At 71.6% G+C, this 56,834-nt stretch carries 47 protein-coding genes, 3 pseudogenes and 1 riboswitch; of the genes and pseudogenes, 29 read left to right on the top strand and 21 right to left on the bottom strand.

Going from position 1 to position 56,834, the window contains the following annotated elements; translation table 11 throughout:
• Positions 1-106 precede the first annotated feature (106 nt).
• Entirely contained in the window at positions 107-1,747 is a 1,641-nt protein-coding gene (locus ACGWYJ_RS04830) for a fumarate hydratase (protein WP_395104342.1), read from the bottom strand.
• 50 nt (positions 1,748-1,797) lie between these two features.
• Positions 1,798-2,742, bottom strand: a complete 945-nt coding sequence (locus tag ACGWYJ_RS04825) for a DMT family transporter (RefSeq protein WP_395104340.1) — start codon at positions 2,740-2,742, stop codon at positions 1,798-1,800.
• Between the two features lie 114 nt (positions 2,743-2,856).
• Here ACGWYJ_RS04825 and ACGWYJ_RS04820 point away from each other — a divergent pair, with 114 nt between their 5' ends.
• Positions 2,857-4,422 carry a PLP-dependent aminotransferase family protein gene (locus ACGWYJ_RS04820; RefSeq protein WP_395104339.1) on the top strand — a complete coding sequence of 522 codons (1,566 nt, stop codon included), beginning with the start codon at positions 2,857-2,859 and terminating at the stop codon, positions 4,420-4,422.
• Between the two features lie 28 nt (positions 4,423-4,450).
• Positions 4,451-4,693 carry a hypothetical protein gene (locus ACGWYJ_RS04815; protein WP_395104338.1) on the top strand — a complete coding sequence of 81 codons (243 nt, stop codon included), beginning with the start codon at positions 4,451-4,453 and terminating at the stop codon, positions 4,691-4,693.
• Here the strand turns inward: ACGWYJ_RS04815 and ACGWYJ_RS04810 are convergent.
• Both ACGWYJ_RS04810 and ACGWYJ_RS04805 read right to left on the bottom strand, forming a co-directional pair.
• Positions 4,683-5,483 (bottom strand): ABC transporter permease, encoded by an 801-nt coding sequence (locus ACGWYJ_RS04810; RefSeq protein ID WP_395104337.1) that lies wholly within the window; start codon positions 5,481-5,483, stop codon positions 4,683-4,685. The two genes, ACGWYJ_RS04815 and ACGWYJ_RS04810, sit on opposite strands and share 11 nt — an antisense overlap.
• On the bottom strand, positions 5,480-6,361 hold the full coding sequence (locus ACGWYJ_RS04805) for an ABC transporter ATP-binding protein (protein WP_395104336.1): 882 nt from the start codon (positions 6,359-6,361) through the stop codon (positions 5,480-5,482). Before ACGWYJ_RS04805 ends, ACGWYJ_RS04810 begins: the two co-directional genes overlap by 4 nt.
• A gap of 145 nt (positions 6,362-6,506) precedes the next feature.
• Here ACGWYJ_RS04805 and ACGWYJ_RS04800 point away from each other — a divergent pair, with 145 nt between their 5' ends.
• On the top strand, positions 6,507-7,112 hold the full coding sequence (locus ACGWYJ_RS04800) for a DUF1707 domain-containing protein (RefSeq protein ID WP_395104335.1): 606 nt from the start codon (positions 6,507-6,509) through the stop codon (positions 7,110-7,112).
• Between the two features lie 185 nt (positions 7,113-7,297).
• Here the strand turns inward: ACGWYJ_RS04800 and glpX are convergent, their stop codons facing one another.
• On the bottom strand, positions 7,298-8,317 hold the full coding sequence (gene glpX / locus ACGWYJ_RS04795; RefSeq protein ID WP_395104334.1) for a class II fructose-bisphosphatase: 1,020 nt from the start codon (positions 8,315-8,317) through the stop codon (positions 7,298-7,300).
• A 199-nt stretch (positions 8,318-8,516) separates the two neighbouring features.
• Between glpX and ACGWYJ_RS04790 the strand changes: the two genes are divergently transcribed.
• Both ACGWYJ_RS04790 and ACGWYJ_RS04785 read left to right on the top strand, forming a co-directional pair.
• A complete protein-coding gene (locus tag ACGWYJ_RS04790; protein ID WP_395104332.1) occupies positions 8,517-9,221 on the top strand; it encodes a TetR/AcrR family transcriptional regulator in 705 nt (234 codons plus the stop codon).
• A gap of 20 nt (positions 9,222-9,241) precedes the next feature.
• Complete coding sequence (locus ACGWYJ_RS04785; RefSeq protein WP_395104330.1) at positions 9,242-9,928, top strand: DUF4245 domain-containing protein; 687 nt, start codon at positions 9,242-9,244, stop codon at positions 9,926-9,928.
• 6 nt (positions 9,929-9,934) lie between these two features.
• On the opposite strand, the gene ACGWYJ_RS04780 is transcribed toward ACGWYJ_RS04785, so the two are convergent.
• Positions 9,935-10,150 (bottom strand): exodeoxyribonuclease VII small subunit, encoded by a 216-nt coding sequence (locus ACGWYJ_RS04780; RefSeq protein ID WP_395104460.1) that lies wholly within the window; start codon positions 10,148-10,150, stop codon positions 9,935-9,937.
• 67 nt (positions 10,151-10,217) lie between these two features.
• A pseudogene (gene xseA / locus ACGWYJ_RS04775) lies at positions 10,218-11,337 on the bottom strand (exodeoxyribonuclease VII large subunit).
• 96 nt (positions 11,338-11,433) lie between these two features.
• On the opposite strand from xseA, the gene ACGWYJ_RS04770 reads away from it, so the two are divergent.
• Positions 11,434-11,865: a MarR family winged helix-turn-helix transcriptional regulator gene (locus ACGWYJ_RS04770; protein WP_395104328.1), complete on the top strand. Its 432-nt coding sequence runs from the start codon at positions 11,434-11,436 to the stop codon at positions 11,863-11,865.
• Here ACGWYJ_RS04770 and ACGWYJ_RS04765 read toward each other — a convergent pair.
• Positions 11,862-12,659, bottom strand: a complete 798-nt coding sequence (locus tag ACGWYJ_RS04765; RefSeq protein WP_395104326.1) for a hypothetical protein — start codon at positions 12,657-12,659, stop codon at positions 11,862-11,864. The two genes, ACGWYJ_RS04770 and ACGWYJ_RS04765, sit on opposite strands and share 4 nt — an antisense overlap.
• A gap of 226 nt (positions 12,660-12,885) precedes the next feature.
• On the opposite strand from ACGWYJ_RS04765, the gene ACGWYJ_RS04760 reads away from it, so the two are divergent.
• A complete protein-coding gene (locus ACGWYJ_RS04760; RefSeq protein ID WP_395104325.1) occupies positions 12,886-13,854 on the top strand; it encodes a 4-hydroxy-3-methylbut-2-enyl diphosphate reductase in 969 nt (322 codons plus the stop codon).
• Positions 13,855-13,868: 14 nt separating this feature from the next.
• On the opposite strand, the gene ACGWYJ_RS04755 is transcribed toward ACGWYJ_RS04760, so the two are convergent.
• The gene (locus ACGWYJ_RS04755; protein ID WP_395104324.1) at positions 13,869-14,483 is read right to left on the bottom strand and encodes a DUF6542 domain-containing protein; all 615 of its coding nucleotides are present in this window, start codon (positions 14,481-14,483) and stop codon (positions 13,869-13,871) included.
• Positions 14,480-15,928, bottom strand: coding sequence for a DNA recombination protein RmuC (locus tag ACGWYJ_RS04750; RefSeq protein WP_395104323.1), 1,449 nt, complete (start codon positions 15,926-15,928; stop codon positions 14,480-14,482). Before ACGWYJ_RS04750 ends, ACGWYJ_RS04755 begins: the two co-directional genes overlap by 4 nt.
• 101 nt (positions 15,929-16,029) lie before the next feature.
• On the opposite strand from ACGWYJ_RS04750, the pseudogene ACGWYJ_RS04745 reads away from it, so the two are divergent.
• The 10 genes and pseudogenes from ACGWYJ_RS04745 to ACGWYJ_RS04700 all read left to right on the top strand — a co-directional run bounded on the left by ACGWYJ_RS04745 (position 16,030) and on the right by ACGWYJ_RS04700 (position 30,259).
• Positions 16,030-17,048: pseudogene (locus tag ACGWYJ_RS04745) on the top strand (alpha/beta hydrolase fold domain-containing protein).
• A gap of 69 nt (positions 17,049-17,117) precedes the next feature.
• A complete protein-coding gene (gene ychF, locus ACGWYJ_RS04740; protein WP_395104322.1) occupies positions 17,118-18,209 on the top strand; it encodes a redox-regulated ATPase YchF in 1,092 nt (363 codons plus the stop codon).
• Between the two features lie 472 nt (positions 18,210-18,681).
• Positions 18,682-19,647, top strand: coding sequence for a conjugal transfer protein (locus ACGWYJ_RS04735; RefSeq protein ID WP_395104321.1), 966 nt, complete (start codon positions 18,682-18,684; stop codon positions 19,645-19,647).
• A gap of 72 nt (positions 19,648-19,719) precedes the next feature.
• Complete coding sequence (locus tag ACGWYJ_RS04730) at positions 19,720-20,001, top strand: hypothetical protein (RefSeq protein ID WP_395104320.1); 282 nt, start codon at positions 19,720-19,722, stop codon at positions 19,999-20,001.
• An 86-nt stretch (positions 20,002-20,087) separates the two neighbouring features.
• Positions 20,088-20,381, top strand: a pseudogene (locus tag ACGWYJ_RS04725) (conjugal transfer protein); the annotation flags it as partial.
• 1,944 nt (positions 20,382-22,325) lie between these two features.
• Positions 22,326-23,267, top strand: a complete 942-nt coding sequence (locus ACGWYJ_RS04720; protein WP_395104467.1) for a MinD/ParA family protein — start codon at positions 22,326-22,328, stop codon at positions 23,265-23,267.
• A gap of 316 nt (positions 23,268-23,583) precedes the next feature.
• Positions 23,584-26,094, top strand: a complete 2,511-nt coding sequence (locus tag ACGWYJ_RS04715; protein WP_395104319.1) for an ATP-binding protein — start codon at positions 23,584-23,586, stop codon at positions 26,092-26,094.
• Between the two features lie 146 nt (positions 26,095-26,240).
• Positions 26,241-28,508: a type IV secretion system protein gene (locus tag ACGWYJ_RS04710; protein ID WP_395104318.1), complete on the top strand. Its 2,268-nt coding sequence runs from the start codon at positions 26,241-26,243 to the stop codon at positions 28,506-28,508.
• Positions 28,509-29,192 carry a hypothetical protein gene (locus tag ACGWYJ_RS04705; RefSeq protein ID WP_395104316.1) on the top strand — a complete coding sequence of 228 codons (684 nt, stop codon included), beginning with the start codon at positions 28,509-28,511 and terminating at the stop codon, positions 29,190-29,192. It begins immediately after the preceding gene.
• Positions 29,189-30,259, top strand: coding sequence for an NlpC/P60 family protein (locus tag ACGWYJ_RS04700; protein ID WP_395104315.1), 1,071 nt, complete (start codon positions 29,189-29,191; stop codon positions 30,257-30,259). Before ACGWYJ_RS04705 ends, ACGWYJ_RS04700 begins: the two co-directional genes overlap by 4 nt.
• Before the next feature lie 17 nt (positions 30,260-30,276).
• Here the strand turns inward: ACGWYJ_RS04700 and ACGWYJ_RS04695 are convergent, their stop codons facing one another.
• Positions 30,277-30,681 (bottom strand): YkvA family protein, encoded by a 405-nt coding sequence (locus ACGWYJ_RS04695; protein WP_395104314.1) that lies wholly within the window; start codon positions 30,679-30,681, stop codon positions 30,277-30,279.
• Between the two features lie 166 nt (positions 30,682-30,847).
• On the opposite strand from ACGWYJ_RS04695, the gene ACGWYJ_RS04690 reads away from it, so the two are divergent.
• On the top strand, positions 30,848-31,624 hold the full coding sequence (locus ACGWYJ_RS04690) for a Mut7-C RNAse domain-containing protein (RefSeq protein WP_395104313.1): 777 nt from the start codon (positions 30,848-30,850) through the stop codon (positions 31,622-31,624).
• A 46-nt stretch (positions 31,625-31,670) separates the two neighbouring features.
• Positions 31,671-32,063: a (deoxy)nucleoside triphosphate pyrophosphohydrolase gene (locus ACGWYJ_RS04685; RefSeq protein ID WP_395104312.1), complete on the top strand. Its 393-nt coding sequence runs from the start codon at positions 31,671-31,673 to the stop codon at positions 32,061-32,063.
• A gap of 22 nt (positions 32,064-32,085) precedes the next feature.
• Here ACGWYJ_RS04685 and ACGWYJ_RS04680 read toward each other — a convergent pair whose 3' ends face one another.
• Positions 32,086-33,144 carry a C40 family peptidase gene (locus ACGWYJ_RS04680; RefSeq protein ID WP_395104311.1) on the bottom strand — a complete coding sequence of 353 codons (1,059 nt, stop codon included), beginning with the start codon at positions 33,142-33,144 and terminating at the stop codon, positions 32,086-32,088.
• Positions 33,145-33,150: 6 nt separating this feature from the next.
• Positions 33,151-33,298, bottom strand: a riboswitch (cyclic di-AMP (ydaO/yuaA leader).
• 196 nt (positions 33,299-33,494) lie between these two features.
• Between ACGWYJ_RS04680 and typA the strand changes: the two genes are divergently transcribed.
• On the top strand, positions 33,495-35,402 hold the full coding sequence (gene typA, locus ACGWYJ_RS04675) for a translational GTPase TypA (RefSeq protein WP_395104310.1): 1,908 nt from the start codon (positions 33,495-33,497) through the stop codon (positions 35,400-35,402).
• Positions 35,403-35,524: 122 nt separating this feature from the next.
• Here typA and ACGWYJ_RS04670 read toward each other — a convergent pair whose 3' ends face one another.
• Genes ACGWYJ_RS04670 through ACGWYJ_RS04645 form a run of 6 tightly spaced genes read right to left on the bottom strand, consistent with a single transcriptional unit; the run spans position 35,525 to position 43,662 of the window.
• Positions 35,525-36,796 (bottom strand): FHA domain-containing protein, encoded by a 1,272-nt coding sequence (locus ACGWYJ_RS04670; protein ID WP_395104309.1) that lies wholly within the window; start codon positions 36,794-36,796, stop codon positions 35,525-35,527.
• Positions 36,797-36,843: 47 nt separating this feature from the next.
• Positions 36,844-37,569: a 4Fe-4S single cluster domain-containing protein gene (locus ACGWYJ_RS04665; RefSeq protein WP_395104308.1), complete on the bottom strand. Its 726-nt coding sequence runs from the start codon at positions 37,567-37,569 to the stop codon at positions 36,844-36,846.
• Positions 37,566-39,485 (bottom strand): AAA family ATPase, encoded by a 1,920-nt coding sequence (locus ACGWYJ_RS04660; protein WP_395104307.1) that lies wholly within the window; start codon positions 39,483-39,485, stop codon positions 37,566-37,568. The genes ACGWYJ_RS04665 and ACGWYJ_RS04660 overlap by 4 nt, the downstream gene beginning before the upstream one ends.
• Positions 39,486-39,540: 55 nt before the next feature.
• Positions 39,541-40,698 carry a response regulator receiver protein gene (locus ACGWYJ_RS04655; protein WP_395104306.1) on the bottom strand — a complete coding sequence of 386 codons (1,158 nt, stop codon included), beginning with the start codon at positions 40,696-40,698 and terminating at the stop codon, positions 39,541-39,543.
• Positions 40,695-43,121: a serine/threonine-protein kinase gene (locus ACGWYJ_RS04650; RefSeq protein WP_395104305.1), complete on the bottom strand. Its 2,427-nt coding sequence runs from the start codon at positions 43,119-43,121 to the stop codon at positions 40,695-40,697. Before ACGWYJ_RS04650 ends, ACGWYJ_RS04655 begins: the two co-directional genes overlap by 4 nt.
• Before the next feature lie 28 nt (positions 43,122-43,149).
• The gene (locus ACGWYJ_RS04645) at positions 43,150-43,662 is read right to left on the bottom strand and encodes a DUF4282 domain-containing protein (protein ID WP_395104304.1); all 513 of its coding nucleotides are present in this window, start codon (positions 43,660-43,662) and stop codon (positions 43,150-43,152) included.
• Positions 43,663-44,118: 456 nt separating this feature from the next.
• Between ACGWYJ_RS04645 and ACGWYJ_RS04640 the strand changes: the two genes are divergently transcribed.
• The 3 genes from ACGWYJ_RS04640 to ACGWYJ_RS04630 are packed head-to-tail and all read left to right on the top strand — an operon-like array spanning position 44,119 to position 45,668.
• Complete coding sequence (locus ACGWYJ_RS04640; RefSeq protein ID WP_395104303.1) at positions 44,119-44,670, top strand: hypothetical protein; 552 nt, start codon at positions 44,119-44,121, stop codon at positions 44,668-44,670.
• A gap of 37 nt (positions 44,671-44,707) precedes the next feature.
• Positions 44,708-45,334, top strand: coding sequence for a prepilin peptidase (locus ACGWYJ_RS04635; RefSeq protein WP_395104459.1), 627 nt, complete (start codon positions 44,708-44,710; stop codon positions 45,332-45,334).
• A gap of 28 nt (positions 45,335-45,362) precedes the next feature.
• Positions 45,363-45,668 (top strand): hypothetical protein, encoded by a 306-nt coding sequence (locus ACGWYJ_RS04630; RefSeq protein ID WP_395104301.1) that lies wholly within the window; start codon positions 45,363-45,365, stop codon positions 45,666-45,668.
• Between the two features lie 10 nt (positions 45,669-45,678).
• On the opposite strand, the gene ACGWYJ_RS04625 is transcribed toward ACGWYJ_RS04630, so the two are convergent.
• Entirely contained in the window at positions 45,679-47,337 is a 1,659-nt protein-coding gene (locus tag ACGWYJ_RS04625) for an LCP family protein (protein WP_395104300.1), read from the bottom strand.
• Between the two features lie 437 nt (positions 47,338-47,774).
• On the opposite strand from ACGWYJ_RS04625, the gene ACGWYJ_RS04620 reads away from it, so the two are divergent.
• Positions 47,775-48,617 (top strand): serine/threonine-protein kinase, encoded by an 843-nt coding sequence (locus ACGWYJ_RS04620; protein WP_395104299.1) that lies wholly within the window; start codon positions 47,775-47,777, stop codon positions 48,615-48,617.
• A 25-nt stretch (positions 48,618-48,642) separates the two neighbouring features.
• Here ACGWYJ_RS04620 and ACGWYJ_RS04615 read toward each other — a convergent pair whose 3' ends face one another.
• Both ACGWYJ_RS04615 and ACGWYJ_RS04610 read right to left on the bottom strand, forming a co-directional pair.
• Entirely contained in the window at positions 48,643-49,569 is a 927-nt protein-coding gene (locus ACGWYJ_RS04615) for an endonuclease/exonuclease/phosphatase family protein (protein WP_395104298.1), read from the bottom strand.
• A 342-nt stretch (positions 49,570-49,911) separates the two neighbouring features.
• Positions 49,912-51,105, bottom strand: a complete 1,194-nt coding sequence (locus ACGWYJ_RS04610) for an OmpA family protein (RefSeq protein WP_395104297.1) — start codon at positions 51,103-51,105, stop codon at positions 49,912-49,914.
• Between the two features lie 150 nt (positions 51,106-51,255).
• On the opposite strand from ACGWYJ_RS04610, the gene ACGWYJ_RS04605 reads away from it, so the two are divergent.
• From ACGWYJ_RS04605 to ACGWYJ_RS04585, 5 genes are all read left to right on the top strand, one after another.
• Positions 51,256-51,795 carry a DNA-binding protein gene (locus tag ACGWYJ_RS04605; protein WP_395104296.1) on the top strand — a complete coding sequence of 180 codons (540 nt, stop codon included), beginning with the start codon at positions 51,256-51,258 and terminating at the stop codon, positions 51,793-51,795.
• A gap of 427 nt (positions 51,796-52,222) precedes the next feature.
• A complete protein-coding gene (locus ACGWYJ_RS04600) occupies positions 52,223-53,026 on the top strand; it encodes a hypothetical protein (RefSeq protein ID WP_395104294.1) in 804 nt (267 codons plus the stop codon).
• 15 nt (positions 53,027-53,041) lie between these two features.
• The gene (locus tag ACGWYJ_RS04595; RefSeq protein WP_395104293.1) at positions 53,042-54,997 is read left to right on the top strand and encodes a fumarate reductase/succinate dehydrogenase flavoprotein subunit; all 1,956 of its coding nucleotides are present in this window, start codon (positions 53,042-53,044) and stop codon (positions 54,995-54,997) included.
• A complete protein-coding gene (locus ACGWYJ_RS04590; protein ID WP_395104292.1) occupies positions 54,994-55,764 on the top strand; it encodes a succinate dehydrogenase/fumarate reductase iron-sulfur subunit in 771 nt (256 codons plus the stop codon). Before ACGWYJ_RS04595 ends, ACGWYJ_RS04590 begins: the two co-directional genes overlap by 4 nt.
• Positions 55,765-56,056: 292 nt before the next feature.
• A complete protein-coding gene (locus ACGWYJ_RS04585) occupies positions 56,057-56,809 on the top strand; it encodes a Crp/Fnr family transcriptional regulator (protein ID WP_395104291.1) in 753 nt (250 codons plus the stop codon).
• Positions 56,810-56,834 lie beyond the last annotated feature (25 nt).

Genomic DNA, 56,834 nt, shown 5'->3' with positions numbered 1-56,834 from the left:
GTGGCCATGCGGTCACCCGGGAGACTTAGGGATGGATTTGGATATTGCTCTAATTCGGTGAGATCGCTCGGTTCGGCGGGCCCCGCCGCTGGTCGTCCCATCGCCGTCAGCGCCTGCCGATGGTCAGGACGGGGCCGGTGGTGTCGGCGAAGAAGTCCCCGCCCTTGTCGTCCACGACGATGAACGCGGGGAAGTCCTCGACCTCGATCTTCCAGACCGCCTCCATCCCCAGCTCGGGGTATTCCAGCACCTCGACCTTCTTGATGCAGTCCTGCGCGAGCCGCGCCGCCGGACCGCCGATCGAGCCGAGGTAGAAGCCGCCGTGCGCCTTGCACGCCTCGGTCACCTGCTTGGAGCGGTTGCCCTTCGCCAGCATCACCAGCGAGCCGCCCGCCGCCTGGAACTGCTCGACGTAGGAGTCCATCCGTCCCGCCGTCGTCGGGCCGAACGACCCCGACGCGTACCCTTCGGGGGTCTTGGCCGGTCCCGCGTAGTAGACGGCGTGGTCGCGCATGTACTGAGGCATGGGCTCGCCCGCGTCCAGCCGCTCCTTGATCTTGGCGTGCGCGATGTCGCGCGCCACCACCAGCGGCCCGGTCAGCGACAGCCGCGTCTTCACCGGGTAGCGGGTCAGCTCGGCCCGGATCTCGTCCATCGGGCGGTTCAGGTCGATCCGGACGACGTCGCCGTCCAGCTCGTCGTCGGTGGTCTCCGGCAGGTACTTCGCGGGATCGGTCTCCAGCCGTTCCAGGAACACGCCCTCGGCGGTGATCTTCGCCAGGGCCTGCCGGTCCGCGCTGCACGACACCGCGATCGCCACCGGGCAGGACGCGCCGTGCCTGGGCAGCCGGATCACCCGCACGTCGTGGCAGAAGTACTTGCCGCCGAACTGCGCCCCGATGCCCAGCCGCTGGGTCAGCTCGAACACCTCCCGCTCCAGGTCCAGGTCGCGGAACCCGTGGCCGAGCGGCGACCCGTCCTTGGGCAGCGAGTCCAGATAGTGGGCGGAGGCGTACTTCGCGGTCTTCAGGGCGTACTCGGCGGACGTGCCGCCCACCACGATCGCCAGGTGGTAGGGCGGGCACGCGGCGGTGCCCAGCGAGCGGATCTTCTCTTCCAGGAACGCCAGCATCCGCTTCGGGTTCAGGACGGCCTTGGTCTCCTGGTACAGGAACGACTTGTTGGCGCTGCCGCCGCCCTTGGCCATGAACAGGAACTTGTAGGCGTCACCCGGCGCCGCGTACAGCTCGATCTGCGCGGGCAGGTTGTTGCCGGTGTTCTTCTCGTCCCACATCGTGAGCGGCGCCATCTGCGAGTAGCGCAGGTTCAGCTTGGTGTAGGCGTCGTACACGCCGCGCGACAGGTGCTCCTCGTCCCGCCCGTCGGTCATGACGTGCTGGCCGCGCTTGCCCATGATGATCGCCGTGCCGGTGTCCTGGCACATCGGCAGCACGCCGCCGGACGCGATCCCCGCGTTCTTCAGCAGGTCCAGCGCCACGAACCGGTCGTTGGGCGACGCCTCCGGATCGTCCAGGATCCTGCGGAGCTGCGCCAGGTGCGCGGGGCGCAGCAGGTGGGAGATGTCGCGCATCGCGGTCTCGGTGAGCAGCCGCAGCGCCTCCGGCTCCACCTGGAGGAACGTCCGCCCGCCCGCCTCGAACGTGGTCACGCCGTCGGACGTGAGCAGCCGGTACTCGGTGTCGTCGGGGCCGAGGGGGAGCAGGTCGGTGTAAGAGAACTCAGGCATCGAAGATCCTCGCGGGTGCGAACGGGGCGACTCAGTTTATATTTGGCGGCTCACCCGGCGTCGGACGCGGGTCGCCCCATCGGCCGCCCCCGCCTTCGGACGCGGTCGCGATGCGCGCGGGGCCGCAGGCCGGCGACGACCCCGGCGGCGACCAGGGCGGCACCGGCCAGATCCGCCGGGGCCGGGCTGCCCAGGCCCAGCGCGACCGTGGTGATCACGGCGCTGATGGGGACGACGCCGGCGAACAGGCCGGCCCGGTCGGCGCCCAGCCTGCCCAGCGCGTCGTACCAGAGGAGGAACGCCCCGGTCGTCACGACCACCGACAGGTAGGCCAGGCCCGCCAGCTCCGCGCCGGTCGGGACGCGCAGCACCGCCCGGCCGTCCGCCACCAGCCCGGCGACCAGGAGCATGGGCGCGGCCAGCGCCGACGACCACGCCGACACCCGTAACGGGCCCAGCTTCGGCAGCAGCGGGACGGCCATCAGCGAGAAGCACACCTCGCCGCCCAGCGCGCCGAGCGCCGGCAGCAGGCCGCGCACCGTACCGCTGCCCAGGCCGTTGGCCAGCGCCGCCCCGGCCGTCACCACGCACGCCGCCAGGACCACGGGCGGGGCGGGACGGCGACGCTCCAGCAGCGGCCCGACCAGGGCGAGCGCGACGGGCACGGTGGCGATCACGGTGCCGATGGTGGCCGGGCTGGTGTCCTCGGTCGCGGCGACGATGCAGACGTTGAACGCGGCCAGGCCCGTCGCCGCCAGCGCCGCCAGCAGCGCCAGGTCCCGGAGGGACGGGCGCGGCGGTACGGGCGCGGCACCGGGCCGCCGGTCGATGAGCGCGATGACGGCGAACAAGATCGCGGCCGCCACCGCGTAACGCAGCGCCTGGCCGCCGAAGACGGGATAGGCGGAGATCATCGCGGAGATGGCGGTCAGCGTGCCGACCGCGAACATCGCCGTGCCCGCGCCGATCATTCCCCTGCCGGTGCCGGTGTCCATGATCGGGACGCTAGAAGCGGCGTGGCCTCCACCACAGAACCAATCAAACTCCGACATTCAGGTCCAATTTCACGGTGTGTGACATCATCGGGCCCTCCTGACGCTGAACATGGTGTGACCGACCTTCATCTCCCCCTCGACCGCTCCGCCGGTCGGCTCGCCGCCCAGATCGCCGCCGGGCTGCGCGGCGGCATCCGCTCCGGCCGGCTCACCGCCGGGACCAGGCTCCCCTCCAGCCGCGACCTGGCACGCGATCTGGAGGTCTCCCGCGGTGTCGTGGTCACCGCGTACGAGCAGCTCATCGCCGAAGGCTTCCTGGTCGCCCGGCGCGGCGACGGCACCCGGGTGGCCGCGCTGGCGCGCCCCGACGTTCGCCCGCGCGAATCCGCGGGCGCCGTCACCACGGTGCCCGCGACGGTGACGCCCGGCGCCGGCCGCCCGAGATGGACCCACGCGAAGACGGGCGACGCCGTACCGGCCCCCTTCGGCCAGGCGGCGCGGACGGTTTCCACCAACGGCAAGGCCGCGACCCGGCCCGCCCCGCCCGGCGAACCGCCGAGCGGCATGGACCGGGGCGCCTTCCCCTTCGACCTCTGGCCCGGCACGCCCGACCTGGGCGCGTTCCCGCGCGAACGGTGGGCCGCCGCCGTGCGCGCGGCGCTGCGCCAGATCCCCAACGACGAGCTCGCCTATCCCGACTGCGGCGGCGTCCCCGCGGTACGCGCCGAGCTGGCCGCCTACCTCGGCCGGGTGCGCGCCGCCAACACCGGCCTCGGCCAGGTCGTGATCATGAGTGGGGTGGCGCACGGGGTGTCCAGCGCCGTCCGCGCCCTCCAGGCGGCCGGTCACCGGACGCTGGCCCTGGAGGACCCCACCAGCGTCCGTCAGCTCCCGATGCTGGAGTCCACCGGCATCCGGCTGGTCCGCGTCCCGGTCGACCGGCACGGCATCGACGTCGACGCGCTCGCCCGTACCGGCGCGCGCGCCGTCCTGGTCACGCCCGCGCACCAGTACCCGACCGGCGTCGTGCTCTCCCCGGAACGCCGCGCCCAGCTCATCGCCTGGGCCCGCGAGGTCGACGGGCTGGTCATCGAGGACGACTACGACGCCGAGTTCCGGTACGACCGCGAGCCCGTGGGCTGCCTGCAAGGCGTCGATCCCGAACGGGTCATCCTCCTCGGCTCCGTCAGCAAGGCCCTCGCCCCCGCCCTGCGCCTGGGCTGGGCCGTGGCGCCCCCGCGCATAGCCGAGGAACTGCGCACGTTCCGCGCGCACACGGACTTGGGCGCCCCCGTCCTGGAGCAGCACGCGCTCGCCCAGCTCATCAAGAGCGGCGCCTACGACCGGCATCTGCGGACGATGCGCCGCCAGTACCGCACACGGCGCGACGTCCTTGTCGGAGCCCTCCACACCCACATGCCCGACGCCGTCGTACGAGGCGTCTCCGCAGGCATCCATCTGTACGTGGAACTGCCCAAGGGCTGCGACGAGGACGAAGTCGTCGCCGCGGCCTCCCAGCGCGGGGTGGCGGTCGCCGGGGCCCGTCCCATGTGGTCCCCAGAACGCGCGCAAGAGGCCGCACCCGCGTTGGTCCTGGGGTACGCGAGACTGAGTGAGAGCAGGCTGACCAGAGCGGCGGAACTTCTTAGCCAAGTGATTAACCGACGCCCCGTCGGGTAGTTAGCCGGTCCCGGTGAAGGAGGGACGGATGAGCCTAGACGAGGCCGCTCGCCAGTTGAAACTGGCGGTCCACGACGCCCAGGTCGCCTTCGACTGCGTCGGACTGGGTGACCTAGAACGAGCCCAGGAACACGTGCTCACCGCCAGAGCGGCGACGGACGCGGCCATGACCGCCGTGGCCCACTCCCTCAAGCACCTGACCCCCGAACAGGCCCGTGCCCAAGGCGAGCACGCCGTCATGGCCCTTGAGGATGCGCCGCCTAGTCGATGAGCCGGCGGCGCATCCCCCTCACCGCGATGACCCACATGAGCGCGGCGAACACCAGAACGACTCCCAGATGAACTAGGTCGGCCAGGGGCTCCAACCCGAAGACCGCGTGCCGGATCAGCTCCACGGCGTGGTAGAGGGGGTTGATCCGTGACGCGGTCTGCGCCCATTGCGGCAGCGAGTCGATCGGGAAGAAGGTGCCGGCGATCAGGAACAGCGGGGTCACCACGCCGGTGATCACGTAGTCGAAGGAGTTGATCGACGGCACCACCGAGGACGTCCACACCCCGAACAGGCCGAAGCCCAGCGCCGCGCAGAACACGATGAACGGGACCAGCAGCATCCCGAACGACGGGTCGAGACCGAAGAACAGCGCCACGATGATCGGGGTGCACGAGTACACCGCCGACTTGGCCGCGATCCACAGCGCCTCGCCCGTCACCAGCTCGTGCACGTCCACCGGCGCCGCCAGCATCGCGTCGTAGGTGTGCTGGAACACCCGCCGGATGTAGCCGTTGAACATCCCCGGGAACACCGAGGTGAACAGGGCCGCGACCCCCACCACCCCGGTGGCCACGAAATCGAGGTAGCGGTAGTCGCCGACCACGGCCACCATCGACCCGAAGCCGTACCCGAACGCCAGCAGGAAGAAGGTCGGCTCCACCATCGAGGCGAACGACTGCGACCCCCAGTAGCGCTTGAACAGCGCCAGCTCATGCCGCCAGATGCCCCGCACCGGCGCCATCTCGAACCGCCGCAGCGGCTGCGTCCGCGCCTGCGTCCGCGTCGTCATTCCACCCGCTCGCCGGTGAGCACCACGAACACGTCCTCCAGGTTGGAGGCCCGCCGCACGCCGTCCGGGCCGAGCTCGTCGTCCAGGGACGGCGGGATCGTCTCGGCCTTGAGCACCGACACCGACGGCCCGGTGCGGCGCGTCGGCAGCCCCGCCGCCCGCGCCATCCGCTCGACCTCCTCCAGCCGGTCCGGCGGGCCGTGGTGCTCCACCACCCGCGCCCCGGCGTACTTCTCGACCAGCCGGGACGGGGCGCCGCGCGCGATCACCCTGCCGTGCGACATCAGCGCGCACTCGTCCGCCAGCCGCTCGGCCTCCTCGATGTAGTGCGTGGACATCAGCACCGTCGTCCCGTTCGCGCGCAGCCCGTCGATGAGGCCCCACAGCTCGGCCCGCACCTGCGGGTCCAGGCCCACGGTGGGCTCGTCCAGGAGCACCAGCGCGGGACGGTGCACCAGCCCCCGCGCGATCAGCAGCCTGCGCCGCATCCCGCCGGACAGGTCGTCGACCTTGGTGCGCTGCCGCGCCGTGAGATGGGCCAGCTCCAGGGCGTCGTCGACCGCCGCCCGCCGCCGCGACCGCGGCACCCGATACAGATGCGCGAAGACCTCAAGGTTCTCCCGGGCGGTCAGCTCCTCGTCGAGGTTGTCCTGCTGCGGCACGACCCCCATGGCCGCCCGCGCCCGCTTGGACTCCCTGGGCACCTCGAACCCCAGCACCTGGATGGACCCCGACGTCGGGATCGCCTGCGCCGTGAGCAGCTTCATCGTCGTGGACTTGCCCGCTCCGTTCGGCCCGAGAAGCCCCAGGCACGTCCCCGCGGGAACGTCGAGATCAAGCCCGTCGACCGCCGTGAAGTCCCCGAATCGCTTGACCACGCCGCGAAGGCTGATGGCGGGTGGGGCGGCGGTCCCCCCCTCAATCACGATCTCGTGACGCTGAACCGACATGCCCGCCACAGTATGCGGCGGACCGGACGAATCCCCACAGGTTTTCCGCCGGTGCGCCCGCTACCCTGGAACGGTGGACACGCCCATCCGTCGGCCCGCCGAACGGGCGCCCCGCGTCCGCGACCTCCGCGCCTCCGACGCCGACCGCGAGCGCGTCGTCAAGGTGCTCGGCGAGGCCCTCGCCGACGGCCGGATCACCATGGAGGAGCACTCCGAGCGCACCTCCCACGCCTACGCCGCCCGCACCCTGGGCGAGCTGACCGGCCTCACCGCGGACCTCAGCCCCCAGGAGGCCCAGCCCATCCTGGTCGACGACCGCCCGATCTCGGCCTTCTTCGGCCGCATGCGCCGCGAAGGCCGCTGGGTCGTCCCCGTCAAGGTCCCCCTCCTCGCCCTGTTCGGAACGGTCGAGCTCGATCTGCGCCAGGCGGTCCTCCAGCGCCGCCACATCGTCCTCGACTCCCTGATCATCGGCGGCCGCCTCCGCATCCTCGTCCCCGACGGCGTCCAAGTGAACGTGACGGGCCGCACCATCCTCAGCACCCGCGAGGTACGCACCCGCCCCACCCCCGACGGCCCCACCATCGAGGTCGGAGGAACCCTCGTCTTCGGCTCCGTCAAAGCCAAGGCCCCCAAACGAACCCTCCGAGAACGAATGAAAAACCGCCTACGCCGCTAGAGACGCCCCCAATACCCGGGGGTGCAGGGGGCGGAGCCCCCTGCCGGGGTCGTAGGGGCGGAGCCCCTACACCGGGGTCGGCGGTCACCGCGGCGAGCCGCCAGGCGAGCGGCGGGGGCCGGTGGCCCCGCTTCGGGGGGTGTGGGGGGTCGCCCCCCCACATATGTCACAGCCCCCCACAATGATCAGAACGCGATGGTGCTGTAGGCCCTGAGCTTCTCCAGCTTGTGTTCGCTGGCCACCGTTCGGATGGTGCCGCTGCGGGAGCGCATGACCAGCGAGTGGGTGAACGCGGAGCCCTTCCTGTACCGGACGCCGCCGACGAGTTCGCCGTCGGTGATGCCGGTGGCGGCGAAGAAGACGTCGTCGGAGGTGACGAGGTCGTCGGTGGTGAGGACGCGGCCGAGGTCGTGGCCCGCGTCGACGGCCTTCTGGCGTTCGGCGTCGTCTCTGGGCCAGAGCCGGCCTTGGATGACGCCGCCGAGCGCCTTGATGGCGGAGGCGGCGATGATGCCCTCGGGGGTGCCGCCGATGCCGACGAGCAGGTCGGTGCCGGTGCCTTCGCGGGCCGCCATGATCGCGCCGGCCACATCGCCGTCGGTGATCAGCTTGACCCTGGCGCCGGTCTCCCTGACCTCCTTGATCATTCCCTCGTGCCTGGGCCGGTCCAGGATGATCACGGTGACGTCCTCGGTGGAGGAGCCCTTGGCCTTGGCGATGGCGCGGACGTTGTCTCCGATGGGACGTTCGATGTCGACGACGTCGGCCGCTTCGGGCCCGGTGACCAGCTTCTCCATGTAGAAGACGGCGGACGGGTCGTACATGGAGCCGCGCGGGGCGACGGCGAGGACGGCGATGGCGTTGTTCATGCCGTAGGCGGTGAGCCGGGTGCCGTCGATGGGATCGACGGCCACGTCGCATTCGGCGCCGCGCCCGTCGCCGACCTCTTCGCCGTTGTAGAGCATGGGGGCGTTGTCCTTCTCACCTTCGCCGATGACCACGACGCCCTGCATCGAGACGGTGTTGATGAGCTGCCGCATGGCGTTGACCGCCGCGGCGTCGGCGCCGTTCTTGTCGCCGCGGCCGACCCAGCGGGACGCCGCCATGGCGGCGGCCTCGGTCACCCGGACCAGCTCCATTGCCAGGTTGCGGTCCGGCGCGGACGGCTCGGTGGCCAGCGGGGAACGGACGGTGTCATCGGACATGCGCAACGGCCTTTCGGTCGATCGGCGACACTGGGTCGGTGGGTGACACGAATTCTCCGTGGGGGCATCAGGGCGCCACAAATTGGACCAGACCAGCGGTCCTGCGTCGTGGCGGGTCCCCGTGCCCTGAGTCCCGTTTCGGTCTCCCAGCGGGTAAGGGATCGTTTCCCCCCTGTGAGAGGGCGTAATCTCAGTCTCCATGAGCAGCGACATCGAGCTTTCGGCCGGTGGGGTGACCGCGGACGCGGGCGCGCCGGCGGGGAGCCGTCAGGCGGGCGCCTCCGGGGGGTCCGGTACGGGCGAGGGGGCTGCGCGCACCTCCGACCGGGGGGCCGCGACGCGCAGCGCGTTGTTGTCCGCGGCCGGTGAGGTGTTCCGCGAGTCGGGTTTCGCGCAGGCGGCGGTGACCGACATCGTCGCGAAGGCCGGGGCGAGCGTCGGGAGCCTGTACCACCATTTCAACGGCAAGGCCGATCTTTACCTGACGCTGTTCGAGGAGTTCCAGGCCCGCCAGCAGGAGCGCACCCGGGAGGCGATCAACGCGGCCAGGGAGGCGGGTGAGAAGGACCCGATGCGCCTGTTCATCGCCGGTGCCCGCGCCTATCTGGACGGTTGCCTGGACGAGGGGCATGTGGCGCGGCTGTTCATCTCGGGGGACGGCCCGCCCGGGTTCGACCGGGTGATGCGGCAGCGGCTGAACAAGTGGGCGCGCCGCAACGCCGCGTTGTTCCATACCGCCGATGGCGGGGTGGACGAGGCGCTGGTGACGGTGCTGACCGGGGCGATGGCGGGCGCGGTGTCGGAGCTGAACAGCCGGGAGGACGAGGAGTCCTCAAGGCGGCTGGCGGCGGACGTCCTCGCGATCATCGGGACGATCCGGAACCCCCGTACAGAGCAGCCCTGAGGGTGCGGGATCCTGGGACCGTGACCGAGAAGACCTCCACACCCCAGGAAGCCGCGCCCTCGGAGAGCCCTGAGGCTCCGGAGTCTCCCGCCGCTTCGCGCGGGACGATCGAGGTGAGTCCCGGGGTCTACAAGAGGCTCACCACGGGGCTGGGCGGTTTCGCGTTCGCCATGGCGGTGTGCCTGCTGCTGGTGGGGGCGATCTACCTGGTCAGTCCGCGCAACGACGAGGAACTGCTGCCGACGGTCGACTACAGCGCCCAGTTGTGGGCGATGCGCGCCGACGCCCCGTACGTCGCGTACGCGCCCGAGGGCCTTCCGGCGGGGTGGCGCGCCACCAGTTCGCGCGTGCACGGCCTGGGCAGCGGCGGCGACGACCCGGTGGCGTGGCATCTGGGGTTCGTGACGCCGACCGGCGAGTACGCGGCGGTCGAGCAGAGCAACGAGAAGGCTTCGGCGTATGTCCCGCGGATGACCAGCATCAAGAAGACGATCGGCACCCAGCAGGTCAACGGGGTCGCCTGGAACAAGCACCACCGCGTGGACAAGAACGCCCGTTCGCTGGTGCGCACCCTGCCCAGCGGGATCACGATCGTGGTGACGGGCACGGCGTCCTTCGAGGAGCTGGGCGTCCTGGCCTCCGCGCTCAAGCCCCAGCCGAAGTCCACGGGCAACGCCCCGCTGTCGCCCTCCCCGGCGCCGTCCTGAACGGGCTCAGAAGGGGGCGGCGGGCTCTCCGGAGCCGCCGTTCTCGGCCGGGGCGGTCGCGGCGGCCAGCCGGGCGCGGGCGCCTTCCAGCCACTCCTCGCAGATCGCGGCGAGCCGTTCGCCGCGTTCCCACAGCTCAAGGGACTCTTCGAGGGTCAGCCCGCCGGTCTCCAGGCGCCTGACGACCTCGGCGAGTTCGTCGCGGGCCTGCTCGTACGACATGCGTTCACCGGAGACCGGCGTCGGTTCGCCGGTGACCTCAGCGTCTGCCTCTGCCACGGGCACCACCCTACGACCCGGGACGCCCCCGCGTGTCCGCGGAGTCGCCTTCGACGGTGACGGCGAGGCGGCCGTCGGCGAGGCGGACCAGCAGCCGGTCTCCCTTGGCGGCCTCGGCGGCGTCCCGTACGACGGAGCCGTCGTCGCGCTGGACGATGGCGTACCCGCGGCGCAGCGTGGCGGCGGGGTTCGATCTCGCGGACGGGGTCGGCCAGCGCGGGACGCGACCGCACCGACCGCAGCCACGCCAGTTCCCGTTCGATCCCGCCCGCCAGGCTCCGGCGGCCCCGCTCGCGCAGGTCCCGGACGAGCTGGAGCTGCTCCCGCACGTCCGGAACGACCTTCCTGGCCGCGTCGGTCGGGGTGGACGCGCGCACGTCGGCGACGAGGTCGAGGATCGGCGTGTCCTGCTCGTGGCCGATCGCGCTGACCACCGGGGTGCGGGCCGTGGCGACGGCCCGGACCAGGGCCTCGTCGGAGAACGGCAGCAGGTCCTCCATGGAGCCGCCGCCCCGCGCGATGACGATCACGTCGACCTCGGGGTCGGCGTCGAGCCTGCGCAGCGCCTCCATGACCTCGCCGACCGCGTACGAGCCCTGGACGGCGGTGTTCTCCACGCGGAACGCGACGGCGGGCCAGCGGCGCCGCGCGTTCTGCAGGACGTCGTGCTCGGCGTCGGACCGGCGCCCGCAGATCAGGCCGATCTTCCCGGGCAGGAACGGCAGCGGGCGCTTGCGCTCGGGCCGGAACAGCCCCTCGGCGGCCAGCACCCGCCGGAGTCGTTCCAGCCGGGCCAGCAACTCGCCGACGCCGACCGGCCGTACCTCGATCGCGCTGAGCGAGAACGTGCCGCGGTTGATCCAGAAGTCGGGCTTGGCGTGGATCACGACGCGCGCGCCGTCCGTCACGGCCGGGCCCGCGGCCTCGAACACCGCGCGCGGGCCGACGACCCGGACCGACATGTTCGCTACCGGGTCACGCAACGTGAGGTAACAGGTGCCGCCGCGGGCGTTGAGGTCGGTGATCTGCCCTTCGACCCAGATGCGGCCCAGCCGTCCGATCCACCCGCCCACCGCCTGGAGCATGGTGCGCACGGGAACGGGTGACTCGGCTGTGGTCTGCATCGCCATGGGATCTCAGCCTAGGCCCGCGACATGCTGTGATAGGACGGACGTCCGGCGCCGGCCCGCCGGGCTCACACCGACACGTCATGCGGAGAGGCGCAGGTGGATCCCGATCGCGAACTGGCCGAGCGGCTGAACCGGCGGCTGCGCGACATCGTCCTGCTGCTCCGGCAGGCCGGCGCGGACCTGCCGGTCACCGGGCAGCAGGTCTCGGTGCTGGCGTCGCTGGAGGGCGGGCCGATGCGGATGACCGCGCTGGCCGCCGAGCACGGCGTCCGGCTGCCGACCATGACCGCGCAGATCAACAGGCTGGAAGCGGCCGGTCTCGTCGCGCGCGGCCGGGACGCCTCGGACGCGCGTGTCGTCACCGCGAGCCTGACCCCGGAGGGACGCATCCGCCTCCAGGAGGCGCGGGAGGCGCGCAACACGTTCATGGCGGAACGGATCGCCGCGCTCAGCCCCGAGGACCGCGCCGCCCTGGTCGCCGCGCTCCCCGCCCTGGACGCCCTGTTCGCCCCCTCCAGGACGCCCTAGCCGAGCCCGTTCAGCTTGGCGATGCGGTTCTCGTACATGCGCAGGACGTCGGGGCGGGCGGCGTGCTTGCGCTCGTACTCGCGCAGCAGCTTCACCTGGTCGGACGACAGGCCGCGGAGGCGGGCGCGGAGCTGGGGCAGCGTGGCCTCGTCGTAGTTCGGCACGGGGAGTTCCGCGGCCAGCTTCTCGGCCTCGGCCGGGGCCGCCGGCTTCACCTCGGGCTTCGGCTCGAACAGGGACTCGTCCGGCTTCCCCGGCTTGCCCTCCGTCTTGCCGGCCTTCGGCTTGGTCTCCGGCTCCTTCGTGGTCTCGGGCTCGGTCTCCGGCTTCGCCTTGGCCTCCGGCTCCGGCTCCGGCTTGGGCTCCGGCTCGGGCCTGGCCTGGGGCTCGGTCTCGGGCTTGGTGTCGGGGACGGGCCGTGCGCTCGGCGCGGGAGCGGGTTTGCCCACGGAGATCTCGCCGGTGCCACGGGCGCTGGGCTTGGCGGGGGCATCGGCCGTCTTGCGGGGCCGGGAGGGCTCGGGCGCCGGCTCCTCGCCGCGCACCCGTTCCATCACGCGTCCCACCACCTTCTCGGCGGTGTGCTGGACGTCGTCGCGCAGCCGGCCGATCACCGGGCGCACCCCGCCGCCCTCGGTGATCTCCTTGTAGTCCTTGGTCAGCCGGTCGCTCAGCAGCAGTGCCCGGCCGACGCCGAACATCGCCAGCCGGACCGCGTGCAGCGGAAGGTCGCGGACCTGCTCGCCCACCGTCTCCTTCACCTGCTGCTTGAGGTGGCGCGGCGATCTCGTCATGTCTCCTTCTCCCTGCTACGACGGCACCGTGTGTCCACCCTCACTTTGCCGCATCGCCGCGGCACCGGCACCCCGGCCTAATGGAATTTTGGTCAATAAAGCCGTGCGCTGGATCACATGGGCGGCTACACCTGCGCGTACGTGCCAATACCCTGTCCCCCGGCAGCCATCCGCGGTCCCCTCACGGCCGGTACGGGACGCCTGCGGCGCCTCGTACGATGGGGCCATGACCTCCGACAGCCAGCGCCGTGTCCTGCTCGCCAAGCCGCGTGGTTACTGCGCGGGAGTGGACCGGGCCGTGGAGACCGTCGAGATCGCCCTGGAGAAGTACGGGGCGCCCATCTACGTCCGCAAGCAGATCGTGCACAACGTGCACGTCGTGAAGACCCTGGAGGAACGCGGCGCGATCTTCGTGGACGAGACCGAGGAGGTGCCCGAGGGCGCCATCGTCGTCTTCTCCGCGCACGGCGTGGCGCCGGCCGTCCACGACGAGGCCAGGGGCCTGGGGCTGCGCACCATCGACGCGACCTGCCCGCTGGTGACCAAGGTGCACAAGGAGGCCGTCCGGTTCGCCAGGGACGACTACGACATCCTCCTGATCGGGCACGAGGGGCACGAGGAGGTCATCGGCACCACCGGCGAGGCGCCCGACCACATCCACCTGGTGGACGGCCCGGACGACGTCGCCAACGTCCAGGTCCGCGACCCCGACAAGGTCGCCTGGCTGTCGCAGACCACGCTGTCGGTGGACGAGACCATCGCGACGGTGGAGAAGCTGCGGGAGCGGTTCCCGAACCTGGTGGACCCGCCGTCCGACGACATCTGCTACGCCACGCAGAACCGCCAGACCGCCGTCAAGGAGATCGCCGCCCGCGCCCAGCTCGTGATCGTGGTCGGCTCCACCAACTCCTCCAACTCCGTACGGCTGGTCGAGGTCGCCAAGGAGCACGGCGCCGCCCGGGCCTACCTGGTCGACTACCCCGAGCACATCGAGGAGTCCTGGCTGGAGGGCGTCACCACGGTCGGCGTCACCAGCGGGGCCTCGGTGCCGGAGGAGCTCGTCCAGGGAGTCCTGGAGTGGCTGGCCGCCCGGGGGTTCGCGGAGGTCGAGGAGGTCGAGTCCGTCCCCGAGAGCATGCGCTTCGCGCTGCCGCACGAGCTCCGCAAGGACCTGCGGACGCTGCCCGTCGTCTGAGCCCCCGCCCGGCCCTACTCGGCCTCTTCGCGGGCGACGCGGTGCCTGCCGACCGGGGGCTCCTCCCAGCGGACGGGGTTCTCGTTCTCCTCCTGCTCGAACAGGCGGCTGCCGCGCAACCGGCCGCGCAGCTCGCGCACGTTGCCCATCAGGCCGCGGGGCAGTGTGATGGCCAGCACCAGCAGCGTGCCGCCGAACAGCCAGGACGCGTCGTGGGCCAGCGCGGACAGCACGCCCACCGAGACGCCGCGCAGGAGGGAGGGCTCGCCCAGGGCGGCGACCAGTTCCGCCAGGACGGTGGCGGCCAGGAACACCGCGGGCGGGCTGACGGCGAGCGTCAGCAGGTCGGCCTTGCGGGTGGCCAGCGCGGCCAATACGCAGCCCGCGGCGAACCCCAGCCCGGACAGGACGGACAGGCCGAACCAGTGGGCCCCCAGCGCCCCGGCGAGCCCGGCGGCGAACACCACGACCACGCCGCCGCGCCCGGTCAGGGTGACGGGGCCTCCCCGGCTTCCCCGTGCCGGGACGGAGCCGCGTCCCCGGCCGCCCCGGCCCCGCTGACCTCGCACACGTCCCCCTGCGTCCGGTGAGGCGCCCGCGGGCGCCTCGCGTACCGTCGGTGAACTCATGGCCATCTCTCCCGGCGTTCGGCGCGGTCAGGGCTGGCCCGCCGACCGAAACCTACAGGTTCCGCCGTGGAGCCAGGGCGCGTGACACCCTTCTTACGCTCAGCGGACGCACCGTTAACCGATTCCGGCCGGTCCGGTTTCCCTCTGCCCATTTCCGGCTCGTCCATCCCGGCGAGCCGTGATTCGAGGTCATCGTCCGGCTCTGGGGCGTCCGGTTCCGCGGTCGGTTCAGTGGCCGGTTCGGGGGCCGCCAGTTCGGGAGCCGACACGGCGCGGGGACCCTCCTCGACGCGACCGGGCGGCTCCAGAGGGCCCTCCACCACGCCGAGGTCGTTCAGCCTGCGGGCACTGACCAGCACCCGTGTTTCCAGCGATCCCACAGCCCGGTTATATGCCTTGATCGCACTGGTGAGGGAGCGTCCCAGCTCATCGACGTGCCCGCCCAACGTGCCCAGCCGCTCGTACAGTTCCTTGCCCAGGTCGAACACCGCGCGGGCGTTGCGTGACAGCGCCTCCTGCTGCCATGCGTAGGACGCGGTGCGCAGCATCGTCACCAGCGTGGTCGGGGTCGCGATGTGGACGCGGCGGCGCATTGCGTACTCCAGCAGCTCGGGATCGCGGTCCAGCGCGGGCGCGAGGAACGCCTCCCCTGGGATGAACAACACCACGAACTCCGGCGCGGGACTGAACGCCTGCCAGTACGACTTGGCGGCGAGGCGGTCCACGTGGTCGCGTAGATGGCGGGCGTGCGCGTCGAGCCGCACCGGGTCACCCGTTTCGACGGCCTCCAGGTACGCGGCGAGTGACACTTTGGAGTCGACGACGATGTTCTTGCCACCGGCCAGACGTATCACCATGTCGGGTCGTACGGTGCCGCCCTCGGTGGAGGAGGTGGCCTGCTCATCGAAATCGCAGTGATGGGCCATGCCGGCGAGTTCCACGACGCGGCGCAGATGGAGCTCGCCCCAACGGCCGCGTGCCTCGGGACGTTGCAGCGCCCGCACCAGCGCCTGGGTCTGCCCGCGCAACTGCTCGGAGCTGTGCCGGACGAACTCGACCTGCTTGGCGAGCATGGCGTGCGACTCGCGGCGTCCCGTCTCCACCTCGCGCAACTGGACCTCGACCTTGGCCAAGGTGTCCTTCAACGGGGCGACCAGATGCTCCACCGCCTGCTTGCGACGTTCCAGCTCGCCCGCGGCCTCCGCCCCCGCGGCCTTGAGACGGGCGTCCGCGAGATCCAGGAAGCGCTGGTTGCTGGCGTCCAGGGCCTTGGCGGACAGGTTCTCGAAGTGCTCGGCCATCCGCTCCTCGGCGTAGGCCAGCTTCTCCTCGGCGGCCCGCGCGCGGGCGATCAGCGCGCCCTGGCGGCCGGTCGCGAGCGCGAAGCCGACCACGGCGCCCAAGGCGATCCCGAGGGCGAGACCGGCGAGCAGCGCGAGATCCATGCGTTCATCGTGACAGTGGTGGACGGGCGCGCCCGCGCGACGCGCCGGAGGTGCCCGGCGCACCGGACAATTAGACTGCTAAGTCACTTACAGGGAGAGTCATGACGACCAGCGGCACCGGCACCCGCGACACTCGTCCCGTGACGGACACTCCGGTGGGACGGAGGATCGCCCGCGCGCTCGCCCTCGAACCAGGCGGCCCGCCCAGCGCGCAGGCCCGGCTCGCCTGCCAAGTGGTCAAGGCGGTGGTGAAGGGCGGCTGGGCATCGATCTCCGACACCGACGAGGGGCTGCTGCGCTTCCAGCGGATGACCGACGCGTTCAGCCACGTCCAGACCGTCCCGCCAGGTGTCGCGCTAGCCGCCGAAGACCTTGGGACGTGCGGGGCCGAATGGGTGCGGGCGGGTTCCCCTGATGAACGCAAGGTCTTCCTCTACCTGCATGGAGGGGCCTACTTCTTCGGGAGCCCGCGCCTCTACCGTCCGTCCACATGGAGGCTGTCGGCGGCTACGGGACGTCCCGTCCTGGCCCTGGACTACCGGCGTGCTCCCCAGCACACCCCCTACGACGCCTTGGACGACGCCGTCGCCGCATACGACTTCCTCTTGGGCAACGGGTACGCCCCGAGCGACATCGTCATCGGCGGTGACTCGGCAGGGGGACACCTGGGGCTCGCCCTGCTACTGGCGCTCAAGCGGCGCGTACCGGCTTGCCCGCAGCGGCCGCGTTCCTCTCCCCATGGGTGGACTTCCTGTGCGAGGCCGACTCCCACAGGCTCAACGCGCGCAGCGAGGCCGTCATACCGCCGGGCAAGCTCGCCTGGCTCGGCCGCCGCTTCAGCGAGGGCGCGTCCGAGGACGACCCGTTGCTCGCACCACGCCGTGCGGGTGCGTCCGACCTGGAGGGGATGCCGCCCATGCTGCTGATCGCCAGCGGCAGTGAGATCCTCCGGGACGAGACCCGCGAACTGGCCGAACGCTCCAAGGCCGCCGGGGTGCGCGCCGTCTACCAGGAATGGGACGGCCTGATGCACGTCTTCACGCAGTTCGCCGATTTCATCCCGGAAGGCAAGGCCGCGTTCCGGCATATCGCCGAATTCCTCCGCGGCTCCGAAGCCTGAGGGGGCCGGCCGGTCGTTCACCTGGTCGTGGTCCTGGACCGGTCGCAGCGGCCCATAAACTTGACGGCCGTGAGCCTCTCCATCGGAATCGTCGGGCTGCCCAACGTCGGCAAGTCCACCCTGTTCAACGCGCTGACCAAGAACGAGGCGCTGGCCGCCAACTACCCGTTCGCGACCATCGAGCCCAACGTCGGCGTGGTGGGGGTGCCCGACCCCAGGCTGGAACGGCTGGCGGAGATCTTCGGATCGGCCAAGATCATTCCGGCCACGATGGAGTTCGTCGACATCGCCGGAATCGTCAAGGGCGCGTCCGAAGGGGCGGGGCTGGGCAACAAGTTCCTCGCCAACATCCGCGAGACCAATGCGATCTGCCAGGTCATCCGGGCCTTCCACGACCCGGACGTGACCCATGTGGAGGGCGAGACCGACCCGGCGCGCGACATCGAGACGATCAACACCGAGCTGATCCTGGCCGACCTGCAGACCATCGAGCGGGCCCTGCCGCGTTTGGAGAAGGAGGCGCGGACCAAGAAGGACAAGGACAAGCTCGCCGTCGTCGACGCCGTCCAGGGCGCGCAGAAGTTGCTGGACGACGGCGTCACGCTGTTCGCGGGCGCCGAGCGCGCCGGGATCGACCTGCCGCTGCTGCGCGAGCTGCACCTGCTCACCGCCAAGCCCTTCCTGTACGTGTTCAACCTCGACGACGCGGAACTCACCGACGAGGCGCTGCGCGCCCGGCTGAGCGACCTGGTCGCCCCCGCCGAGGCGATCTTCCTGGACGCCAAGATCGAGGCGGAGCTGATCGAGCTGCCCGACGATGAGGCCCTGGAACTGCTGCAGAGCATGGGGCAGGAGGAGTCCGGGCTGTCGCAGCTCGTCCGGATCGGGTTCGACACCCTCGGCCTGCAGACGTACCTCACCGCGGGCCCCAAGGAAGCGCGCGCCTGGACGATCCGCAAGGGCGCGACCGCGCCCGAGGCCGCCGGCGTGATCCACAGCGACTTCCAGCGCGGCTTCATCAAGGCCGAGGTCGTCTCCTTCGACGACCTGGACGCGGCGGGCTCGATGGCCGCCGCCCGCACCGCGGGCAAGGTCCGCATAGAAGGCAAGGACTACGTCATGCAGGACGGCGACGTCGTCGAGTTCCGCTTCAACGTGTGACGTCCCGCTTGAACGTGCGTCGCACGCGTGCGACGACGTGTGCGCGGCGGGTGATGCCCCACGGGTCCCGGTGTGTCGCGAAGTGGACACGATGCCGGATTCTCAGGAAACAAATTGCGCGCCACTCCGACACGTGGTCATCAAGCAACTTGCGGCTCAAGGTGCTTGTCCGAAACGCGCATCCGCACGTGGTTCGGAGCCTTGGATAGGTGATCGTCACCGTTTGGCGCACTCTTCCGTCGTCACCGGGATCGATCGCGTTATCCACAACCGCGTGCCGGGACTGTGCTTCACTCGGATGCGCTGGAACAATTGACGCTCGTGGTTACGCTGGGCCCGAGGTGGGTTCAGGAAAGACCACCCGCAAGGACACCCGACCAGACGCATAGATGACCGCGCCGACCGGGGGCGAGGCGCGAGCGGAGGCAGGATGGCTCGCAGATCGGCCGTGGGACACGGCCGTGGGACCGCTGTGGTCGACGACGAGTCCGCGCCCGGCATGCGCGCGTTCGACCCGTCCGCCGGCCCCTGGCGCGCGAGCGAGACCGGCAGGGTCCGCGGCGGCCCGCGCCCCGGGCGCTGGGGCGGCTCCGGCGGCCGCTGGTGGATCTGGGTGGGGCGCGCCGTGCTGTGGGCGCTCATCATCGTCATCCTCGTCAACGGCATCCGCGCGCCGTTCGCACGCTTCACCGAGTCCGGCGGCACCCAGACGCCGACCGGCCCCACCCAAGGGCGCGGCACCGGCTTCCCCACCAGCGCCGCCGGCGCCTTCGCCCTCCAGTTCGCCAACGTGTACCTCAACTACGACCAGCAGAACGCCGCGGCGCGCGAGGCCCAGCTGCGCACGTTCATCCCCGACGGCGCCGACGGCCAGTTCGGCTGGAACGGACTCGGCGAGCTGAGGGTGCAGTCGGTCCACGTCGCGGGGGTGGACGCGCGCGACGCCAACAACGGTGTCGTCACCGTCCTCGCCCGCGCCCAGGACCGCTGGCTCCGCCTCGCCGTACCCGTCTACGCCAAGAACGGCGCGCTCGTCATCAAGGCGCGTCCCGCGCTGCTGCCGCCACCGGCCAAGGCCACGCTGCCGCAAAGTGGACTCCCGGAACGCGACACCGCCCTGGAGCGCGAGCTCGCACCCGTTCTCGGTACCTTCTTCAAGGCGTACGCCAGCAGCGACCAGGCGACGCTGGCGCGGTTCGCCGAGCGCGGCGCCATCGCGGGGCTCGGCGACTCGGTCACCTTCGTCCAGGTCAGGGAGGTCAACGCGCCCAGAGGAGACGCCGGCGAGCGCACGGTCACCGCGACCGTCGCCTGGCAGGTCCCCGGCAACGCCGGCGGCGCCGAGCTGGAGCAGACCTACGAGCTCGACATGGTGAAGAAGGGCACGACCTGGTACGTGCGAGACATCCGCGGCACCACAGAGCCGGGTGCGTCATGACGGGGCCCGCCAGGGGTGCGCCCGTCCGCCCCGTACCCGACCCGCCCGCCGACCCAGGAAGGTAGTCAGTCGATGCTGCACCAGTGGATGGCGTCGATTCCGTTCAAGGTCTTGGCGCCGAGGGACGATCTTCAGACCGACCAGCTCGCCGACTGGCTGCGGCAGATCTTCGGCCCGCTGTTCCTCGTCATCGTCTCGATCGTGGCGATCTTCTTTTTGTTCACCCGGGAGATCACGCGTTTCGTCCAGTTCATCCTGCTCGCCATCGGAATCGGGGTGGTCTTCTACGTACCCAACATCATCGAGACCACGGCCAGGGCCATCGCCCGGGCGCTGGGAGTGGAGCTGACCTGATCCGCGGCGCCCGGAACCGGGTGCGTGGCCACCCCGCACGGGGCAGGCAGGCGACACTGTGCTCGCACAGTTAGGGGAGTAGGGGCGTGGATCTACCCACGTACACGAACATCTGGCGCATTGAGAAGCGGCTGTACAAGCTGTACGACCTGCGGCTCCCGATGCCGCTGCCGCTGGTCCAGATCGGCGTGTTCGCGGGCGTGTTCGTGCCGTGGATCCTGCTGCTGCGCTTCGTCGGCGTCCCGTTCGAGTCGCCGTGGCACGTGCTCTACATCGTCCCGCCCGGCATCCTCACCTGGATGGCGACCCGTCCCGTCATCGAGGGCAAACGCCTGACCGAGCTGCTCATCTCGCAGACCCGCTACCTCACCGAGCCCCGCACCTGGTGCCGCCTCACCCCCATCCGCGAGCCCCGCGAGGTCGTCGTCGTGGCCCGTGTCTGGCGCCGCCCCCAGGCCGCCGCCCCCGAGCGCGCCGCGCTCAAGGCCCACCGCAAGACCCGCAAGCGCCGCCCCGTTGTGGAGGAGGCCCCCGCCCGTCCCGCGTTCGCCCCGAGCCCCGCGGTCGCGTCCACCCCCCAGCCCCTCGCCCAGGTGGCCGCCGCGCGCCAACCCGACCCCAAACCCTGGCGCCGCACCACCCGCGACATCTCCCACGAAGAGGAAGCCCCCGCCACCCTCGACAACCCCCCGGCCACCCCCCAACTGGAACTGGCCCGAGAACCCCACCCTTGGAAGCCCCCCACCAGAACACCCACCCCAGAAGCAGCGAGCGCCCACGCTCCCAGCGGCGACCGCCGCGTTGCGGGGCGCACTGGCACGGCTGGCCCGAACGCACCCGGTGTTCAAACACCTGTCGCCGGCGACGGCCATGCCGAGCCGAGCACAACACCCGCGCCCGGTGACAGGCGTGTCGCTGGTGCCGCCGGTTCTGGCAGACGCAGTGATACCGCATCGAGCGCCGACCGATCGCCCGCGGCGGGCACGGCGTACACCGATGGCACAAACGGACCGGGCACAACACCGGCCCCTGGTGACCGTCGTGTTGCGGGCGCGTACGGTGTCGCGGCCAGCCCAAGCACGCCCTCTGCGAAGGGGGCGCCGGTTGCAGGCGAGGCGTATGGCGATGGGGCCGCCGGGCCGGGTACGGTGCGCGCGCCTGGTGACGGGCGTGTTGCGGGTGCGGCCGGTTCTGGCAGGCGCGGTGACGAGGCGTCCGGTGTTGAGCGGACGCCTGTCGTAGGTGCAGCGCACGGCGATGGTACTGGCGAGCCGGGCACAACGCCCGCCCCTGGTGACCGTCGTGTTGCGGGTGCGCGTGGTGGCGTGGCTGGCCCAAGCACGCCCTCTGCGGAGGGGGCGACGGTTGCGGGCGCGGCGTACGCCGATGAGATTGGCCAGCCGGGCACAACGCCCGCCCCTGGTGACCGTCGTGTTGCGGGTGCACGTGGTGGCGTGGCTGGCCCAAGCACGCCCTCTGCGGAGGGGGCGACGGTTGCGGGCGCGGTACAGGGTGATGGGGTTGCCGAGTCGGGTGCAACGCCCGCTGCTGGCGATCGTCGGGTTGTGGGTGCGGCCGGTTCTGGGAGGCGTGGTGATGGCGCGTCCGGTGTTGAGCGGACGCCCGCTGTAGGTGCGGCGCACGGCGATGGAACTGGCGAGCCGGGCACAACGTCTGCGCCCGGCGACCGGCAGGTTGCGGGCGCGCTCGGTTCCGGGACGCGGGACGGTAGCGCAGTCGGTGCAAGCGCGGTGGGTGTCGAGGGAGCGCCCATCGCGGGTGCGGAGCATGGTGATGCGGACGCCGAGTCGCGTACACCCGTTCCTGAAGACAGGCCTGTCGCGAGGTCGGCTGAGTCCGAGGCGCGTGACAGTGGCGCGCCCGGTGATGTCGAGGGGACACCGGTCGACTCGGAGGACGCGCCGGTTGGAGCCGAGGAGTGGGACGCGGCGTACCTCCCGAATGGGGAGGGCGCGGGCTCTGCTCCCGTGACGCGGCCGGACATTCCGGTTCAGCAGCATGGGGGCGGCGCGCCGGTGACGCGGCCGGACATTCCGATGGTCCCCGGGGCGTTCGGGCGTGAGGCGGAGCAGGAGCAGGAGCCGGAGGCTCCGCGGGTGCCCAAGCCATGGTCGGACGGGTTGTCGAGGCCGCTGCGTCCGGCGACCACCGATGCGATGGTGTGGCCTCCCGTTCCCGCGCCTCGGGCGGAGCCTGAGCCACCGCCGCCGCCCGTTCAGGAGGAGCCGCCGCCTCCGGCGCCGTCGCGGGAGGTGCGGTCGGGGCCCGCGTCACCGGTGCGACCGGCTCCGCCGAGGAGGCCGTTGCCGCCGCCACCGGCCGCGCCGCCGTCCGAGCCGGCGATCACGCCGCCTGGGCCCGAGCACCAGCATGGCGGGGGCGGGCTGCGCCGGCTGATCCAGGCGGTGGGCGGCGGGCACAGTGAGGCCGACGCCGAGTACCAGCAGAGGTTGCAGCAGCCGTTCCAGGGCACCCGCCACATCGTGGTGCTGGGCTGCACGGGGGGCGCCGGGCAGACCGTGACCGGGCTGATGCTGGGGCACACGTTCGCCCAGCACAACGGGGAGCCGGTCGTCGCGATCGACATCAACCCCGGCCCCGGTGCGCTGGCGCGGCGGACGCGCAGCGAGACCAACGAGACGCTGACCGGGCTCATCACGCGCGCCGACCAGATCGGCAGCCTGACCGCGATGCGCCGGTACACCTCGCAGGCCAAGTCCGGGCTGGAGGTCATCGCGGCGGGCAAGAACCCGCTGCAGGCGCTGGACGACCGCGACTACGCGCTCGCGATCCGCACGCTGGACCGGTTCTACTCGATCACCCTGCTGGACGCGGCGGCGGCCGTGGTCGCGCGGGTCCTGCCGTACGCCGACCAGATCGTGCTGGTCGCCCCGGCCAGCGCGGACGCACCCCGCGCGGTGGCGATGACGTTCGAGTGGCTGGACGGCCACGGCTACGAGGAACTGCGCACCCGCGCCGTGACCGTGATCAACGGGGTGAGCCGCCGCAGCATGGACGATGTCGAGCAGGCCGAGGCGGTCGCCCGCGGGCGTTGCCGCGCCTTGGTGCGGATCCCGTGGGACGATCACCTGAGCATGGACCGGGCCCCGCGCAACGAGCTGAAGTCCCTGCGGGCGCCGACCCGGCGCGCCTACCTCGCGCTCGCCGGCGTGGTCGCCGGAGGCTTCACCGTCATCCCCGAGCGTTACCAGGATGTTCAGCAGGAGCAGGAGGCTTCTCGATGAACGCGCGCAGCGACGAAGGAGCGAGCACGTTCATCGCGTCTTGTCCGCTATGCGTGGAAGCGCTGTACGTGTGCGGCGACGGAGGAGCGAGCACGTTCATCGCGTCTTGTCCGCTATGCGTGGAAGCGCTGTTCGCGTGCGGCGACGGAGGAGCGAGCACGTTCATCGCGTCTTGTCCGCCATACGTGGAAATGCTGCACGCGTGCAGCATCGAGGGAGCGGGCGCGCCTGTCGCGGGGGCGTGTGGTGATGCGGCGGCGGGGTTTGTCGGTGTGCGGGTGGATGTTGGGCTTCAGGGTGTTTGCGGGGTGGGGGCATGAGTAAGACGAAGGCGCGGGCCAGCCGGCTGGCGGTGCGGTACTTCGACGATCGGGTGTTGCTCACCGACAACGCCGCGTGGGCGTACTTCCGGTTGCCGACGGTGTCGTACGAGTTCACCACCGGCGAGGAGCGGGAGGCGCTGGCCACCAACATCACCATCGCGCTGGCCGGGATCCGGATGCAGGACGCGGAGATCCATCTGCGGATCGCGCATCGTACGTACCCGGCGGCCGACTGGGCGCTGGCGCTGGACCGTACGTCCGACGGCGGGCCGGGGTGGCGTGAGTACCTGGAGGAGACCTACGCGCACGTTTGGGCGAAGGACTTCTGGACGAAGGAGGTCTACCTGGGGGTGCGGCTCGGCCCTCGTGGGGTGGGCGCGCAGCTGTCCGGCGGTGTGCTGTCGCAGTGGCTCGGGTTCTACAAGCGCAGCGAGCAGGTCCTGGGGATCTCCGACGACGCGATCGACAAGCGGGAGATCGCGCGGTGGACGGAGCAGGCCGAACGGGTGGGCCGCGCGCTGGGCGGGTCGGCGCTGTACGCGCGGCACGCCGCGTCGACGGAGCTGGCGTGGCTGTTCCAGCACGCGGTGACGGCGTCGCTGGCCGATCCGCCGCCGTCGGCGGTGCCGCGCCGCACCTGGGGCAAGGGTGAGATCGAGGCGCTGGTGGAGGGCGCGATCCACAACGGGCGCTCGTACCTGCGGGTGGAGCAGCCCAACTTCACCGGTGTGGGGACGAGCGCGACCGCGCAGTCGTACGTGGCGTACCTGTCGTTCGCGCGGTTCCCCGACATGATGCCGTTCCCCGATGGCGAGCCGTGGTTCCACTACGCCGACGCGCTGCCGTTCCCGGTCGAGATCAGTTCGCGGATGAAGCTGATCCCGCCGGCGAAGGCGTCCAAGGACGTGTCGCGCAAGCTGGCGCACGCCCGCGACATGGACCAGCACATCCGTGAGGCGGGCGCGGAGGCGCCGATCGCGCTGGCCGAGCAGATCGACGCGGCGCGGATGCTGGAGCACGGCATCACCAAGGAGCGGCTGCCGTTCGTGTACGGGTGGCACCGGCTGATCGTGTCGGCGCCGTCCGAGGAGCTGCTGGCCCAGCGGGTGGACGCGGTCGTCGAGCACTACCGCGACATCGGCATCGACGTGGTGAACTCCACCGGCGACCAGTTCTCGCTGTTCCTGGAGAGCCTGCCGGGTGACCGGATCCGGCTGAACGCGTACGCGCAGCGGCAGCCGCTGCGCACGATCGCGGGTGGCATGCCGACCGCGACCGTCGACCTGGGCGACCGTCCCGACCAGGAGAACGAGGGGTGGGTGGGCCCGTACATCGGGGAGACGCTGGGCCGCGCCCGGTCCATCGTGCATTTCGACCCGCTGGTGGCCGCGGCGCGCAACCGTCCCACCGCGGTGGCGATCACCGGTGAGCCGGGCGGCGGCAAGACCACGCTCGCGCTGCTGCTGATCTACCAGATGGCGTTGCGCGGGGTGACGGTCGCCGCGATCGACCCCAAGGGGGACGCCGAGTCCCTGGTGGAGCTGCTGAAGTCGCGTGGGCGCAAGGCCCGCATCCTGCCGCTGGGGTCGGCGGCGCCCGGCCTGCTCGACCCGTTCTCGTTCGGGGACGACCTGGCGGCGAAGAAGACGATGGCCACCGAGACGCTGCGGCTGCTGCTGCCGCGCATGTCGGAGGAACGCGAGTCCGCGATGATCCAGGCGGTCGGCGCGGTCGCCAACGCCGAGCGTCCCTCGCTGGGACGGGTCGTCTCCTATCTGGAGTCGTCGGACGACCCGGCGTCCAAGAACCTGGGCGCGGTGCTGCGTTCGATGTCGGAGATGCGGCTGGCGCGGTTGTGCTTCGACCCGTACGGGGGCGAGCGCATCGACACCGAGGGCTGGACCACCGTGTTCACCCTCGGCGGCCTCACCCTGCCGGACGTGGCGATCTCCCGCGACGACTACTCCTACGAGCAGCGGCTGTCGGTCGCGCTGATGTACCTGGTGTCGCAGTTCGCGCGGCGGCTGATGCACGGGCTCGACCGCCGGCTGCCGAAGGCGATCTTCCTGGACGAGGCGTGGGCCATCACATCGACACCGGAGGGCGCCAAGCTGGTGCCGGAAGTTTCGCGGATGGGCCGTTCTCGCAACACTGCGTTGATCCTGGTGTCCCAGAACGCCGGGGACCTCTTGAATGAACAGGTGACCAACTGCCTCTCGTCGGTGTTCTCGTTCCGTTCCACCGAGCGGATCGAGGTCGGCAACGTGATGTCTCTCCTGGGGGTGGAGACCTCCGACGAGCACAAGGCCGTGCTGCGCAACCTCGGCAACGGCGAGTGCATCTTCCGCGACCTGGACGGCCGCGCGGGACGCATCGGCGTGGACCTGATCTCCGAGGAGCTGCGGCGCTGGCTGGACACCAACCCGACCCGGTCCCGTCCGGGCTCGGCCGAACTCACGATCACGGGGGCCGAAGCCGCACAGGGACAAGGTGGGGTTACGTGATTTCAAGAGCTCAGCCCAAGGGTTCCCGGAACCGTGCGTCCACGCGGCGGTTGCAGCGTTCCCCCGCGGAGGGCCTGGACGCGTCGTCGCTCGGGACACGGAGAAGAACGCGCCGCGGGCTGAGGGGACGTCGTTCCGTCCTGCTCATGGTGATCGCGGCGCTGTTCGTGGTGGGCTGGTCGCCGATGGCGGGCGCGGGCCCGTTCGGCGGCGACCCGTGCCGTCCCGCCGACAACCCGGCGCCCGAGCAGTACGGCTCCGGCACGGACGGGATGATCAAGCCGCCCGACTACCCGAGCGAGGAGCTGAAGCGGACCCCGGCCGACCGGATGACCTACTACGACCGGTACGGGACCGCCGGGCAGAACTGGTACGCGGTCGACATGGGCTGCTCGGACGCCATGGCGATGATGGGCAACGCCCTGGCCAACACCACCTTCACGCTGGTGCGGGCCATCGACAGGACCACCATCAGCGTCTACCAGGCGGCCGCGTCCGAGTCGCTGCTGGGCTGGCTGAAGAACACCGTGGACGATGTGATCAGCGACATCGGGTCCACGTTCAACGCCCGGTACTGGTCCTGGGTGGTGATCCTCGGCGCGATGTGGCTGGCCTGGTGGGGGCTGGTGCGCAAGCGGGCCAGCAAGGTCACCGAGGGCGTGATCTGGATGGTCGCGGCGATGGTGGCGCTGATCTGGCTGGTGGCGCGGCCCGCCGACTTCACCACGCTGGGGACGAAGGTGTCGGAGGCGACCAGCGCGGCGTTCAACGCGGCGCTGCCGCAGAGCGACACCAAGGGGTCGTCGTGCATTCCGCCGCCCGCGGGCAAGCCCGATCCGACGCGCCAGGCGAACGTGGACTCGACCACGCGCAACGCCAACGGCCTGTGGGTGGCGCTGGTGTGCAAGCCGTGGCTGATGGGCGAGTTCGGCACCACCGACCCCAACGCCAAGATCGTCAAGGACAACGCCGACAAGCTGCTGTGGTCGCAGGCGGTGGACCTGACCGAGACCTACGGCGGGCAGAAGGTCGACCTGGCGAAGAAGGCCGACGCCTACAAGGACGTGGCCAACGACATCAAGGAGAACCACGCCGGGACCTACCCGCTGTTCCAGGGCAAGAACTGGGAGAACAGGCTGGCCGTGGCGTTCGGCGGGCTGTTCGCCGCGCTGGTGGCCGGGCTGCTGATCATGGTGATCGCGATCGCGCTGATCGTGGTGAAGATCGCGTTCCTGCTGCTGCTGGTGGCCGGGCCGATCTTCCTGGGCATCGGGATCCATCCGGGCATCGGCCGGGTGATCGCGGTGCGCTGGCTGGAGCTGCTGCTGTCCATGCTGCTCAAGCAGGCCGCGCTGATCGGCGTGCTGTCGCTGCTGCTGTGGGCGTACGGGCTGATCCTCGGGGAGACGCTGCCGTGGGGCCTGCAGATCCTGCTGATCGCGCTGGTGACGTTCGCGGCGTTCGTCTACCGCAAGCCGTTCCAGCACCTGTTCTCGGCCGTCGGGTACTCGGCCATGGGCGAGCGGACCAAGAGCGAGCGCCAGCTCGACAAGTCGGTCGCGGTGGCGCGCACCAACACGGCGGCGGTGGCGGGCGCGCTGGTCCCGGGCATGGGCAACCGGCTCGGCCGCGTCGGCAGGAACGAGGGAACGGTGGAGCCCGGCACGGTGCCCGGCGAGGGACCGGCCGCCGGGGCGGGCATCGATCGGCGGGCCGCCGGGGCGGGGGCGGGCGACGGCTCGTCGCCGGAGGCGGCGCCCGTGCTGGCGGCCAAGCCGCGCGGCGGGGGAGTGTCGGCGGCGGCCCAGGGACGGTCACGGCGTGGCGCCCCGCCGCTCAACCTGCCGACGCGCGGCGGGTCCGGTGACGGTGGCGCGGCCGGTTCCGACCGTTCCTCCGGTGACGGCGGCGGAGGCGGGCTCGCGGGTGCGTTCGGGCGCGGATCGTCCGGCGGTTCGGGCGGCTCCGGCGGAGGGAAGCGTTCCGGCGGCTCCGGTAAGGGGTCGGGCACAGCCCGTCCCACGTCGTGGACGGCGCGTCCCGGCAGCGGCGGATCGAACGGCGGTTCCGGCGGGAACGGCTCGGGCGGCGGCAACGGCTCCTCACGAGGCGGCGGCTCGGGTGGCGGCGGCTGGTTCGGCGGCGGACGTGGACGTGAACGCGGCGGCGGGTCCGGGTCGGGCGGCGGCTCGTCCCCGTCCCGCGGCAGGGGCGGTGGCGCGCCCGCGCCGAGCAGGCCCGGTGAGCCCGCGCCCGGGGTGCCGAAGCCGCGCGGCGCGTCGAGTTCGGACAGGGGCGCCGGTGGCAGGCCGCAGCCCCCGCCGCTGTGGGGGCGGCGCGATTCCGGTGAAGGGCCCCCGCTCCCGTTCTGGCTGCGTCCCGTGGAGGACGGGGATGCGGAGCGGAACGACTAGATGAACCTGACGGACAGGCAGCGCAAGTTGTTGTTCGCGGGGCTGGTGGTGGTGCTGGCCGTCGTCGGGATCTACCTGACGCTGGCCGCCCCCGACACCGGCGGCTCGGGTGACGGGGACGGCGACGCGGGCGGGCCCCGCGCCGCGACCGCCGGCCCGGCCGGTCCCGCGGCGCCGCCGCCGGGGATCTCCGGGCCGGTGTCGTCGAACGAGTTCGACGTGTACCGGTTGCTGCCCTTCTCCCGCCAGGAGTTCGCGACGGCCGCGGGCCTGGCGCAGCGCTTCACCGCCGCGTACGGGACGTACCGGTACGACGAGGACCCGCAGGCGTACGCGGACCGGCTGGCGCCGATGGTGACCGAGGAGCTGCTGGTCGAGCTGCGGCGGTCGTCCGCCTCGCCCGGCATCCTGGACGAGCGGCGGCGCCAGCGGGTGGTGGCGCAGGGCAGCGCCACGCTCGACCGGGTCCGCGACATCGAGGACAACTCGATCATCTTCCTGGTCACCGGCAAGCAGCAGGTGACCAAGGACGGCAGGCAGGCGCAGGAGAGCGAGCAGTACGCGGTGACGGTGGCGCGCAGTGGCAGCACGCTGCGGGTGTACGCGTTCGCTCCCGCGGACACGGGCCAGGCGGGTGACACGGGCGGCACGGGCGACACCGGGCAGGAAGGCGGCACGGGATGACCCGGCGCCGGTTGCTGCTCGCGGCGGCGCTGGGCGCGGCCGGGACGCTGTTCGCCGCGCTGATGATCGTCCCGGTGCTGTTCGGCGCCAGCCAGTTCATGTTCGGCGGTGGCGGAGCGGGCGCCGCGAACTGCGTCGACACCTCGCAGGCCGGCGCGCAGCCCGCCGAGGCGCAGGACGCCCGCGCGATCCCGGCGAACTACCTGGAGCTCTACAAGAAGGCGGGCGCGGAGTACGGCATTCCGTGGAACGTGCTCGCCGGGATCGGCAAGGTCGAGACCAGCCATGGCACGTCGCGGCTGCCGGGCGTGAGCAGCGGCGAGAACTACGCGGGCGCGGGCGGCCCCATGCAGTTCCTTGAGCCGACGTTCCGGTCGTTCGGCGTGGACGGCGACGGGGACGGCAAGAAGGACCGCTACGATCCGGACGACGCGATCCCGTCCGCCGCCCGCTACCTCAAGCACAACGGCGCCCCGGAGCGGATGCGCACCGCCCTGTTCATGTACAACCACTCGTGGGACTACGTGAACCTGGTGCTCGACTGGGCGAAGCGGTACGTCGGCGGCGACTTCACGATCGTCCAGTCCAACGGCATCGACTGCGAGGACGACCGGCTGCCGGCGAACGCGAGCGAGCTCGTCCAGCAGATCATCTCGTTCGCGATGGCGCAGCGCGGCAAGCGGTACGTGTTCGGCGCCAACGGCCCGGACGCCTGGGACTGCTCCAGCCTGCTGCAGGGCGCGTACCGCAGCGTCGGCCTGTCCATCCCGCGTACGACGTTCGAGCAGTGGCCGTTCGGAGTGAAGATCGCCAAGGGGCAGGAGCAGCCGGGCGACCTGGTGTTCTTCAACTCGGGTCCGGGCACCGGGCCGGGCCGTCCGGGCCATGTCGGCATGGTGATCGACAAGAACAAGATGATCGTGGCGAGCTGCGCGACGTGCTCGCCCAACATCGGCGTCAAGCCGTACCGGCGCCCGGACTGGGTGGGCACGACACGCCCGCTCGCCAGGCCCGACCTGCGCCGCCGGGTGGAGGAACTGGCCGCCCGGGCCCAGACCGGAGGCTGACCGGCCTTCCCGGCCGGTCAGCCGGGGGTGAGGCGCCGCGGGCCGAGCAGCCGTTCGATCAGCCGGGGTTCGCCGGGCCAGGCGGCGAGGAGCACCTCCCTGGGCACCCGGCGGGCGGCGTACCGCAGCGCCAGCGCGACCACGACGATGTCGTCCAGCGGGCCGATGACCGGCAGGAACTCGGGGCTGAGGTCGATGGGGCCGGCCACCCACAGCCCCGCGAACACGATGGCGAACTTGGCTCGCCTCGGCACGCGGGGGTCGCGCCGCAGCCTCCGGACGGTGGTGGCGCAGTCGGGCAGGAAGGCCGCCAGGTCGCGGGCCAGGCCGGGCGGCAGCGTCCGGGCCAGCAGGATGAGCACGCCCCAGGAGAGGACGATCAGCGCCGCCGCCGCGCCGAGCCCGATGAGCCAGTCGCGCACCACACTCCTCCTCCGGGAAGGGTGGTTCAACCGTACCGGCGCCCGCCATGACCAGGAACGTCGACGTCTTGTGGCCGAACGCCGCCCGCGACCACCGTGCGGCGGTATGCCGTGAACGGCCCGTTAATCGGAACGATCGCGTGCTCCGGCGTGGCATGCTGGCCGCGTGGAATCCGAGATCAGTGTCCGGGTCGCGAGCGACCTGCTGAGGTTCCTTCCCGCCGCGCGGCGGCAGGAACGGCAGACGGTCGCGCACGACGGCACGTCGACCGTGGGCCACATCGTGGAGTCGCTGGGCGTGCCGCTGACCGAGATCGGCCCGCTCACCGTCGACGGCGAGCCGGTCGGTCCCGCGCACCAGCCCGCCCCGGGCACCGAGGTGAGCGTCGAGGCCGTGCCCAGGCCGCAACCCGTCCCGCTGGACGAGGGCCAGACCGCGCCCCGCTTCCTGCTGGACGTCCACCTCGGCACGCTGGCTCGCCGCATGCGCCTGCTCGGACTCGACACCGCGTACCACAACGACATGGACGACCCCGCGCTCGTGGTGCAGGCGAACGAGGAGCGCCGTGTCCTGCTCACCCAGGACCGTGGCCTCCTGCGCCGCCGCGCCCTGTGGTTCGGCGCGTACGTGCGCGGGTCCCGCCCCGACGACCAGCTGCACGACCTGCTGGAACGGTTCGCGCCTCCGCTTGCTCCCTGGACGCGCTGCACCGCGTGCAACGGCGTGCTGGTCGCGGTCGACAAGGAAGAGGTCGAGCGCGACCTGGAGGACGGTACGCGCCGCAGCTACGACGTGTACGGCCGCTGCACCGAGTGCGGCCAGGTCTACTGGAGGGGCGCCCACGGGGGTCACCTGGAACAGATCGTCCAGGACGCGATCCGGGTCGTCGGCGCCGTCCGGCCCGCCCCCATGGCCGGGTACCGGGAAGGAGCGGCATCCTGAGCGGCGACCCCGGCATCGACGCCATGGACACCCGGAGGTCGGCGCCATGAACACCGTGGTCGGAGCGGCGATCATCGCCGGTGGACGGTTGCTCGCGGCGCAGCGGGCGGAGCCGGAGGAGCTGGCGGGCGGCTGGGAGTTCCCCGGCGGCAAGGTCGATCCCGGGGAGTCGGACGAGGACGCGCTGCTCCGCGAGTGCGCCGAGGAGCTGGGCATCCGGATCGCGCTGACCGCCCGGATCGGCGCGGACTGGCCGCTGAGCCTGGGCGGCGTGCTGCGGGTGTGGACGGCCGCGATCGTCGAGGGCGAGCCGCGCCCGCTGGAGCATCTGGCGCTGCGCTGGCTCGGCCCCGACGATCTCTACTCGGTGGACTGGCTGCCCGGCGACCTCCCGGTGGTGGAGGCCGTCCGCCCCCATCTGCTGAACGCCGCGCCCTGAGCGCCCCGAGCGCCGTGAAGGGTCACTCGATGCGGTTGGCGGCGGCGAAGTCGGAACGGTCCGACAGCTTCGAGATCTTGACCACGTCGCCGGTCTGCGGGGCGTGCAGGAACATGCCGTCGCCCAGGTAGATGCCCATGTGGTGGAGGCTCGCGCCGAAGTAGACCAGATCGCCGGAGCGCAGCCGGTCCCGGCTCACCTTCGTGCCCTCGTTGACCAGGGCGCCGGTGTAGTGGGGGAGGCCGCTCTTGCCGACCTGCGCGTACGCCCAGACGACCAGTCCCGAGCAGTCGAAGCTGTTCGGTCCGGCGGCGGCCCAGACATAGGGGCTGCCGAGCTTGGTGAGCGCCTTGCGGGCCATTTTGGCGGGCAGACCGGAGCCCTTGACGGTGGCCTTGAGACCGGTGCGGGGGTCCTTGGCGATGGTGGTGGTCAGCTTGTCGAGCTGCTTGGTGACCTCGTCCACCTTGGCCTTGGCGGCGGCGCGGGCGGTCTCGGCCTCCGCCGCCGCCCGCCGGACCTGGGCGGTGTGCGCGGCGGCGGCGCGGCGGGCGGCGTTGGCCCGGTCGATCTGCGCCTGGAGCCGGTTGACGACGGCGGCCTGGTTCCGGGCCAGGTAGGCCGAGGCGGCGAGCCCGCCGGTGTCGCCGCCGCTGAACAGCATGTCGGGGCCGCCGGTCATGTAGTCGGCGGCGGCGAGCCTGGCGAGTTCCTGCCGTGCCGGGGCGACCTGGGCCTCCAGCGCGGCGGCCGTCTTCGCGGCGTCCTGCTCGGCGCGCCGTGCCCTGTCCAGGTCGACCCGGGCCTTGTTGTAGCGCTCGGTGAGCTTCTCGGCCTCGGTGTTCAGCGCGTCCAGCCGCTTGCGCAGCTCGCCCTCGGTGGGCTTCCTGGACGTCCGGGCCGAGGACGAGGCCGAGGGCGAAGGCGCCGCTGCGAGCGCGGCGGCGGAGGCGGCGGCCGGCGCGTGCGCGGGACGGACGGCCGCCTGGGCGGCGATGGGGGCTCCGGCGCCGAAGACGACGACGGCGGCGGAGGCGATGGCGGGCATGGCGAAACGGCGTTCACGGGGTGCCGGTGTCAAACCGTGCTCTCCTCTCCTTCTCCGCCTACCGGGTTAGCTGACGGGTTCGGGCCAGGAGTCGCCCTACGGCGCGCGTCACGGGCACACGCGCCGATTCACCCCGGGGCTAGCTCTGGGTCCCCGGTTCCCTTGCGGGACTCGGCGGTCCGGCCGTCGTCCCGGGGGCGGGACGCCGAACGACCGGATCTGCAGGACTGTACAGAGAACCGGCAAAAGTGGCCAAATAGACCAAATCCACCGGATGGGGCGAAAGGGTGACCGGAGGCCGCGCAGGACCCCGTCCGGCCAAGTAGACTGAGAAGGCCGCGCGTCTGCGGCGATCCCCGAACCTGACCCCAAGGCGAGCCCGCATGCCCATCTCCACGCGCGATGACCTCCGGAACGTCGCGATCGTCGCCCATGTCGACCACGGCAAGACGACGCTGGTCGACGCCATGCTCTGGCAGTCCGGCGCGTTCCGCGAGAACCAGGACGTGGACGACCGCGTCCTGGACTCCGGCGACCTGGAGCGCGAGAAGGGCATCACGATCCTGGCCAAGAACACCGCCGTCCGGCACGCCGGGATGACCATCAACATCATCGACACCCCCGGCCACGCCGACTTCGGCGGCGAGGTGGAGCGCGGGCTGTCCATGGTGGACGGCGTGGTGCTGCTGGTGGACGCCAGCGAGGGCCCGCTGCCACAGACCAGGTTCGTGCTGCGCAAGGCGCTGGCCGCGCGGCTCCCGGTGATCCTGGTCGTCAACAAGACCGACCGCGCCGACGCCCGCATCGACGAGGTCGTGGACGAGACCTACGAGCTGTTCATGGACCTCGACGCCGACGAGGACCAGATCGACTTCCCGATCGTCTACGCCTCCGGGCGGGCCGGCCGCGCGTCCCTCACCAAGCCCGGCAACGGCGAGCTGCCCGACAGCGCCGACCTGGAGCCGCTGTTCGAGGTGATCAAGAGCACCATCCCCGCGCCGTCCTACGACCCCGACGCCCCGCTCCAGGCGCACGTCACCAACCTGGACGCCTCCAGCTACCTGGGCCGGATCGCGCTGTGCCGCGTCCACTCCGGGACGATCAAGAAGGGCCAGCAGGTCGCCTGGTGCCGGCGTGACGGCAGCGTGGAACGGGTCCGGATCAGCGAGCTGCTGATGACCGAGGCGCTCACCCGCAAGCCCGCCGACGAGGCCGGGCCCGGCGACATCATCGCGCTGGCCGGCATCCCCGAGATCATGATCGGTGAGACCCTGGCCGATCCGGACGACCCGCGCCCGCTGCCGCTGATCACGGTGGACGAGCCGGCCATCTCGATGACCATCGGCACCAACACCAGCCCCCTCGCGGGCCGGGAGAAGGGCACCAAGGTCACCGCCCGGCTGGTCAAGGACCGGCTCGACCGGGAGCTGGTGGGCAACGTCTCCCTGCGCGTCCTGCCGACCGAGCGTCCCGACACCTGGGAGGTGCAGGGCCGTGGCGAGCTGGCGCTGGCGATCCTGGTGGAGAACATGCGCCGGGAGGGCTACGAGCTGACCGTCGGCAAGCCGCAGGTCGTCGCCAAGGACATCGACGGCAAGCGGTACGAGCCGGTGGAGCGGCTGACCATCGACATCCCCGAGGAGCACCTGGGCGCGGTCACCCAGCTCATGGCCGTCCGCAAGGGACGGATGGAGCAGATGACCAACTACGGGAACATCGGGGGGTCGGGGGGGTCGTCCCCCACGAGGCGGCAGAGCACCGGCTGGATCCGGATGGAGTTCCTGGTCCCGGCGCGCGGCCTGATCGGGTTCCGCACCGAGTTCATGACCGAGACCCGCGGCACCGGGATCGCCCACCATGTCTTCGAGGGCTACGAGCCCTGGTTCGGCGAGCTGCGCACCCGTCCGTCCGGCTCGCTGGTCGCCGACCGGCACGGCGCCGCCACCGCGTACGCGATCATCAACCTCCAGGAGCGCGGGACGTTCTTCGTCGGCCCCACCACCGAGGTCTACGAAGGCATGATCGTCGGGGAGAACTCCCGGTCCGACGACATGGACGTCAACATCACCAAGGAGAAGCAGAAGACCAACATCCGCTCCTCCACCGCCGAGGCCACCGAGTCGCTGACGCCGCCCCGGCTGCTGTCCCTGGAGGAGGCGCTGGAGTTCGTCCGCGAGGACGAGTGCGTCGAGGTCACGCCGTCCGCCGTCCGCCTGCGCAAGGTCGTCCTGGACGCCAAGGAACGCGAGAGGAGCCGCGCGCGGGCGAAGAGGGCCGCCGCCAACGCCTAGCCACCGCCGACGCCCGCTTGGCCGCCGCGCGCGTGGCCGGCACGTAAGACGCGAAGGGCCGCTCCGGACGTAGTCCGGAGCGGCCCTTCGCGTTCGTGTCCCTACGCGCTCGTGCCCGCCGCCTAGTTCAGCTGGACGGTTCCCGTGACGTCGGCGGCCAGGCGGAGCTGGTCACCGTCGCGGAGGGGGGCCTCCACGCCGCGGGGGAGCCGTTCACCGTTGACGAACGTGCCGTTGGTGGAGCCCTCGTCCCGGACCCAGGCGGCACCGGACGGGTCGAGCCACACCGTCGAGTGGCGCCGCGACACGTTGTCGTACTGCGTGAACGTGGACGCCACCGGGGACTGCCCGGCGTCGCGGCCCAGCACCAGATGCTGCCCGACCGACACCTTCAGCTCCCCGGAGGGGAACTGCACCCGCAGGACGGGCGTGCCCTGCTGCGGCAGGGGGCGCAGGCAGGAGTCGCACTGCGCCTGGCTCGGGTTGGTCAGCACCGCCTCGCAGTACGGGCACATGAACGCCGTGCTGTCGGGGCCCGGACGCTGCTGGCCCTGCGGACCCGGCGGGACGTCCGGCGGCAGCAGCGTCGCCTCCCTGCCGTGCGGGGGCGGCGGCATGGGCGGCCGTTGCTCGGCCTGGTGGGACGGGCCTCCGTACGGAGGGTTGTCCCCTGGCTGGCCGTAGGGCGGCGGGGGCGCGTACTGCTGCTGTTGCTGGTCGGGCATCTGCCCCTGCTGCTGGCCCCATTGGTCCTGGGACGGCGGCGGGGGAGGGGGAGCGGCCCACGGGTCCTGCTGCCCCTGCTGGCCGCCCTGTGGCGGTGGAGGCGGGGGCGCGTACTGCTGCTGGCCGCCACCGCCCTGGGGCGGTTGCTGCCCGCCCTGGGGCTGCTGCTGGTACGGCGGGGGAGAGGCCCAGCCACCCTCCTGACCCTGGCCGCCTTGCTGCCCGGCTCCGGGGCCCGGCTGAGGCGCGCCCCATGGGTCCTGCGACATCGGCGGGGGCTGTTGCTGCTGTGCCGGCTCACCGTACTGCTGCTGGTCGCCGTACGAAGGCTGCTGAGGCTGGCCGCCGTACTGCGGCTCGGGTGCACCGTACTGCGGCTCGGGGGCGCCGTACTGGGGTTCCGGTGCCGCGTGCTGCCCGCCCGGCTGACGCTGGCCCTGACCGTACTGCCCCTGGCCTTGCTGGCCCTGCTGCTGGCCGTAGGGGGAGTCGCCGAACTGGGGCATGTCGGGGTAGGGCGCCTGCTGGTAGCCGGGCTGCTGGCCCTGCTGCCCCTGTCCTTGGCGGTACGGGTCGTACGGCTGCTGCCCGGGCGGCTGCGGCGGCCCGGGGGGAGGCTGGTTCCGCGGCTGGCCTCCGGCGCGCGCCAGATTGGCACCGCAGCTCAAGCAGACGAGATCTCCCTGCTGGAAGGGCTCGTCACAGACAGGGCATTTCAAGGTCGCCATGACACTTCCCCCGCTCGTACCCCGGCGCGCTCCAGCGTCGATGTGAGGTGTTGCATGTCACCTCTCCGCGGGATCCCGATGTAGTACACCCGCCTTCCCTCCGGCCCCTCGTCCACGGAAACCTGCACTCGAGGCCCTGTGTCTTCCTGTTCGTCGTCGGTGCCGGCCTCCTCGGGCGACCCGTAGCGCTCCTCCCCCAGCGGGGACAGCGGCACGAGACGCTGGTTGGCCGACCCCCTCCAGAGTAGAGAGCCACTGGGGACCTGTCGCCTCTTCGGGTTGAGCCGGTCGATGTACGGCCCCGCGACGATCGCGTCACACCCCTCCAGGATCTCGCGCGCCTCGGCGGAACGCGAGAGCCGAGAGTAGACATATCCGCTGTAGACCAGAATGTCCAATGGAATCGTCTCATGGTGCGACTCGTCCCACCACCTGCGGATACCGCGCACCAACGCGGCCACCGCCTCGGGCTGCTGGAACGGCTCCCCGCCGGAGATGGTCACGCCCTCCACCGGGCCGGGCAGCGACGCCAGCCACCCCAGCACCGCCTCCACCGGCACCTCCTTGCCGGGATCGGCCTCCCACGTGTCCCGTGACAGGCACCCGGGGCAGTGCAGCGTGCACCCCTGCGTCCAGATGCCCGCCCGGATCCCCGGACCGAGCGTGGTCACCGGGTAGTGGGCCTTGGCCAGCAGCAGCCCCGTCCCGCTCACCGCAGATCCAGGTGAACGATGCTGCCCTCCCGCCTGATGGCGGTGACGGAGATCTCCTCGTCCGGCTTCAGCTCGCGGTCGAACAGCGCGCGCGCCAAGGGGTTGACGAAATACGACTCCAGGGCCATCCCGATCCCGCGGCCACCCTTGTCCAGCTCGGCCGTGCACCACTCGCGCAGCGTCGCCAGCGGCTCGCTCTTCACCGTCAGCACCAGCCGGTGCTCCTCGGTGACCCGGCGGCAGATGTTGGCCAGTTGCAGGTCGAAGATCTTCTGCGCCGCCTCCGGGCCGATGAAGTCGAACACCACGATGTTGTCGCCGAACCGGTTGAGCAGCTCGGGCCGGTTCAGCACCTCGGTGAAGTGGTCGGCCACCGCGCCCTTGATGCGCTGCTCGATCTCGTCGTACGGCATCCCGGGGGCGATGTTCCGGATCCGCAGGGGCGCCACGCCGGTGCCGGGGTCGGGGCGCGCCGTGATGTCGTCGCCGAGCACGTACATCCCGAGGTTCGAGGTGAAGATGAGGATCGACTCGGAGAAGTGCACGGTGTTGCCGCGCCCGTCGGTCAGCCGGCCGTCCTCCAGGATCTGGAGGAACTTGTCCAGGATCCGCGGATGCGCCTTCTCGATCTCGTCGAACAGGATCACCCGGAACGGGTCCTCGCGCACCGCGTTGGTCAGCTCACCGCCCGCCTCGTGCCCCACGTACCCGGGCGGCGACCCGATGAGCCGGTCGCCGGACCCCTCGCCGGAGAACTCGCTCATGTCGAAGCGCAGGTACGCGCCCTCGTCCCCGAACACCAGCTCGGTGATCGCCTTGGCCAGCTCGGTCTTGCCGGTGCCGGTCGGGCCGGCGAAGAACAGCACCCCGCGCGGCCGGCTGCCCGACCGGGTCGCCTGCGCCCCGGACAGGCCCAGCACCGCCCGCTTGAGGATGTCCAGGGTCTTGGTCACCGCCTGCGGCTGGCCGATCACCCGCTCCGGGACGCGGCGCTCGCCCTCCAGCACCCGCCGCCGCAGATGGCCGCGGCTCCAGGGGTTGTCGAGGACGCCCAGCTTGTAGGTGCGCACCGCGTCCGGCAGGTCGGCCAGGTCGACGTTGCGCTCCTTCGCCAGCCGGGTCACCTCGATCATCGATTGCAGGGTGAGCCCATCGGCCTGCTCGGCGAAGGCGTCGCAGGCCGCGGCGGCGACCTGGTCGCCCCCCACGTCGCTCACGCCGAACGCCCTGGCCAGCAGCCGCGCCGTCTCCTGCCGGTCGCCCAGGTGCGGCCGCGGGATGGTGATCTCCCTGATGTTCTCGTTGTCGGCGGTCAGCCAGGGCGGCAGGTCGCCGGGCCGCTCGACCAGCCAGATGATCGGGTTGTAGAGCGGTTTGGGACGCGCGCCCACCACCCGTACCGGGCGGGCGGTGCGCGACAGCTTCGCGCAGAACCGGAAGAAGTCGCGCTCGGCCGGCTCCAGGTCGGTCGGCGTCCGCGCGATCCTGGACGCGGAGTCGATGACGAACGCGGCGCGCACGTTCTCCGAAGGACGCGCGACCGCCGCCAGGTGCCGCGTCAGCGCCTCCAGCGACGGCTTGTCGGCCGCCTTCCGCTTCCCCAGCAGCCGTTCCGCCGCCCGCGCCGCCTCCTCGGAGATCTCGTCGCCGTCGTCGGGGTGGATCTGCATGCCGTCGACCGGGTCGTACACCACCATGCAGGAGAACCCGCTGGACCGCAGCGACTCCCAGAGCAGGTCGCGCAGCGTCAGCAGCCGGGCCGGGCCCGTGCCCTCAAGGGGAGGGGCGAGGAAGCTGTCGTACAGGTTGCCCGACAGCACGTACTGGGAGTGCACGGACAGCGTGGCGTCCAGCTCCCGGATGAACGGCGGCCAGCCGGGCAACCGGCCCCCCAGGGTCGGCGACTCGACGCTCACACGCTCGTCCCCCTCGGCACTCTCGTCTCATGGCCGGCCCCCGTCTGGCTGGCAGTCACTTGTCACGCTCCCGGCGCCGCTCGCGTTGTTCGGTACGCGTCCTGGCCTGTGCGCTACCAGTGTGCCGTGACCCGTCGCTGACCGGCAGCTCCCGCACCCCAGGCGCCTGCCGCCAGGTGACCTGCGAGCGTATCCCCGCTTCCTCCAGACGTGCCCTCGCGGCCTCGAACGCCTCGCACCACTCCTGCTCGCGCTCGACGTCCAGCCGACGGTCGTCCTCGCTGAGCGCCGGGCTGGTCCGCACCATCGCCGCCCGCACGGCGCCCTCGTCCACCCGCATGCGGACGCTGTGGTCGGGCCACGAGCCCCGGGACAGCACGACCTCCCCGTCTCCCGCGGTCAGCGTCTCGAACCCGCCCTGCACCTCATATCCCATCTCCTCGAACGCGGAGGTGATGGAGTCGAGGACGTACCGCCGCTCGGCCTCGGCCTGCTCGGCGGCGTCCCGCTCCGCCGCGCGGCGCCGCATCTCCTCACGCAGTTCGGTGGCACGGCGGTTCGCGGATTGGACGCGCAGCCGCACCTCGGTCAGCGCGCCCTCCGCCTCTTCCGTGGACGAGGCCGAGGAGAGCAGCCGCGCGGCCTCCACCACGTCCTTGCGCTCCTCTTCCGGGACGTCGGGCAGCAGCCGTCCCAGGACGCGTTCGAGCGTCCGCAGCGCCTCCTGACGCGTCTCCTCTTCGGCCCGCGGGGACACCGGGGCGCCCAGGTCGGAGCGCAGCCCCCCGCCCTGCGCGGGGACGGCGAAGATCTCGCCGGCGACCTGCGCCGCGAGGTGCTCCGACAGCGCGCGCTCGGCCCGGTCGAGCTCCTTGTCCGTCGCGGCGCACCAGGTGGTCAGCTCGTCGACGGGCCGCTCGCCGTCCAGCCGCAGCGGCGCGGGCAGCTCCACCTCGGCGCCGAGCTTGGCGCGCGTCTCGGCCATGGCGGCGATCCGCGCGTTGCGTTCCACCGCCTGGCGCAGCGCTTGCTCGTACGACTCCGCCTCGGCCAGCGCCGCCGCCCGCGCCTCGGCACGTCCGGCCGCGAGCGCCGCCAGCGCCTCCGCGCCGCGTCCGGCCAGTCCGGCGGTGCGCCCCAGCACCCGGTTCAGGCCCAGGGTGAGGACGACCGCGGCGTCCAGCGCGATGTCGGCCTCCACGCCGCTGCTCATGACGTCGCCTCCAATGCTCGCCGCCGCGTCTCCGTATGGCCCTGCCTCCACCGATGCAGCCGGACGCCCGCCGCCACCGCGTGCGCCGCCGCGGCGGCGGCCATCAGGAGCAGCCACAGCAGGCTCCCCACCGAGGTCACCGCCGCCATCAGCATCAGGATCAGCAGCAACGGCACCGTCCCTGCGAGCAGCAGCAGGCCGCAGCCGCGCCGTCCCGTCCGCTGCGCCGCTCCGGACACCGTCTGGGACGCCTTGGCCAGCCCGCGGCCACTCGCACCCAGCAAACGCGACAGCCACGTCCAGGGTCCATACGGCAAATAGTCACGTCCTTGCGTGTGCGCGAGCATCACTTCACTCGCGCACTGCACACCCCAGGTGAGGAGCGAGAACACCACCAGGACGCCGAACGGCACGCCTGACGCCCCCTGGAAGCCGCCCACCGAACTCGTGCCGTCGCCGTCACCACCCCCGAAGAGCGCTCCGACGACCCAGCTTCCGAACAGCCAGAAGGCCAGGAGGGGAAGGGACCAGGCCACCGCCCGTGCCATGGACTTGCCGCGCGCGGCCAGGCGCTGCCGTTCGCGCTCCTCCCATTGGACGCGCAGCTCCTGCGCACGCTGCTCGGCGGCGCGGCGGTCCCGTACCGAAGCTTCGACTTCGATGACCGCCTCTGGAGCGCACCGGGCGACGGCGAGAAGGCGCAGAGGGTCGTCCCCCGCTCCGTCCGCGATCCACTCGAACCAGTCCACTCGTTGTGTCACCGACGCGCGTGCGCGTGCCGCCGCCTCCGCGATGCTTTCCCGCGTCTCCGCCGGACGTGCGGCCAAGGCCAGCAGGGTCAGCAGCAGGGTCGGCGGATCGTCCGCAGGAGGGGGAGGGCCGCCCGCGACGGCGGCCCCGCCCGCGCGCGTACCCGCCTCTGGCAGACGCGCGGCGAGCCCTGGAGGCGTGGCCTCGTGCTCGCGCAGCCAGCGCACGAGCACATTCCACGCCTCCACGTGGGCACGCCACTGGTCGTCGATGCGCGCCAGGTCATGGCCGCCCTCGGAGCCGGCCAGGACATGCAGCAGATGCTCATCCCACAGGTCCCTGCCGATGAGACAGGCGGTGCGGTGGTCGGGGTGTCGGGGATCACCGGCCAGGGCCGCCAGGGTGGGCAGGTCGTCGGCGGTGACGCGGCGGCCCAGATGATGCGGGGGCAGCGCCGGATCGAGCCACCGCACCAGATGCATCAGCTTCACATCTGGCTTCAACCCGGTGGTGAGGTAGCCGTCGATCAGGCCGATGCGGGTGTCGTCCGGTATCTCAGCGAGCCATTCGCGCAGGGTGCGCCACGCTTCCCCGGACTCGCCGCGGCCGAAGAAGTACATGGCCGCGTAGTCCCAATGCTCGATGAGCGCGCGGGCCAGCTCGGCGCGGTCGGTGTAACGGTGCCCGTTGAAAGGCAGCCCCGCGCCGGGGGGCGCGCTCGCGGCGCCTGTGCCCGTGGCCCCCGATTCCTCGGCCACCACAGGGGTTCCGCCGCGCAGCCACTCCGTCACCTGCTCGCCCGTCCACCGGCGGCGCGGGTCCCGGGTGAGCAGGCCCCGGCACAGCAGCCGCACCCGCGGATCGGCGACATCGCTCGACGGCACCGCCCTGGTCGCGAGGTGGTCGACCACCGTCGTCTCGCTCAGCCCCGCGAACGGCGGCCGTCCCGTGGCCAGCTCCCGGACGATCATCCCCAGCGACCACCAGTCGCGCGCCGGCGACACCTGACCCGACAGCGACTCCGGCGCCGCGTACGCCAGCGTCCGGGACGACGAGGCGAACACCACGCTCTGGTCGAGCACCTTGCTCAAGCCGAAGTCGGCGATCGCCAGACGCACCGGATCCGCGCCGAGCACCAGCACGTTCTCCGGTTTCAGGTCGCGGTGCACGATCCCGGCCCGGTGCAGGGCGACCAGCCCGTCCGCGAGCTGCTCCACGACACGGGTCACGTCCAGCTCGGTTCGGGCCATCAGCGCGCGCAGGTTGCCTCCGGCCGCGTACTCCGAGACCTCGTAGTCGCGCCCCTCCGCCTGCCCCGTCTCCAGGATCCGCAGGACGTGCGGCGACCTCAGCTCCGGCAGCTTGGCCCATACGTCCCGGTCGGCCCGGTAGCCCTGCCGGAACACCTTCACGACGTACTCGCCGCCCGCGGCGTCCCGCACCAGCAGCAGGTCGGATTCGGCGCCCTGCACCGGCAGCTCGGCCACCACCGCGAACCGCTCCGCCAGCTCTCCGGGCAGCCGCAGCAGGGGCCCGCCGCTCCCGGCGTCGCCGTCCCGCCGCGTCCGCCCGGCGTCCTCGCGCGGCCCGGGTACGTACGGATCGCGGCGCGTCACCCCGGGCTCGCGCCGGGTCGCCCGCGGCGGAACCCCCGGCTCCTCGAAGTCGCTCACTGCACTGCCCGCCCGTGTGTCGCCGCCGCTAGCTCTTGTCCTTGATGGCCCGCAGGTAGTCGGCCTGCTTGAACCGCACCACCACGGCCTCCATGAAGATCCGGACCAGCAGCAGCTCGAACAGCCAGACCAGCGGGCTCGCCACCGCCAGGATCAGCCCCCAGGCCCACCAGTCGTCCCAGGTCGCGACCCACAGCCCGAAACCCATGAGGATCACGCACTGCAAGGTGATCAGCAGCAGGCCCAGCACGTACCACAGCTTGACCAGCTTCGGCGTGATCAGGTGGTCGAAGTCGGCGTCGAACAAGGCCCCGAACAGCCCCTTGTCCGTCCGTGGCGGTGGCGGCGCCCACTCCTCCCGCCGTGGTGCCCACTCTTGCTGTGGCGTCCGCTCCTCCTGGTCCGGGCCGCCGCTCAGCGGTTCCGCGCCGGCGTCCGGTACGGGACCGGGCGCCCGCGGCTCCGGGACGCGCCCGGGATGCGGCCGGGGCGGCGGCCCGAAGGAACCGGGGCCCTGACCATGATCCGGAGGGTTAGCCATAGCCGTCGTCTCCTGGCACTAGAACGGACCTATCCCCAGACTCTAGAACCTGGCGTCCCCCCGCACCCGGCATGACCATCGGCGAGCGTCTCGGGTCACGCGGGCGACGGGCGCCGTCGATCACCCACCGCGAGGCCGTCGCCGCACAGGGAAACGGGTTCTGGGTGCATATCGCCTCCGCACTCGGACGATTATTTGGCGGTTTTGGGAGGTCATCCCGCAATGGGTGGCATGTGGCATGGGTGCGTTGATGGCGGGTGACCTGGCGCCGCCCCGCGCGGCATCCGCGCGTTTTGGACGTTGTTCCGGCGCGATAGTGCGCGCAGCTCCAGATGAGGCGCCCGCCGACGCCCCAGTAGTCGCCCTCGTCCCAGAGGACCGCCCTCCCTTGGCCTGGGCCCCTGGTTGAGCCCGCGGACCCTGGGCGGACGACCGGAGCGGGCCTACCTTTCCGGCATGAACGATTCCGGGGGCGGCCAGGCCGGCGTCCCGCCCGCGCGGGGGCCGGGCGGCGCGGCGGACGCCGCCGAGCGGCGGCGCGGCTGGCAGGACGAGCGCGCGGGCTCCCTGGGCACAGGCTCGGCCTACCGGCCCGCCGTGCGTCCCCGAGCGGCGCGGGGCGCGGCGACGGAGCCGGCCTGGGTTCCGCGCTCGGACGGCCGTTCCGCCCGGCCGGCAGCCCCGGCGGTGCGGCTGCTCACGTCCTGTGCGGCGGCACCGGCGGTCTGGTTCCTCGGGGCCCTGGTGACGGCGCGGCTGACGCCGTCCCCCGGAGTCGGCGGCGTCCCGGTCAGCGAGCTGCGGGACGCGCTCCGGGTGCACGTTCCCTGCCTCGTGACCAGCGTCCTGTGCGTTGTGGTCGCCGGCTTTATCAAAGGGGGCCTGGTGGTGGACGCGAAGAGGCAGATCATGATCGAGGCGCCGCGCACCGGGCTGCGCGTCAGGTTCGCCGACTACGCTGGCCGCGATCCGTCCGGGTTCGGGCGGCCGTACGACGACAGCAAGTGAGCCCGCCGTCAGACGGGATGGCAGAGACGTGAACAGCATGCTCGTCGCGTCGATCGCGGCGGTGGCCGGCCTGGTCGCCGGCTGGGCGCTGGCCCCGCAGGCCGAGCGGTACGGCGACGAGCTCACCACCGCGCGCCGGTGGACGGTCGCGGGCACCACGGCGGCCGTCTTCGCCGCGTTCGGGTGGCGGTTCGGCGCCTCGGCGGTGCTGCCCGCCTACCTCTACCTCGGCGCGGCCGGGACGCTGCTGGCGTTCATCGACCTTGAGGTGAAACGCCTGCCGGACCGGTTCACGCTGACGTCCTACGTGGTAGGGCCCGTTCTCCTGGCCGGCGCGGCGCCTTTCGTCGACGACGGCGTCCAGCGTCTGGTGTCCGCGCTCATCGGGATGGCCGTGCTGTGGGTCATCTACTTCCTCCAGCACTTCCTCCTGCCGCAGGCGATCGGCCGCGGCGACATGAAGCTGTCCGGCGTCCTGGGCCTGTACCTCGGCTGGCTCGGCGCGGACGCGTGGGTGACCGGCGTGGTCGCCGGTGCGATCCTCGGCGGGATCGTCGCCGTGGCGCTGGTCCTGGCGCGCCGTAGCTCCTGGAAGTCCGAGCTTCCCTACGGGCCGTTCATGCTGGCCGGCACCTTGATCGGCATCCTCTGGCCCGCCGCCTGACGTCCGGCGCGGTCGGTTCCTGCCGTCCGTGGCGAACCGGCCGCCGGCCTGGGTGACCGCCGCCTGCGGGCCGCCGCTCCTGGCGGCGGTGACGCCGCCGTCCGTGCTGTTCGGCGGGGGCTTGGACCGGGCGGTGCTTACGGTGCAGCTCCGCCGTGTCCAGGGCGTCCGCTCGGGAGCGGGCGCGGCGGCCACCTGGAACCGCCTGATCGTGCACGGCCCGTCAGGGCGTCGTAGGCTCGCCGCCCGCCTGGTCGACGGCCGGCGCCTGGACCCTCGGAAGCCGTCCGCGGCCGTCGCCCGGCTGGCACCGGACGTGCGGGTCGACCGCTAAGGGCGCGGCCTCACTTGCAGGGGTTCCGGCCCGCCTTGACGCCGCCGTTGATGTTCGCGATGGGCGGAGGGGCCATCCGGACGCCCGGCTTGCCGATGATGAGCCGCACGCCGTCCGCCGGGGCCTTGGCGTCCGGGGTGAGCAGCGCGTCGGGGACCGCCCGCGCCAGCGCCGTCGCCTGGGCCTCCGCGGCGGCGGAATGGGCGATGCGGTTTTCCCCGGCGTCCGGTGCCTTCCCGACCTTGCCGACCACGGTGAAGCCGCGCCGCTTGAGCTGGGTGACGATCCGCCGGACGAGCTTGTCCGGGGCGCCCGCGTCCACGACCGTGACCTTCACCTTCTCCGGAGGCGGCGGCTGCTGCTCGGCGACGGGCTTCGCCGGTTCCGCGGGCAGGTCGTTGTCGCGCTTGATGGCGTCGAAGAGCAGCCCGGCCTGGTCGGTGTCCCACTGGACGCGGTTGGGGTCCGGCCCGTACCGCTTCACCGGGACGGTGACGAAGCGGACCTGGCCCGCGCTCATGCCCCGCAGCCCCTCGGCCAGCTTCAGCATGGCGCCCCGGTCCAGCTCGTCATCGGTCGTGATCGACTTGGACACGGCCTTGAGGAACTTGTAGGTCTTGGCCGGGTCGGTCAGCACCTCGCTGCTGGTGGCCTTGTTGACGACCGACGCCATGAACTTCTGCTGGCGTTCGATGCGTTCGAGGTCGGAGCCGTTGCCGAGGGAGTAGCGGGCGCGCACGTAGCCGAGGGCGTCCTCGCCCTTGACGGTCTGCTTCCCCGCCTTGAGGTACAGCTCGGCGCGGGGGTCGTTCACCGGACGGTCGACGCAGATCTCCACCCCGTCCAGGGCGTCCACCATCCGCTTGAACCCTGTGAAGTCGACCTGGACGAAGTGGTCGATGTGGATGCCGGTGAGCGATTCCAGGGTCTTCCACGTGCAGGTCGGCCCGGCGAAGGCGAAGGCGGTGTTCAGCATCCCGAACCGTCCTGGAACGGTCCCGCCCTTCTCCTTCTTGCAGTCGGGGATGCGCACCATCGAGTCGCGGGGGAAGCTGACGCCGACCGCCTGATCCCGGTTGGGGGACAGGTGCAGCAGCATCGTGGTGTCCGACCGCGCGCCCGACATGCCGGCGGCGGCGCCGTACCGCGCGTTCGCGCCGTCCCGGCTGTCGGATCCGATGAGCAGGATGTTCAGCGACTTGTTGAGCTTCGGCGGGCGGTTGACGCCCAGGTGCCCCTCGGCGTCCTTCTGCTCGATCCCGCCCATGATGTCGTGGTACAGCGCGACCGCTCCCGCACCGGCGAGCAGCACGAGGACGGCCAGCCCGGCCACCGTCCGCCGCAGGATCCGCTGCCGCCGGGAGCGGACCTTCCGCTGCCGCTCACGCCCCTTCCGGCCGGTGCCGTCCTCGTCCGCGGAGGTCTCGTCCGCAGGTGCCTCGTCGTCGGGGGCTTCGGGCTCGTCCGGGGCGGCGGCCTCGTCGTCCGGGGCGGCTTTGGGCTCGTCATCGTCCTGGGTACGGGTGGCGTCGGCCGCCGGGGCGTCCGCCTCGTTCTTCGGCTCGGCTTCACCACCGGCCGCATCGGAAGGGGCGGTGGACGTTTCCCCGTCACCAGGAGCGCCGGTGTGCTCTGGGAGGTCTTCGCGGCGGGGCTCGTTCTCGCTCATCCGATCCTGTCTCGCACGGGCCCTGTTCAGGGCTGTGTCGGGCGTCGATACCGTGAATGGTCGCGCCGTTCACTAGTTGGATGCCTGATCACCTTCAGACGTTGCCACACTTGACCCGATTCGCGCGGTGTGATGTGTGCTATGTGCTCGGTCAATTCCGCTCCGTGACCGGCCTGCGGCGCCATCGGCAACATAAAACCCGGTTATCCCTCGCCCTTCCGAAGGGGTCGGGAATCACGGCCCCACCACCTGTGAACTGTGATGCCGCTGTGGCGGGGAGCGCGATAAAGGGCGGCTGGTAAGGGTCTCCGCTCACGCGGGCGTGATTTCGTCGACTATGCCAATGGGCGTTGGCCGGCCGGTGCGATATCCGCGCTCCGCTTCAAGCGGTATCGATTCGGCCACGGACCGGGGTCGGTTTTCGTACGATCGGTGCCGTGAGCGCTGGATGGGTCGTCGGCGGGCGATTCACCATGCTCGACAGGATCGGGGCGGGCGGGTCGGGCCGCGTATGGCGGGCCTATGACCAGCACAGGCAGCGGTACTGCGCGGCGAAGCTGGTGCGCGGCTCCGGGCGGACGGCCATGCTGCGCGTGGTTCGCGAGCGGGCGATCCGGTTCGCCCATCCGCATGTGGTGACCCCGTACGCCTGGTACCCCGCCGGCGATGACGTGCTTCTGGCGATGGAGCTGGTCAGGGGCGGCTCGGTGGAGACACTGCTGGGCGACTACGGGGTCCTGCCGCCCGCGTACGCCGCCGAGGTGCTGGACCAATTGCTGTCGGCGTTGGGCCACATCCATTCCGCCGGGGTCGTCCACAGGGACGTGAAGCCCGCCAATCTCTTGCTGGAGCCGAGCCCCGTCGGCGCCCCGCACGTCCGTGTCGCCGACTTCGGCATCGCTCTCAGCGACGACGGGATGCGCCTCACCACGACCGGGTTCACGGTCGGAACGCCCGGCTATCTCGCGCCCGAAGTCCTGGACCGGGACCAGTCCGGCCCCGCTCAGGACCTGTACGCCGCGGGCATGGTCGGCTGGCGCCTGCTGACCGGCGCGGGGGATCCCGAGCCCAAGCAGCGCGTGGGGCCGCCACCTCCCGGCGTACCGCACCGGCTCTGGGACGTCGTCGAGCACCTGTGCGCCCCCGACCCGCGCGACCGTACCCCGGCCGCGGAGGACGCCCGGCGCGAGCTGGCGGGCTGCGGGCTCACCATCGAGCTGCCCGCCCGCACGCGGGACGGCGAGCCGTTGCAGATCTTCGACCAGCTGGGTCCGCCCTGACATCCCGGCCGGCCGGCGTGCCGGGTCACCGGCGGAAGACGCGGAGGTCGGCGACCACAGGGAGGTGGTCCGAGGCGGAGACCATCGCGACGTGGACGGCCTCGACCTCGACCGAACGCGAGACCGCGATGTAGTCGATGCGGAGCGCCGGTGCCGTGGCCGGGTAGGTCATACCACCGTCGCTGGGTTCCCTGGCCGTCCAGGCGTCGTTGAGGGTCTTCCAGAGGGGCGCGAGCTCGGGGGCGTCCGGGCGCGCGTTGAAGTCCCCGACGAGCACCCGCGGGGCGGAGCGGTGACCGCGGCCGTCCTCGGCCAGGATCTTGAGGGTGTCGTCCACCTGCATCTGCCGGACCGCCGGGTCCGCGCGGTAGTCGAGGTGCGTGGAGTAGACGTGGACACGCGCGCCGCGCGCGTTGATCACGACCTCCGGAAGGCCGGGGGCCGGTTCCGGTCGCGGGTCGGGGACCTGCGTGGACAGCCGGGTGATCTCGTGGTTGCAGGACGCCACGATCGGATACCGCGACAGGATGGCGTTCCCGTACCGGCGGCGTGGCGCGCCCTCGGCGGGCGGGTCGAGGTCGTAGATCGGTCCGAAGCGCACCGACATGCCGGTGGCGCGGGCCAGGTCACCGGCGAGGTCGCGCCACTGGCTGCGGGCGGACCAGTGGACGTCGACCTCCTGGAGCCCGATGACGTCCGCGCCCAGTGCCCGGATGGCGGCGGTCAGGCGTGCGAAGTCGAAGCGCCCGTCCGTCCCGGTGCCGGCACGGATGTTGTAGGACGCGACGCGCAAACGGACGCCGTTACCGCGTGAAGCGGTCGTGACCGCCGGGGTGGCCAAGGCGCGGCCGTGCGACACCGCCGCGAGTGACAGCAGCATGGGGAGCGCGGTCAGCGCGGTGACGACGATGCCGTGGTGCCCGCGTGCCCCCGTGCCGGACGGGCCTCGCACGCGGAGGGAGGCTCGGCACGTCGCGCGGCCGCAACCCGGGCAACAGGCATCGCGCCGATGCCGACCCGCCGAACCCTGAGCTCCGAGCCCGTCCGCATTCCCGGCGACCACCTTTCGCTAGGCACACGCCTATACGCGTGCCGCCGGCCACAGGCCGTAGACCGATGTCACGTACGAACACCCCCGCGCACCCCCGTGAGACCATCATGCACAGCCCCGTCCGTGACACAAATGCCCCATTTGATCATATTTGCGGTGAATTGAGGCTAGCCGCGTGGTGATTCCGGCGGACCGTTGCCTCCGGGCCCCACTCGTGCCTCACCCGCCCCCGATCGGATGGGGTCAGGACGGTCTGGCGGAGATCACCACACGGCGGTTCTTGGCCCGGCCTTCGGGGTTGTCGGCCCCCGTGGCGGTGGTGTTGGCGGCGACCGGTTTGGTCTCGCCGTAGCCGGTGGCCTTGAGACGGCCGCGATCGATGCCGCCCTTGGTGGCGAGCCACTCGACGATGGCGCGGGCGCGCTGCTCGGAGAGACGCTGGTTGGACGGGTGGTCGCCCTTCGCATCGGTGTGGCCGTCGACCTGGATGGGCGCGTCGCCGGGGACCTCGCTCTTGAGGGAGGCGGCGATCCGCTGGAGTTCGGCGGCGGCGGCCGGCTTGATGTCGGAGCGGCCGAAGTCGAACAGCACGTCGGCCTCGACGTTGTAGGCGATGGAGCCGTCCCCGCCCTTGAGCACCTGGCCCCGGCCGGCGGTGTACGCCTTGAGGGAGGCCGCGGGGACGCTGACCGCCGGGATGCTCACGGAGGGGACGCTCACGGCCGGAACGCGCACCGGCGGGATGCACTGGTTGTCGTCGTTGCAGGCGCTCGGCCGGTAGCCGGACGCACGGTACGCCGAAGAGCGGTAGACCGAGGACCGGTAGGCGGAGGCGCGGTAGACCGAGGCGACGTACTCCCCTTCTTCGGACGGCTTGCTCTGGCAGACCTCGTCCACATGGACGGCGTCGACGGAGACCGGGTCGATGGTGACGGCGTCGACGCGCACCGGGTCGACCTTGACGCCACCGGCGTCCACCCCGGGGATCTCGTAGCCGGGGAGGGTCACTCCAGGGATGGTGACGCCCGGGATGTCGACGGCGCTGAGGCAGCCGCCGGGCGCGGGCTTGATGTCCACGCACTGCGCGGGGATGCGCCGGGCGGGGATGTCGATCCCCGGAATGGTGGCCCCGGGGACCTTCTCCCCGCCGATGGTGGCCTCGGGGATGCGTTGCGGCTCGGTGCGCACAGCCGGGATCTCCACGGCCTTGATCAGCTTGCCCCCGTTCGGGCAGGAGGTGGGCTCGGGTCCGGTGGGGGACGATGAGGGCGTGGAGCCCGCGCGCGCCGGGCCGCCGCCCCCGGGCGGGCCGCCGCCGTCGTCGCCGACGCACGCGGTGGTGGTCAGCAGGACGGCGATGGTGATGGCGGTGAGGAGCCTGGTGGTCGGCCTCCCGTGCTCGTCGGCGATCCCCGTCGTCGTTGGCTTGATGTCCATGTGCGCGATCCCCTCGACTCGCGTGGCCCCGCTGGGGCCGGTCCGTCACACGTGCAAAAGCGCGCCCCCGTGGCACCATGGAAGGTGCCGAGCGCGTGTGCAGTCGAGAAGATAGTGTTTGCAATTGCGAACAGTCAAGGGGGTTGGACCGTGGGCGTCGCCGAGGACACCGTTGCCCGGAACCGGGCCTTGCAGGCCGAGTGGTACGGCGAGCCGCTGGGGGAGCGTTTCCGCAGGCTGCTCGACCGGCTGGGCCTGTCGCAGTCCGGGCTGGCGGGCGTGCTGGGCCTGTCGGCGCCGATGCTCTCCCAGCTCATGTCCGCCCAGCGGGCCAAGATCAGCAACCCCTCGGTGCTGCACCGCCTGGCGGCGGTCGAGGAGCTCGCGGCCGACCCCGGATTCGACGCGCTCTCGCCGGCGGACGTGAAGGAGCACCTGCGCCGGATACGGGGCGAGACCGCGGCGACCACCTCGGGCGGCGTCCGGGTGTCCAGCGAGCGTGTCCCCGTGGAGTCGCCGGCGCGCGTGTTGCAGTCGCTACTGCGCGCGGTCGCGTCCGCGAACGAGATCGAGGGCGCCGCCCAGCTGATCGACGCCTACTACCCGGAGCTGGCCGAGGTCCTGCGCGTGTACGGGAACGGCCGCACCAGCGAGGCCGAGGACCACCTCGCCCGGACCCTTGGCCGCTGACGGCCGGTCGCCGGCGCCCGCGCTCTCGGTGTCACCGCTTCGGGGTGCCCGGCACCCGGCGCGCCAGTGGTCGCATTTCGGGTCGCACCGGTCGAGGTCGTGCACCCGCCCCATGCCCTCAGACGCTTGTGTCGATTCCGCGAGGCCATAGCAACTGGTTATGGGTCGTGCCGCCGCGCGCCATGGTGGAAAGAAGGCATAGCCTGTGGTCAGGCTCACATGAGGGCCTGCCTGTTATGTATGTCACAGCCCCCAGTGGGTGGCGTAAAGTCGCTTCGCTGGAAACGCACACGTTACGTCACCGCCCGCGTGCGCCCCCCACGCCCGGCGTCGCGACACGGCGCGGGGGCCTCGGGGACGGCGGGCCGCCGGATGTGCGTCCACCCGTGGTACGGGGACCGAAGACCCGAGCTCAGGAGAGCGAACGATGAGCACTGTGGAGGCGCCGGCCAAAGCGCGCGCCCAGATCAAGGAACGCACCCTCCGCAAGGACAACTGGCGGATCTATCCCCTCTCCATGGTGGTGATCTTCACGGCATGGGTGGCGTACGCGACGGTGCGGGCCTTCTGGGGCGCCGCCTTCTACGTCCCCGAATACCACTACCTGACGCCGTTCTACTCGCCCTGTGTCAACGAGATCTGTGGTGACGCGGCCGAGTTCGGGACGTTCCTGCCGGCCGGGACCAGGGGCTGGATCCCGTTCGCGGCGGTGTCGCTGCCGTTCCTGCTGCTGTTCCGGCTGACCTGCTACTACTACCGCAAGGCTTACTACCGTTCGTACTGGGCGTCGCCGCCCGCGTGCGCCGTCCAGGAGCCGCACAAGAAGTACACCGGCGAGCGGCGGTTCCCCCTGATCGGGCAGAACCTGCACCGGTACTTCTGGCTGGCCGCCGTGGTCATCTCGTTGATCAACACCTATGACGCGATCCGCGCGTTCCGCGGCGCGGACGGCGGGTTCGGGATCGGGCTCGGCACGGTGATCCTGGTCGTCAACGTGATCCTGTTGTGGGCGTACACGCTGTCGTGCCACTCCTGCCGCCACGTCGTCGGCGGGCGGCTGAAGAACTTCTCCAAGCACCCCTTCAGGTACTGGATGTGGGGCCAGGTCTCCAAGCTCAACGAGAGGCACGGCGCGTACGCCCTCATCACGCTGGGCTCGCTGGTGGTGGCCGACCTCTACGTCGCCCTGGTCGCCAGCGACACCATTTCCGACCTGCGAATCTTCAACTGAGGGGGCCTGTAGATCATGACCGGGATCGAGAGGCACACCTACGACGTCGTCGTGATCGGCGCCGGCGGCGCGGGCCTGCGCGCGGCGATCGAGTCGCGGCTGCGCGGCAAGAAGACCGCGATCATCTCCAAGTCGCTGTTCGGCAAGGCGCACACGGTGATGGCCGAAGGCGGCGCCGCCGCGGCGATGGGGAACGTCAACCCCAACGACAACTGGAAAGTGCACTTCCGCGACACCATGCGCGGCGGCAAGTTCCTCAACAACTGGCGGATGGCCGAGCTGCACGCCAAGGAGGCCCCGGACCGGGTCTGGGAGCTGGAGCACTGGGGCGCGCTGTTCGACCGCACCAAGGACGGCAAGATCAGCCAGCGGAACTTCGGCGGGCACGAGTACCCCCGGCTGGCCCACGTCGGCGACCGTACCGGGCTGGAGCTGATCCGCACCGCGCAGCAGAAGATCGTCGCGCTGCAGCAGGAGGACCACAAGGAGACCGGCGACTACGAGTCGCGCCTCAAGGTGTGGGCGGAGACCACCGTCACCCGGCTGCTGCTCGACCCGTCGGGCAAGATCTGCGGCGCGTTCGCCTACGTCCGGGAGACCGGAAAGTTCGTGGTGTTCGAGGCCCCCGCCATCGTGCTGGCGACCGGCGGCATCGGCAAGGCGTTCAAGGTCACCTCCAACTCCTGGGAGTACACCGGAGACGGGCACGCCCTCGCGCTGCTGGCCGGCGGGACGCTGCTGAACATGGAGTTCGTCCAGTTCCACCCGACCGGCATGGTCTGGCCGCCGTCGGTCAAGGGCATCCTGGTCACCGAGTCGGTGCGCGGCGACCGCGGGATCCTCAAGAACTCCGAGGGCAAGCGGTTCATGTTCGACTACATCCCCGAGGTGTTCAAGAACCAGTACGCCACCACCGAGGAGGAGGCGGACCGCTGGTACGACGACCCCGACAACAACCGGCGTCCCCCGGAGCTGCTGCCGCGTGACGAGGTGGCGCGGGCCATCAACGCGGAGGTCAAGGCGGGCCGCGGATCGCCCGCCGGCGGCGTCTACCTGACCGTGGTCGACCGGATGCCCGGCGGCGCCGAGGAGATCAAGCGGCGGCTGCCGGCGATGCACCACCAGTTCAAGGAGCTGGCGGACGTCGACATCACCAAGGAGCCGATGGAGGTCGGCCCCACCTGCCACTACGTGATGGGCGGCGTGGAGGTCGACCCGGACACCGGCGCGGCCGTCGTCCCGGGGCTGTTCGCGGCCGGGGAGTGCTCGGGCGGCATGCACGGCTCCAACCGGCTGGGCGGCAACTCGCTGACCGACCTGCTGGTGTTCGGCCGGCGCGCGGGCATGGGCGCCGCCGAGTACGTGGACGGGCTGGAGGACCGTCCCGCCATCCCCGACGAGGAGATCGAGCGCGCGACCGCCGAGGCCCTCGCGCCGTTCGAGCGCGAAGGCGGGGAGAACCCGTACGCCGTGCACGCCGAGCTCCAGCAGACCATGAACGACCTGGTCGGCATCATCCGCAAGGAGTCCGAGCTCAAGCAGGCGCTGGAGGCCCTGGACAAGCTGCGCGAACGGGTCGCCAAGGTCAGCGTGGAACCGGTCGCCGCCGGTGACGGGCGCGGCTACCACCCCGGCTGGCACCTGGCCCTCGACCTGCGCAACATGCTGCTGGTCTCCGAGGCGATCGCGCGGGCCGCGCTGGAACGGCAGGAGAGCCGCGGCGGCCACACCCGCGACGACTACCCGCAGATGTCCGCGGAATGGCGGAAGGTCAACTTGGTCTGCCGGCTGGCGGGCGACCCCGACTCGCCCCGGATCGAGCTGGAGCGGCAGCCGATGAAGCCCATGCGGGACGACCTGATCGCGCTGTTCGAGACCGACGAGCTGAAGAAGTACCTCACCGCCGATGAGCTGCCCGCGGGGACCGCGGCCGCGACCGAACCCGCCGAGACCGAGGAGAAGGACGTATGAGCTACGACGCGAAGTTCCGGGTCTGGCGGGGCGACGCGGGCGAGGGCGAGCTGCACGACTACACCGTGGAGGTGAACGAGGGCGAGGTCGTCCTGGACATCATCCACAGGCTGCAGTCCACCCAGGCGCCCGACCTGGCCGTCCGCTGGAACTGCAAGGCCGGCAAGTGCGGGTCGTGCTCCGCGGAGATCAACGGCATGCCGCGGCTGATGTGCATGACCCGGATGTCGACCTTCGAGCCGGACGAGACCATCACCGTCACCCCCATCCGCACCTTCCCGGTGATCCGCGACCTGGTCACCGACGTCTCGTACAACTACGAGAAGGCGCGGCAGATCCCCTCGTTCGACCCGGGCGACACCGAGCCCGGCGACTTCCGCATGCAGCAGGTGGACGTCCAGCGGTCGCAGGAGTTCCGCAAGTGCATCGAGTGCTTCCTGTGCAACACCGTCTGCCACGTCATCCGTGACCACGAGGAGAACAAGCCCAGCTTCGCCGGCCCGCGCTTCCTCATGCGGATCGCCGAGCTGGAGATGCACCCGGCCGACGAGGCCGACCGGCGCAACATCGCCCAGGAGGACCACGGGCTGGGCTTCTGCAACATCACCAAGTGCTGCACCGAGGTCTGCCCCGAGCACATCAAGATCACCGACAACGCGCTGATCCCGATGAAGGAACGGGTCGTCGGCCGCCGCTACGACCCGGTGGTGTGGCTCGGCAGCAAGCTCGGCATCGTCAAGAAGGGCCAGGACACCCCGTCCGCCTGAGAGCCACCGCCGGCCGTCCTTACCGCAGGACGGCCGGCGGGGCCTTCGCCTTTCCTGACGGGCCGGCGGGCGGCGTGCCCCCGTCGCCGCCGCCCGCCGCACCGCCGTTCCCCATGAACGCCATGACGCCGCCGTGACCCGGGAGCCCCAGGGGCGGCCTCAGCACCGCACACGCCGGAATCACCCTCCCGCGACACACGCCCTGCGAATAGGGAGAAGTTCACAGAACGCGTGATGGTTTCGTGATTCCGCTGCCCGTTACTGGACTCCGCGTCTCGTCTAGCGTTGACGCATGACCGCCCTTGAGCCTGGCTCCTTCTACGCCGAGCTCACCCCCGGAGAACGCCGTGACCTGGAGTCGCGCGGCCGATACCGCGACCTCGAACGCGGCGAGGTGCTCTTCCGCGAGGGCGAGGAGTCCACCTGGGTGGCCGTGCTGCTGACCGGCCGCGTCAAGGCGTACTCCGACCGGCTCGACGGCGGCGAGGCACTGCTCGACGTACGCGGCCCCGGCGCGCTGCTCGGCGAGGTCGCCGCGATCGACGGGCTGCCGCGCTCGGCCACCGTCGCCACCCTCGAACCGGCCCGCGTCCTCGCGATCACCGCGGAGGAGTTCATGTCCTTCCTCGGCGCCCACGGCCGGGTCTCCGTCCTGATCATGAAGGTGCTGTGCCGACGCTGGCGGGAGGCCGACCGCCGCCGCCTCGAATTCGGCATGTTCGACGCCACGGGACGCGTCGCGCAACGGCTCGTCGAACTGGCCGAACGCTTCGGCGTACCCTACGAACAAGGCCGCGGACGTGCCGCCACCCGCCCCAACGGCCCCACCAGGCCACCCCGCCCCGGCGACACCAAACCCGACGACGGCAACAGCGTCCGGATCACCCTCCACCTCACGCAGGAAGAACTCGCCGGCTGGGTCGGCGCCTCCCGCGAAGCCGTCAGCAAAGCCCTCGGCACCCTCCGCCGCCACGGCTGGATCGAAACCGGCCGCCGCCGCGTCATCGTCCACGACCTCCAAGCCCTGCGCCGCCACGCTAGGTAGTTTTTTTGGCAAGCACGAGCTTTTT

Origin of the sequence: Actinomadura sp. SCN-SB, from assembly GCF_043906805.1 — a bacterium.
GTDB lineage: Bacteria > Actinomycetota > Actinomycetes > Streptosporangiales > Streptosporangiaceae > Spirillospora.
This window is presented reverse-complemented; position numbering and strand designations above follow the sequence as displayed.

Bases quoted from the DNA above. Each gene is read 5' to 3' on its own strand.
- ACGWYJ_RS04685 (WP_395104312.1), top strand. From the start codon at position 31,671: ATGAACACCGTGGTCGGAGCGGCGATCATCGCCGGTGGACGGTTGCTC.
- ACGWYJ_RS04730 (WP_395104320.1), top strand. From the start codon at position 19,720: ATGCTGCACCAGTGGATGGCGTCGATTCCGTTCAAGGTCTTGGCGCCG.
- ACGWYJ_RS04610 (WP_395104297.1), bottom strand. From the start codon at position 51,105: ATGGACATCAAGCCAACGACGACGGGGATCGCCGACGAGCACGGGAGG.
- ACGWYJ_RS04655 (WP_395104306.1), bottom strand. From the start codon at position 40,698: ATGAGCAGCGGCGTGGAGGCCGACATCGCGCTGGACGCCGCGGTCGTC.
- ACGWYJ_RS04790 (WP_395104332.1), top strand. From the start codon at position 8,517: ATGAGCAGCGACATCGAGCTTTCGGCCGGTGGGGTGACCGCGGACGCG.
- ACGWYJ_RS04780 (WP_395104460.1), bottom strand. From the start codon at position 10,150: ATGTCGTACGAGCAGGCCCGCGACGAACTCGCCGAGGTCGTCAGGCGC.
- ACGWYJ_RS04830 (WP_395104342.1), bottom strand. From the start codon at position 1,747: ATGCCTGAGTTCTCTTACACCGACCTGCTCCCCCTCGGCCCCGACGAC.
- ACGWYJ_RS04640 (WP_395104303.1), top strand. From the start codon at position 44,119: ATGAACGATTCCGGGGGCGGCCAGGCCGGCGTCCCGCCCGCGCGGGGG.
- ACGWYJ_RS04750 (WP_395104323.1), bottom strand. From the start codon at position 15,928: ATGGATCTCGCGCTGCTCGCCGGTCTCGCCCTCGGGATCGCCTTGGGC.
- ACGWYJ_RS04825 (WP_395104340.1), bottom strand. From the start codon at position 2,742: ATGGACACCGGCACCGGCAGGGGAATGATCGGCGCGGGCACGGCGATG.
- ACGWYJ_RS04595 (WP_395104293.1), top strand. From the start codon at position 53,042: ATGACCGGGATCGAGAGGCACACCTACGACGTCGTCGTGATCGGCGCC.
- ACGWYJ_RS04700 (WP_395104315.1), top strand. From the start codon at position 29,189: ATGACCCGGCGCCGGTTGCTGCTCGCGGCGGCGCTGGGCGCGGCCGGG.
- ACGWYJ_RS04585 (WP_395104291.1), top strand. From the start codon at position 56,057: ATGACCGCCCTTGAGCCTGGCTCCTTCTACGCCGAGCTCACCCCCGGA.
- ACGWYJ_RS04755 (WP_395104324.1), bottom strand. From the start codon at position 14,483: ATGAGTTCACCGACGGTACGCGAGGCGCCCGCGGGCGCCTCACCGGAC.
- ACGWYJ_RS04810 (WP_395104337.1), bottom strand. From the start codon at position 5,483: ATGACGACGCGGACGCAGGCGCGGACGCAGCCGCTGCGGCGGTTCGAG.
- ACGWYJ_RS04765 (WP_395104326.1), bottom strand. From the start codon at position 12,659: ATGACGAGATCGCCGCGCCACCTCAAGCAGCAGGTGAAGGAGACGGTG.
- ACGWYJ_RS04715 (WP_395104319.1), top strand. From the start codon at position 23,584: ATGAGTAAGACGAAGGCGCGGGCCAGCCGGCTGGCGGTGCGGTACTTC.
- glpX (WP_395104334.1), bottom strand. From the start codon at position 8,317: ATGTCCGATGACACCGTCCGTTCCCCGCTGGCCACCGAGCCGTCCGCG.
- ACGWYJ_RS04625 (WP_395104300.1), bottom strand. From the start codon at position 47,337: ATGAGCGAGAACGAGCCCCGCCGCGAAGACCTCCCAGAGCACACCGGC.
- ACGWYJ_RS04705 (WP_395104316.1), top strand. From the start codon at position 28,509: ATGAACCTGACGGACAGGCAGCGCAAGTTGTTGTTCGCGGGGCTGGTG.
- ACGWYJ_RS04760 (WP_395104325.1), top strand. From the start codon at position 12,886: ATGACCTCCGACAGCCAGCGCCGTGTCCTGCTCGCCAAGCCGCGTGGT.
- ACGWYJ_RS04645 (WP_395104304.1), bottom strand. From the start codon at position 43,662: ATGGCTAACCCTCCGGATCATGGTCAGGGCCCCGGTTCCTTCGGGCCG.
- ACGWYJ_RS04635 (WP_395104459.1), top strand. From the start codon at position 44,708: ATGCTCGTCGCGTCGATCGCGGCGGTGGCCGGCCTGGTCGCCGGCTGG.
- typA (WP_395104310.1), top strand. From the start codon at position 33,495: ATGCCCATCTCCACGCGCGATGACCTCCGGAACGTCGCGATCGTCGCC.
- ACGWYJ_RS04815 (WP_395104338.1), top strand. From the start codon at position 4,451: ATGAGCCTAGACGAGGCCGCTCGCCAGTTGAAACTGGCGGTCCACGAC.
- ACGWYJ_RS04590 (WP_395104292.1), top strand. From the start codon at position 54,994: ATGAGCTACGACGCGAAGTTCCGGGTCTGGCGGGGCGACGCGGGCGAG.
- ACGWYJ_RS04600 (WP_395104294.1), top strand. From the start codon at position 52,223: ATGAGCACTGTGGAGGCGCCGGCCAAAGCGCGCGCCCAGATCAAGGAA.
- ACGWYJ_RS04710 (WP_395104318.1), top strand. From the start codon at position 26,241: ATGGTGATCGCGGCGCTGTTCGTGGTGGGCTGGTCGCCGATGGCGGGC.